We start from the raw sequence: 41872 nt of genomic DNA, 5'->3' as shown, positions 1-41872 counted from the left end.
AGCCGCGACACCGAACTCAGCCACTGCTTCAATTCCTTCGCGTCCATCGCCAGCTCCAGCGGCCCTCCACATGGGGCTCGTGCGACCAGTCTGGTGGCCGGCTGGCTCAGGGCGTGAGCCTGTCACTAACTAACGATCAAAGAGCCTCCGATCGGGACGTAATGGTGCGGGCAACGGTAGCAAGCAAGCGGAAGCTGAGCGCCGAGTTGCAATCAATCTTGCGTGCTGATGCGGACGCCTCAGTGCGTGAGCGCCTGGCCTGCAATGCGAGGTGCGACCTTGAAAGTCTTCGCCTGCTCTCCTTGGATTCCGAGGAGTTCGTCCGACGCGCCGCAATCAAACGCCTCAGGGAGCTAGGCAATGCGCTTTAACCATTTGCTGCAGCGGACGTTGGGCCTCACACAAATGCGTTTGCCATGGCTACGAAATCTAGGGTGCTAGACAGTCCACCATCAGCGGCACTCGTTCAACTGCTGGTCGCCAGCTTTTTGAGCAAGGCCCCTCCACGTTTCCGGTGCATCTTCCTGAACTGCGAGTTCCAAACTTCATCGCGGGGTACCTCAATCTGCGGCGATCTATTTGCCGTTACCAAGTCGGTGCTGCGAGAGGCGAAGCGAAGAACTCGAGTCCTAGAACCCGACGAGCTTCAAGTCCTGCTTGACCTTGCCCCGCAGTTGATTGAATCAACTAAGAGTTCGCATGTAATCATGGACATGATCGTTCATGAAGATCGGACGTTCTCCTCGTTCATCTCGCTTGACCCGCTACAGAACATTGGCGTTGAGCGTGAGGCTATGTTCAGGTCCCGGCATCGTTTGTATACGGACATCGAACCTTGGCTGTCCCGCATCTGGCCCAGGACGTGAGGCCCAACCCATCATTGCAGCGGACGCCTTCGGCGCCCGATTAACTCCAACGTTAGGCATCAAATGCAAGACTCAATGCGTGCCGTTGTTCTGGTGGTTGGGACTCTCCTTCTCGCGATTGCCGCGGTGATGTTGGGGCAGTTCGTTTCCGGAAGCAGTGACTTGAACCCGCTCGCATCCTTGACGGTTGGCATGATTGGTCTTTGTGCATTTCTCATCGGCCTTTGCATTCCTCGGGGCGTGCTTCAGAAGCCTGGAGGCGGTCTGGACGTTGATGCTGAGAACTTGGGCGTGCATGTGCCTGGCGGCGAGCATGACTAGGTCGCTAGGCTGTGTGCATCGGGTTCAATTTGCAGGCGGCTGGGCGAGCGCAAAGAATTTGCTGCCTAACTTCAACGTTGAACGGCAGCTTTACGGCGTTGAGTCCTTCAAGTCGCAGGACCGCAACCGCTGCAAAGCCGCTGCTGGCAAGCGGCCTCCACCATCGCTGTCGCCATTTCCAGACGGAAGCCCGTCAATCGTGACCGGCACCAACACTCGCGGTGATCACAAGCGCGTAGGTCAGTCGCACAAACTAGCGCCCGCCAATCGCTGAACTGTGGCGCGAGTCGCAACCATTTCGGCGTCCTACGCTCATGGCCAGCGGCGCATTGATGCTCTACGGCCGCGCCGACGAGGCGCGCGTGCCGATGCGCGCCGAGGACTTGCGCAGCAGCGTCATCGCGGCGTAGCGCGAATCCCGGCCGCCGGCCCGGCTGCGCGAGCAAGGTCTGAGCGCCTACGAGGTAAACGACACCGCCACCGGCCTGCGCATGCTGCGGGCCGGCCGCGTGGACTTCTGGCTCGTCAACGACCTGGCCGGCCGCAGCGCCATCCAGCACAGCGACGGCCCGCCGCCAAGCCCCCTGCACGGCTTCGGCCGCATCGACCTCCATCTCGCCTGCCACCGCGACGTGCCGGCGGCCACGGCCGATCGCCTGCGCCGCGGGCTGGAGCAGATGCGCCGCGACGGCGAGCTGGCCGTGTTCGGCCCGCGCTGAGCGCTGCTCAGCCCAGTGCAGCCAGCAGGCAGACCGCCCGCGCCTCGATGGCCCGCCCCTCGCCCACCGGCCCCATCTTCTCGGCCGTCTTGGCCTTCACGTTGACCTGGGCCGCGTCCACGCCCAGCACCTCGGCCAGGCGGGCTCGCATCGCCAGGATGTGCGGCGCCATCTTCGGCGCTTGGGCGACGATGGTGCTGTCCAGGTTGACGAGCTGCCAGCCCGCCTCACGCACGCGCCGGTAGGCCTCGGCCAGCAGCAGCATGGAGTCGGCGCCCTTGAACTCGACGGCCGTGTCGGGGAACAGTTTGCCGATGTCGCCCAGCGCCGCGGCGCCCAGCAGCGCATCGGTGATCGCATGCGCGAGCGCGTCGGCGTCCGAATGGCCCAGCAGGCCGTGCGTGTGGGGGATGGTGATACCGCCGAGGACCAGCGGCCGGCCGCTGACGAGCTGGTGGGTGTCCCAGCCCTCGCCGATTCGAAGTGCGGGAAGAGTCATGCCCGCATTGTGGCCGCATGAAATGGCGCCCCTCGTCCAGGGACCACCTTGGCCGGCCCCCGGCGGGGACCGCGATGCTTGCCGGCTCGGCCGGCCCGCAAGCCACTGCGGGCCAGGCAGTCGCCATGGACTGCTGCTATGGTGCGGCCCGCCATGAAACGCCTGCTCCTGCTTCTGTGCCTGGTCACCGGCACCGCGCTGGCCGCCGAGCCGCCCCGCCCCAAGATCGGCCTCGTACTGTCCGGTGGCGGCGCTCGCGGCCTGGCCCATATCGGCGTGCTGCGCGTGCTGGAGGAGATGCAGGTGCCGGTGGACCTCATCGTCGGCACCAGCATGGGCGCCGTCGTCGGCGGGGCCTATGCCGCCGGGCGCAGCGTCGACGAGCTGGAGACACTCGTGAAGAGCGCCAACTGGAACGCCATCCTGGCCGACCGCCCGGCGCGCGAGCGCCTGTCCATACGCCGCCGCGAGGACGACGAGCGCCTGCCCTCGCGCATCGAGTTCGGCTTCAACCTGCAGCGCGGCGTCATGCTGCCCGGCGGCGCCGCCGCCAACGGCCAGCTGGAGGCGACGCTGTCCTCGCTGCTGCCCGCCACGCGCGCCGACGACCCGCTGCGCCGGCTGCCCATCCCGTTCCGCGCCGTGGCCACGGACCTGCTCTCGGGCGCCATGCTGGACCAGGCCGATACGTCGCTCTTCGAGGCCTTGCGCGCCTCCATGGCCGTGCCCGGCGTGTTCGCGCCGCTGCGCGTCAACGGCCGGCCGCGCGTGGACGGCGGCCTGGTGCGCAACCTGCCGGTCGACATCGCGCGCCAGCTCGGCGCCGACATCGTCATCGCCGTCAACGTCGGCACGCCGCTGCTGGAGGACGGCGAGATCACCAGCGCCGTCATGGTGGCCAACCAGATGCTGCAGATCCTGACCGAGCAGAACGTGCAGCGCTCGCTGCGCGAGCTGCAACCCCAGGACATCATCATCGACCCCGACCTGCCGGGCATGGGCTTCATGGACTTCCAGCGCGCCGACGAGGCCATGGCCACCGGCCGGCGCGCCGCGCTGGCGGCCGGCGAGCGCCTGGCCGCGCTGGCCGCACCCGCGGCCCAGGCCGCGCTGCAGGCCCGCCGCCTGGGCCAGCCCGAGGCCGCGCTGGGCGCTCTGCCGCTGGCGGAACTGAAGTTCAGCGGCGCCCGGCGCGTCAACACCGAGGCGCTGCGCGCCGAGCTGGCGCTGCGGCCGGGCGACGCCGTGGGCCGCGCGGACTTGAACCGCGCCGTCGAGCGCCTGGACGGCACGGGCGACTTCGAGCGCATCGAGACCGACGTCGACGACCGCGACGGCAGGCGCAGCGTCGAGTTCCGGCTCACCGAGGCCGACTGGGCGGCCAGCCGCGTGCGGCTGGGCCTTGAGCTCTACAGCAACTTCGCCGACGCCAGCAGTTACTCGCTGGTCGCCATGCATGTGGCGGACTGGCTCAATCCCTGGGGGGCCGAGCTGCGCAGCGTCGCGCGCATCGGCTCCACGCGGGGTCTCAACACCGAGTTCTACCAGCCGCTGGGTCCGGGTTCACGCTGGTTCGCCAGCAGCAAGCTCGCCTACACGGCCGGCAGCAACGACGTCTTCGACCAGGGCCAGCGCGCGCTGCGCCTGTCCAGCAGCCTCACCAGCGCGCAGCTGGAGCTGGGCTACCGCATCGCCGGCGTTGGCGACCTGCGCCTGGGGCTGGGCCGGCTGCGCGCCGACGACGAGGTGGTGCTGCCCGTGCTGCCCGAGAACGGCCGGCGCTCGCAGTCCTACGGCCAGCAGTACCTGGAGCTGCACACCGACACGCTGGACTCGCTGGCCTTCCCCAGCCGCGGCCAGTGGACGACGGCGCGCATCGAATGGCTGCACCCGCGCGGCGAGTCCCGTGTCATCAACGCCTCGCTGCTGGGCCTCGCGGCCTTCCGCCTCGGCGAATGGGCCGGCCAGCTCTACGGCGAGTTCGCCCATGCCGAGCGCGGCCAGGCACGCTCGCTGGGCGGCTATCTGCGCCTGTCCGGCACACCGGACGGCTCGCTGGTGGGCGAGAACATGGCGCTGACGCGCATCGTCATGGCACGGCGCATCGGCGAGATGCCGGTGGGCCTGGGCGGCGCGGTGCGCGTCGGCTTCTCGCTGGAGACGGGGGCGGTCGGAGGCGGCGCGGGGTTGAAGCTCTCCAACCTGCCGCGCAACGGCTGGCGCCAGGCGGCCAGCGGCTTCCTCAGCGTGGACACGCGCTTCGGGCCCTTCTTCCTCGCGCTGGGCACGACGCGCGGCGGCGACACCTCGGCCTATCTGCTGCTGGGCCCCACCTGGTAGAGCCAACGCCCGGCCAGCTCGAAGTCCTCGGGCCAGGTCACCTTGAAGTTGGCCATGGACGCACGCACCAGGCGCGGCGCCAGGCCCAGCGCCTCGACGGCGCTGGCCTCGTCGGTGGCGGCGGCGCCCATCGCAGCCAAGGCCTTCTCGACCAGGCCCAGGCGGAACATCTGCGGCGTCTGCGCCGCCCATTTGTCGCGCCGCTCCACGGTGGCGGCAACGCGGCCGCCGGCGTCGCCCGCCTTCAGTGTGTCGGCAATGGGCTGGGCCAGCAGGCCGCCCACGGCGTCATGCTCGCAGGCATCGATGAGGGCGTCGACCCACTCGGGCCGCAGCAGGCAGCGCGCCGCGTCGTGCACCAACACCCAGTCCGTATCGCCGGCCCCGCGCCGGCGCAGCTCCGCCAGGCCACCCAGCACACTCTCGGCGCGGCTGGCGCCGCCCACGCGGGCGACCCAGCCGGCATGGCCCGGCAGCGCGGTCTCGAAGCGGTCGTCGGCCGGTGACAGCACCACCAGCGTCTGCACGATGCGCGGCACGGCCGCCAGCGCGGCCAGCGTGTGGGCCAGCATGGGCCGGCCGGCGATCTCGACGTATTGCTTGGGGATGCCGGCGCCGGAGCGCTCGCCGATGCCGGCGGCCGGCACGAGGGCGAAGCAGCGTGTGGTGGAGCTCATCCCCGGATTAGAGCAACAGGTAGTCCACCGGCCGCAGCGCCGGCGGCGGCGCCGGGTCGCCCAGCGCCTCGCGCAGGTCGATCTCGATGCCGCGGCAGATCGCGTCCAGCGCCAGGTCGTTGGCCTGCAGGCCGAAGGGCTCCTCGATCTCGTCGCCCAATGCATCCAGGCCGAAGAAGGTGTAGGCGACGATGGCGACGACCAGCGGCGTCATCAGCCCGATGGCGTCGACGATGCCGAAGGGCAGCAGGAAGCAGTAGAGGTAGGCCGTGCGGTGCAGCAGCAGCGCGTAGGAGAACGGCAGCGGCGTGTTCTTGATGCGCTCGCAACCGGCGGCGGCCGCGGTCAGCGCCGACAGCGTGGTGTCGATCTGCACCTCGCGCAGGCTGTCGATCTGGCCGGCGCGGCGGCATTGCGCCAGGTCGGCGCCCATGGCCATCATCAGTGCGGCCGGCCGGTTGCGCGCCCCGTCCAGCGCCTCGCGCTCGGCCGGCAGGATCAGCCCGTCCAGCGCGGCCGCGTCGGCAGGCTGGTCGCGCAGCAGCTGCTTGAGGCTGACGCAGAACGCCAGCGCGCGCAGCACCAGGCGCACGCGCACGTCGGCCAGGTCCCGGGGGCCGGCCACGGGGGCCGGCAGGTCGATCATGTACAGGGCCTGGCGCGCCAGGTTGCGCGAGCGCAGCAGCAGCTCGCCCCAGAGCTTGCGCGCCTCCCAGAAGCGGTCATAGCAGGCGCTGTTGCGAAAGCCCAGGAAGATGGCCAGTGGCAGCCCCATCAGCGTGAACGGGATCGTCGAGACCAGCACCGCGTTGTGGCTGGCCAGCGCGCGGTGCGCCACGGTGACCAGGGCGGCCAGCAGGATGTTGGCCAGCAACACGCCGCGGATGCGATTCAGGATGGAGCCACGGAGGACAAAGAAAAGCTGCAGGGCCGAGGGCCGGTCTCTAACGATCATCCGGTATTGTCAACTGTCGTGCCCCGGGTTCTGGCGCGCCAGGCGCCGCAGCAGGCCGGGCCAGGCCAGTTCGGCGCCGCTGCCGCGCATGACCTTGTCGCTCTGCGCGCGTATGCCGGCCAGAATGGGTGCCGGGATGCGGATCAGCTCGCCGCCGCCGGCCTGGGCGGCGATCTGGATCTCGCAGGCGCGCTGCAGCATGAACATCTTCAGGAAGGTGTCGGCCGCGCTGCGCCCCAGCGTCAGCAGGCCGTGGTTGCGCAGCAGCATCAGCGACGTGCCGCCGAGGTCGGCGACCAGGCGGGCCTTTTCGTCGGGGTTGAGCGCCACGCCCTCGTAGTCGTGATAGCTCAGCGAGGCCAGCGGGAACAGGCTGTGCTGCGAGATCGGCAGCAGGCCCTCGCGCTGCGCGCTGACGGCCACGCCCGCCACCGTGTGCAGGTGCATGACGAACAGCGCATCCTCGCGCGCGCCGTGCACGGCGCTGTGGATGATGAAGCCGGCGGGGTTGACGTCGTAGTCGCCGGCCTGGACCTTGGCGCCGGCGGCATCCACCTTCACGAGGCTGCCGGCCGTGATCTCGTCGAACATCATCCCGTAGGGGTTGATCAGGAAATGGTGCTCGGGGCCGGGCACGCGCGCTGAGATGTGCGTGAAGATCAGGTCGTCCCAGCCATGCAGGGCGGCGAGGCGGTACAGCGCCGCGAGGTCGCAACGGACGGCCCATTCTTCCGGGCTGATGTGGGTGGGTCTGGACATGACGGCTCCTGGGCTTCGACTGATCGAGCGAAGCCAGAATAGTGCGCCCAACCCACCCGACATGTCGCCTTCGTTGCGCTGGAACCACCCGAGTCATGACGCGCCCGCTCACTCCCCTTGCCTTGAGCCTTGCCGCGCTCCTGGCGGCTGCAGGCGCCCGGGCTTCCGAGGGACTGTTTGCCATGGCCGCCTTCACTTGCGAGCCCGTCCGGGTGACTCGCACCCTCATCCAAGCCTGCCTCGCGGCAGACCCGGCGCTGCGCGCTGAGCACGACACGCTCCTCGAGGACTGGATGGCGAGAAACCGGCTCGACGCTGCGACGCTGGAGGGTCAATGCCGCGCGCAGGCCCAGCGCCAGGCGTCGGCCCCCGCCGAGGTCGACCGCTTCCGGGCCGACGTACGCCGCACCAACGACACGACCATCCGCAGCAACATCGCCGAGTACACCGGCAGGCAAGGCGGTTGCCGCGCAGCATTGCTGGAGGTCAGGAGCGGCAAGGCCGATCTCGCCTGGTTTCTGCTGAAGCCCTGACGGCCCTCGCCACCCGCGGTCAGGGACAATCGGGGCTCCCATGCTGATCCCCGACCTCCGCCAGCGCCTGCGCGCGCTGGGTGCCAATCCCGCCCACGAGTCCCGCGTGCTGCGCCACTGGGTGCAGGCCCTGCCGCTGGACGCCGGCCGGCAGCCGCTGCGGGGCTGGCTGCCCAAGGCCCTGTTCGAGGCGCTGCCCGGGCTGATGGCCGAGCTGGAAGGCCTGGTGACGTTGCGCAGCGCGCATGCCGGCGGCGACGGCGAATCGGCCCGGCTGCTGCTGGGCCTGACCGACGGCCAGACGGTGGAAACCGTGCTGCTGCCGCGCGAAGGCGTCTGCGTGTCCAGCCAGGTGGGCTGCGCGGTGGGCTGCCGGTTCTGCATGACGGGCACTGAAGGGCTGATCCGCCAGGTGGGCAGCGCGGAGATCGTGGCCCAGGTGGTCATAGCGAGGAAGCGGCAGCCCAGGCTGCGCAAGGTCGTCTTCATGGGCATGGGCGAACCCGCGCACAACCTCGGCAACGTGCTGGACGCGATCGCGCTGCTGGGCCGCGAGGGCGGCTTCGCGCACAAGCAGCTGGTGTTCTCGACGGTGGGCGACGAGCGCGCCTTCGCGGCACTCCAGGACGCCGAGGTCAAACCGGCGCTGGCCCTGTCGCTGCACACGACGGACGCCGCCAAGCGCGAGCACCTGCTGCCGCGCGCACCGCGGCTGACGCCAGAGCAGCTCGTCGAGGCCGCCGACGCCTATGGCCGCGCCAGCGGCTACCCCGTGCAGTACCAATGGACGCTGCTGGACGGTGTCAACGACGGGCCCGAGGAGCTGGACGGCATCGTGCGCCTGCTGAAGGGCCGCTACGGGCTGCTGAACATGATCCCCTTCAACAGCGCGCCCGGCCTGCCCTTCACGCGGCCCGGCTGGGAGCGCGCGCGGGCCATCGCCGCAGAGCTGAGCGGCCGCGGCGTGCTGACCAAGCTGCGCGATTCCGCCGGCCAGGACGTGGACGGCGGTTGCGGCCAGCTGCGCGCCCGCGAGGCGCTGGGCCGGCCCGCCCGCGTGGTGAGAATTCACGCCTGACCGGGGCCAAGCCACCGCAATCGGCGACAGGCGTGACCCGCCGCCCCCAGCAGAATGCACCCGCATCAGCGATGCGAGAAGACGTTCCACTGGAGAAGACATGACTCAGCTGCAAGCCCTGGCCACGCACGCCCGCCGGGCCACCCTGATCGCCGGCACGGCCCTGTGCCTGCAGGCCGGCGCCGCCACGACGGTGCACAAGTTCGACCCCACGGCCCAGCTGGGCGGCAGTGCGCTGCAGCTCAACGGCAAGGGCACGCGGGTGCGGCTGGTGTTCAAGGCCTACGACATGGCCCTCTACACGGCCAAGCGCGCCGCCACGCCGGCGGAGCTGCTCGCGCTGCCCGGCCCCAAGCGCCTGCAGTTCACGGCGCTGCGCGAGCTGCAGGGCACCGAGCTGGGCCGGCTGTTCCTGCGCGGCATGAGCGACAACACGCCCGGCCAGCAGATGACCCGCCACACGCTGGCCACGACCCGTCTCATCGAGATCTTCTCGGGCAAGCCCAAGCTGGCCCCCGGTGACAGCTTCGCGATGGACTTCATCCCCGGCAAGGGCACGCAGTTCTACATCCAGGGCCAGCCCCAGGGAGAACCCGTCGGCGACGACGAGTTCTTCACGCTGGTGCTGCGCATCTGGTTCGGTGAGTCGCCGGCGGATGCGCAGCTGCGCGACGCGCTGCTGGACGGCGGGAAGGACTGAGCCGCGACCGAGGACAGGCCTGCGGCCTGTCCGACGCATGCCGAAGGCCATCCAGCCTGCAAGCCGGATGACATGAGGCACCACCTGCCAGCGGGCCTGAGCCGCCGCCGCCCTTCAGCCGCGCAGCGCAGCGCGGCGCGGCGCCTGAACGCCAGCACCGCCAGGCCCAGGGCCAGCATCAGCGTCGACGCCGGCTCCGGCACCGCGCTGATGCCCGTGTAGACGCCGTCGAAGGACGCGGTGGCGTGCTCGCCGTTGATGGTCAGGCCGGCCAGCAGGCTCTGGAAGCTGGCGTCGCCCAACTGGTTGCCGCTGAAGCGCAACGCGTAGCCGCCGCTGCCGCTGACGGCCAGCGCCGCGCCGGCGGCGACGTCGCCCAGCGCGCCGAAGCTCAGCGTCGAGCTGCCGAGGGCGATGGTGGAGCTGGCACTCAGCACCAGTGTGGCCAAGCTCTGGTCACCGCCCAGCACCAGCTGGCCACCGGCCAGTTCCAGCGCGCCGACAGGGTCCAGGCGTTGGGCGCCGGCCAGCTCCAGCGCCGCACCGCTGGCGACGACGGTCTTGCCGGTGTAGTGGTTCTCGCCGCTCAGCACGACGCGGCCGCTGGCGATCTGCACGACGGCGAAGTTCGACAGCGACGACGCATAGGCGAAGCCCTGGCCCGCGCCCGGGTCGATGCGCAGGCTGTTGGCGCCGCCGGAACCGCCGTCCATGCGGCCCAGCACCTGGGCCTGGCCGCCGGCGATGGTGACGCTGTTCTGGCCGCTGCCGAGCTGGATGGCGCGTCCGCTGGCGCTGCCGTCGATGAGGCCGCGATTGACGATGGTCGTGGCGTAGTCGTTGCTGACGACGATGGCCGCGCTGCCGGCGCCGCCCAGCAGCGTCGCGCCGGCATCGTTGTGGATGCTGACCGTGCGGCCGCTGCCGTTCAGGCCGCCGGCGTAGATGGCCGCATCGCTCTGGCCACGGATGACGCCGCCGGCCTGGTTGACGACGATGGCGTTCGCGTAGAGGGCCTCGCGCCGCCCCCCCGCGATGTCGTTGCCCACCAGCGAGATGCCGCGGCCCACCGCGTTGGTGTTGCCGGCGGCCACCAGGCCTTCGATGAGGCCGGCGTTGGTGATGCTGCCGCCGCCCACCGAGATGCCCTCGCTGTAGGCCAGCCCCGACGCCACGGCGCTGAAGGAGTTGGCCGAGCGGATGACGCCGGTGGCCGTGTTGGTCAGCATGACGACGCCATCGACGTCCACGCCGTCGCCGTCGCCCGTGACGCCGCGGCCGACGATGGTGCCGGCGTTGTGGACGGTCACGACCTGCAGGCCGTTGAAGCCGTCGAGGTTCAGCCCGGAGCCGTTGTCGCCCTGGATGACGCCGCCAGCCTGGTTGGTGATCGACATCGTGTAGGGCAGCGCCGCCGTGTCCTGGCCGCCGGTGATGCCGTGGCGGCCGCCCTGCACCAGGCCGGCGTTGACGATCTGGATGCCGGAGTTGGCCTGGCCGTCGATGCCGTCGCTGCTGGAGCCCGTCGTCGTGATCGACAGGATGGTGCCCCAGTTGTTGACGACGCCGTTGACGCCCGGCCGCACCGCGTCGGCCTCGTAGGACTTCATCAGCGCGCCGGCGTAGTTGTTGACGACGTTGCTGCCGCTGGCGATGGCGTTGAAGTCCACCACCTGGTTGCCGGCCGCCGACGCGTTCAGCGAGATCATCTGCCCGTAGTTGTGCAGCACGACGCTGGCCGGGCTCTTGTTCATCTGGATGACGTCGGCGTCGGCCGCCTGCATCAGCGCGGTCGCGTTCGTCGTGCTGCCGTTGGTGACGACGAGGCTGGTCACGCCGGTGTTGTCACGGATGACGCGGCCGCTGCCGGTCTGCGTGATCGTGCCGAGGTTGCTGAGGCTGGCGTTGTTGCCGGTGACCGTCACGGCGACCGTGGAGCCAGAGACGGCCAGCGAGGCGCCGGCGGCGACGCTGCCGGTCTGCGAGGCGCCCAGGCTCTGCGCCGTGGTGGACGGGCTGGTGATCGAGAAGTTCGCGGCCTGGGCCGACAGCGGCGCAGCGGCCAGGCAGGCCAGCGCAATGGGGTGCCAGCGGCGGGCGCAGGCGAGCGGGGCGGAGCGAAGCATCATGGTGATCGCAGGGGGCAGCGCAAAGCCCGCGACGTTATCGACGCGCCTCGCCGCCGTGCACCACGCAACCGGGGCCCCGCGCCGGGCCCCGGCTTCATCGCCATGTCACATCGGCGTATCAGGGGCCGCGGTAGGCGTCCGCGTCCAGCCCCAGGCGGCGGATGCGGTCGTGCAGCGTCTTGCGCGCCAGGCCCAGGCGCTCGCCGGCTTTGGCGACATTGCCGCCGCTCTCCCGCAGGGCTTGCACGATCCACTGCCGCTCGACGGCGGCGAGCGCTTCGTCCAGCGGCGCCTGCGGCAGCACGGCCGCTCCGCTGGCGGCCGGCGTCGCTGGCGGCGGCGCCTCGTTGACCAGGCCCAGCACCCAGCGCTCCGCAAAGTTGCGCAGCTCGCGCACATTGCCCGGCCAGTCGCGTGCCTGCCAGGCGGCGAGCTGGGCGGCGCTCCAGACCGGCAACGGCCGCTGCAGGCGCTCGGCCGCCTGGGCGCAGAAATGGCCCAGCAGCAGCGGGATGTCCTCGCGGCGCTGGCGCAGCGGCGGCAGCATCAGGCTGGCCACGTCCAGGCGGTAGAACAGGTCCTCGCGGAAGCGCCCCTCCCGCGCCAGCGCCAGCAGGTCCGCCTTGGTTGCGGCGACGATGCGGCAGGCCAGCGGATGGGCCGTGTTGGCGCCCAAGCGCTCCACGCTGCGCTCCTGCAGCACGCGCAGCATCTTGACCTGCAGGGCCAGCGGCATGGATTCGATCTCGTCGAGGAAGACCGTGCCGTCTCCGGCGAACTCCAGCTTGCCGATGCGGCGTTTGTTGGCACCCGTGTAGGCCCCGGCCTCGGCGCCGAAGATTTCCGACTCGAACACGCTCTCCGGCAGCGCGCCGCAGTTGATCGCGACGAAGGCGCCACGCGCGCCGCTGGCCGCGTGCAACGCGCGGGCGACGACCTCCTTGCCCGCGCCGGTCTCACCATGGATGAGCACGTCGACCCGCGCCGGGCCCAGGGTGTTGATCAGCGTGCGCACCTGCTCCATCGCGGCGCTGGCGCCCAGCAGCCCGTCAGCCGGGCCGCCGCCTCTTTGATCCTCCAGCTGGGCCTTGAGCCGGCGGTTCTCCAGCACCAGACGGCGCTGCGCCAGCGCCCGGCGCACGACCTCGACGAAATGCTCGGCCGAGAAGGGCTTCTCGATGAAGTCCCAGGCGCCGTCGCGCATGGCCTCGACGGCCATGCCGATGTCACCGTGGCCGGTGACGAGAATGACCGGCAGCTCCGGATCCTGCTCGCGCAGCACGTGCAGCAGCTGCAGGCCGCTGTCGCCGGGCAACTGCACGTCGCAGACGACGACGCCGGCGAAGCCGGGCTTCAGCCAGGCCTGCGCGGCCTCCGCGGAATCCACGCCATGGGCTTGCAGGCCGGCCAGGCGCAGGCTCTGCATCGTCGCCAGGCGCACATGCTCGTCGTCTTCGACGAGCAGCACATCGGAAGGTTGGGTCCAGGCCATGCGGGATTCTCAGGCGAGGGGCAGGCGAAGCGTGAACTGGGCACCGCCTCCTTCCGCCTCGGGTCGGTTCAGCCCCTGCAGCGAGCCGCCCAGCGCGTTGGCGATGGACGCCGAGATGGACAGCCCCAGGCCCAGGCCCTCGCCGCGCCGCTTGGTGGTGAAGAAGGGCTCGAACAGGCGGGCCAGCACCGCGTCGCCGAGGCCGGGGCCGTCGTCGGTAACGCGCAGCAGCGCCTGGCCGGCCTCCACCTCGGCCCGCAGCGTGACCACGCCGCCGCCCTGCTCCGCGCTGGCGTCTATGCCGTTGCGCAGCAGGTTGACCAGCACCTGCTCTATGCGCACCTGCTGACCCAGCACGGCCAGCGCGTCGGGCACCGGCGGGCAGTCCAGCCTGACGTGCCGGCGGCGCGCCTCGGCGCCGACCAGGGCCAGCGCCGCCTGGAAGGCCGCGGCCACCTGCACGGGCTGCACGCGCAGCTCGTCGCGGCGCGCAAAGCCCTTCAGCTGGGCCACGATGGCGGCGATGCGCTGGGTCAGCTGCGCGATGGCCTCCAGGTTGCCCTCCGCATCGGCCTGCATGCCGCGCTCGAGGAAGACGCGGGCGTTGTCGTTCAGCGCCCGCAGCGCCGCCAGCGGCTGGTTGATCTCGTGCGTGATGCTGGCGGCCATCTGCCCCAGAACGGCCAGCTTGCCGGCCTGCACCAGCTCGTCCTGCGTCGCGCGCAGGGCCTTCTCGGTGCGGTGCAGCTCGTCCACGCGCGCCTGCAGCTCCTGCGTGCGCTCGGCGATACGCGCCTCCAGGCTGTCGTAGGCGGCGCGCAGCTCGCCCTGGGCCGCCAGGCGCTCCCGGGCGCGGCGGCGGCGCAGCTGCAGATAGGCCAGCAGCAGCAGCAGCGACACCCAGCCCAGCGCGGCGGCCCAGGCGCGGCCGGCGGCGATCTGCTCGGCGCCGCGGATCTCGGTGAAGGACAGCAGCGTCCAGCCGCGCCCCTCCACCGGCTGCTCGGCGACGAGCACGCGCGGCTTCGCGGACGCGGTGGTGATGCGCTCGACGCGCTGCCCCGTCAGCGCCTGGACGGGCTCGCGTGCCAGGGGCGGCAGCGGCAGGTCGCCATACTGCTGCGTATCGTGCAGCTCGGCGCGCGCGGCTGCGGACAGAGACTGCAGCGTGCGGTATTTCCACTCCGGCCGGCTGGCCAGGAAGACGACGCCGCGCGCATCGGCCAGCATCAGCTCGCCGGGGCTGCGCGCCCAGTTGGCCTCCATCTCTTCCAGCGACACCTTCAGCACCACGACGCCTGGCACCGGCCCGGCCAGGCGGTGGGCGATGAAGTAGCCCGGCGTGCCGGTGGTGGAGCCGCGCGCGTAGAAATGGCCGCCGCCGCTGGCCATGGCGCCACGGAAATAGGGCCGGTAGGCGTAGTTCTGGCCGACGAAGGTCTGGGCGTCGCGCCAGTTGCTGGAGGCCAGCGTCTGGCCCCTGGCGTCGATGAGGAAGATGGCCGCGGCGGCGGCGTCACGGGCCACGCCCTCGAGCAGCGCATTGACGTCGGCCACCCGCGCCTTCGAGGCCGGCTCGGCCAGCAGTCCGGCCAACGCCGGATGGCGGGCCAGCACCTGCGGCAAGGCCTCGTACTTGTCCAGCGCGCCGGTCAGCTCATGGGCAACGAAGCGCAGATGGCGCTGGGCGTCGTCGCGGGTCTGCGCCAGGGCCAGGTCCAGCGACAGGCGCCAGGCCGCATAGGCCACCGCCGCGCCGCCCAGCAGCACCAGCGCCAGCAACGCGAGGCTGCGTTGCCAGCGGGGGCGTTTGAACGCTTCACGCATCAGCGGACCAGCGTACCCGCTGGGCCGGGGGTTGGGTGTCAGGCAGCTTCGGCATCAATCCTCGAATGCCGGCGGGTGTCTCGCATCAACAGATAGACGAGCAGCGAGCAGGCGATCACCGCGGTAGCGTACCAATAGAAGCCGCTTTCCATGCCCTGCTGCTTGAACCACAGCGCGATGTACTCGGCCGTGCCGCCGAACACCGACACGGCGATCGCGTACGGCACGCCCACGCCGGTGGCGCGGATGGAGGCCGGGAACAGCTCGGCCTTCACGACCGCGTTGATGGACGTGTAGCCGCTGACGATGAGCCAGGCGCAGGCGATCAGGCCGAAAGCCTGCCAGGGGCCTTGCGCATGTTGGATGGCGGTCAGCAGCGGCACGGTGAACAGCGTCCCCAGGACGGCGAAGCCCAGCAGCAGCGGCTTGCGGCCGATGCGGTCCGACAGCGCACCGTACAGGGGCTGCAGCAGCGCGGCGAACACCAGCGTGCCGGCGGACACGGCCGTCGTCTGCGCGTCCGTGAGGCCCACCGACAGCTTCAGGAACTTCTGCATGTAGGTCGTGTAGACGTAGAAGGCCAGCGTGCCGCCCATGGTCAGGCCGATGACGATGAGGCATTCACGCGGGTGCTGCAGCAGCAGCTTGAAGCCGCCCATGCGGTCCTTGCCATGCTTGCTGCGATGAGCCTCGAAGGCCTTGGTCTCGGGCAGGTCGGAACGCATGATCAGCGCCACGACGGCCAGCAGCGCGCCGATGAAGAAGGGGATGCGCCAGCCCCAGGCCTTGAGCTGGGCGGCGTCGAGCACGAAGTTCTGCAGCACCAGCAGCACGACCAGCGCCGTCAGCTGGCCGCCGATCAGCGTCACGTACTGGAAGCTGGAGTAGAAACCGCGGTGCTTGGACGTGGCCATCTCGGACAGGTAGGTCGCACTCGACCCGTACTCGCCACCCAGGCTCAGGCCTTGCAGCAGGCGGGCGGTCAGCAGGATGGCCGGCGCCCATGCGCCCACGGCGGCATAGGTGGGCGAGCAGGCGATCAGAAGCGAACCGCCGCACATCAGCGTGACGGAGGTCATCAGCGCCAGACGCCGGCCATGGCGGTCGCCGATGTAGCCGAACAGCAGGCCGCCTATGGGGCGGATGAAGAAGCCCAGCGCGAAGATGCCCGCGGTGGACAGCGACTGCGCCACCGGGTCGCTGGACGGGAAGAAGGACGACGCGAAGTAGAGCGAGAAGGCCGCGTAGCAGTAGAAGTCGTACCACTCGACGAGGTTGCCGATGGAGCCGATGAAGATGGCCTTGACGCGCTTGAATTCGATGGGGTCGGGCGCCGACGCGGGGCGTGCGGCGCTGCCGGGATGGATCGCGGACATGCTGTCTCCTGGGTGATGTGCACCAGGATGAGCAGCTTGCGTGCCAAGTTCGTGCGCACCGCCGCCCCAGGGTGGCGCGGGCATATTTGGGCGCGGAATCGGCGGATTTTCGCCGCATTTGCGCGACCAGTCGCCGTCTGTGGCGGAATATCGCCACTCAGAAGCGCAGGTCCACCTGCGCCAGGTCGAAGCGCGCGCCGTCGCCATCGCGCTTCACGCTGACGACGCGGAAGCTCCTGGCCGTGCCGACGCGGTACTCGTAGTCGCCGGCCCTGGGTTCGCGGCCGTCGCAGCTGAGCTTGTCGGAGTCCTTGGGCGGCTTCACACGGGCGGCCGGGTCTCGGCAGTCCAGCACGTCGCCATAGCGGCCCAGGGCCTTGGCGTAAAAGCTGGCCACGCGCTCGGGCGACGCGACGGTGCGGAACTTCAGCGCCTGCACCTTCAACCCGAACCTGCCGGCCCAGGCGCCCAGCGTGACGGCAGACTTGTCGTCGTCGCCTTCCCGGAACGGCACGGCGCCGGCATAGACCGGCAGGCCCACGTCGGCGGCCTCGGTGCGGCCGTGGCCCTCAATGCCCATGCTGAAGTCCTTGTCGCCGGCGAAGCTGGCGGATGCGGCCAGCACGAGGGCCAGTGCGGCGAGGCTGTGGCGCTTGGTCATGACGATCTCCTGGGCGTTGGCGTCGGGAGATGACGTTACGCAGCGTCGCGCCCGCCCGCCAGGCGGGCGCGACGGGCTGCAGCGCGGCGGGGACAGGCTGCAAGCCCCGCCGATGGCCGCCTCAGCCGGCCTTGCGCTGGGCCACCCAGTCCTGCACCAGCTCGCGCAGCACCGGCAAGGGCACCTGGCCGGCCGTCAGCACGACGCGGTGAAAGCCCTTGACGTCGAACTTCGCGCCCAGCGCCTTCTCCGCCTCGGCGCGCAGCTGGGTGATCTCCAGCTGGCCGATCTTGTAGCCCAGCGCCTGGCCGGGCCAGACGATGTAGCGCTCGACCTCGGAAACGACGTCGCTCTCGGCCATGGAGGAGTTGTCCAGCATGTACTGGATGGCGCGCTCGCGCGTCCAGCCCTTGGCGTGCAGGCCGGTATCCACGACCAGGCGCATCGCGCGCAGCTGCTCGTCCGACAGGCGGCCGTACCACTGGTAGGGGTCCGTGAACAGGCCCAGCTCCTTGCCCAGGCTCTCGGCGTACAGCGCCCAGCCCTCCACATAGGCCGTGTAGTGGCTGCCGTAGCGGCGGAACTTGGGCAGGGCCTTGTCCTCCTGGGCAATGGAGATCTGGAAATGGTGGCCCGGCGAGGCCTCGTGCAGCGACAGCGTCTCCATGCCGAAGACGGGCTGGGCCTTCAGGTTGAAGGTGTTGACGTAGAAAACGCCCGGGCGGGCGCCATCGCTGGACGGGCTCTGATAGGAGGCCCCCGCCGCGCTCTCGGCGCGGAAGGCCTCCACCTCGCGAACCTCGTAGTCGGCCTTGGGCGCGATGTCGAAGAGCTTGGGCGTCAGGCCGTTGATCCTCTTCTGCAGGTCGCGGTAGCCGGCCAGCAGGTCCTCGGGCTTGGTGAAGTAGAACTTGGGGTCGTCCTGCAGGTGCTTGAAGAAGGCCTTCAGGTCGCCGGGGAAGCCCACCTGCCTTCTCACGCCCTCCATCTCGCCGAGGATGCGGGCGACCTCCTTCAGGCCGATCTCGTGGATCTCGTCGGGCGTCAGCGCCAGCGTGGTCGACTGCCGCACGCGCTGCGCGTACCAGTCCTTGCCGTCCGGCAGGGCCGACCAGGCCGTGCTCGTGCGCGCCTTGGGCGTGTACTCGTCGCGCACAAAGGCCAGCAGTCGGGCATAGGCGGGCAAGACCCGGTCCGCCAGCAGCTTGCGCATGGCGGCCGTGATGCGCTCGCGGTCCGCGGCCGGCACGGCCTCGGGGAAGCTCTTGATCGGGCCCCAGAACAGGCTCTTCTCGGGCTCGCTGACGGCCAGCGCCTGCAGCTGCGGCAGCACCTTCTCCATGACGGCCCTGGGCTGGGTCACGCCGGCCTTCAGGCCCTGGCGCATGTTGGCAATGTCGCCGTCGAACATCGGCACGGCCAGCGCCAGGCGCTTGAGCCAGTCGTCATAGTCCTTGGTCGTCTTGAAGGGCTGGATGGACTGCCCGGTGCCCATCTGCGCCAGGAAGCTGGGCATGCCGCCGATCTGGCTGATGGGCTGCATCCAGTCCGGGAAGCGCTCGGCCGCCAGGTTCTGCTCAAGGTCCAGCTTGAGCATGCTGTAGGAAACGCGGTCCTTGGGCGCAAGCCTGTCCTTGCTGAAGGCGGACAGGCCCTGCAGCGTCTGCTGCAGTTCGCGCCTGGCCTGGGCGCGGTAGGCGGCCGTCGTCGTGTCGACGAGGCGGTCGTTGTAGCGCGGGTCGCCCAGCGACGTGGCCAGCACCGGCTGGCGCTGCAGCGTCAGTTCCCACTGGGCGTCCAGCCACTGATGGAAGCGTTCGCTCTCGGTGGGGGCGGCCCAGGCGGGCAGGCTCGCGACAAGCAGGCTCAGGGCAAGGCGACGGCGCATGAGGTCTCCAGTTGGGAAGTGGCGCATGCTAGCCATGACCCTGACGAACAGCCAAAGGACATGGCTTCCATAGAATTCCGGGGAGCCCCCTTCCGGGGCTGTTGTCATTTGTAGGTCCGCATGACGCTCCCCTCGCTGCCGGTCATCCAGCCGGGCAAGAAGTTCACCCATCCCCGCCCCCTCGGCTCGGCCGACGCGCTGCTGCTCGCCCGCTTCGTGCAGCAGCAGCGCGACGCCGGCCGGCTCGCCGCCATCTTCACGGCCGAGCCGGGCGACACGCAGCGGCTGGAGGACGAGCTGAAGTTCTTCGCGCCCGAGCTGAAGGTGGCCGTGTTTCCCGACTGGGAGACCCTGCCCTACGACAGCTTCAGCCCGCACCAGGACCTGATCTCCGAGCGGCTGGCCACGCTGTGGGAACTGCTGCAGAGCCGCAAGACCAAGAGCATCGACGTCGTGCTGATGCCGGCGTCGACGGCGCTGGCGCGGCTGGCGCCGCCCAGCTTCCTGGCCGCGACGACGTTCAACTTCAAGCAGAAGCAGCGGCTGGACGAGGCCTCGCTGCGCGCGCAGCTGACGCTGGCCGGCTACACGAATGTGAGCCAGGTGGTGCAGCCCGGCGAGTACGCGGTGCGCGGCGGCCTCATCGACCTCTTCCCGATGGGCTCGGCCGTGCCCTACCGCGTGGACCTGTTCGGCGACGAGGTGGACTCCATCCGCACCTTCGACCCCGACAGCCAGCGCAGCCTCTATCCCGTGCCCGAGGTGCGCCTGCTGCCGGGCCGCGAGTTCCCGATGGACGAGGCGGCGCGCAAGGCCTTCCGCAACCGCTGGCGCGAGAAGATGGACGGCGACCCGAGCAAGTCGCGCCTGTACCGCGACATCGGCGAGGGCATCGCGTCGGGCGGCATCGAGTACTACCTGCCCATCTTCTTCGAGCAGACGGCATCGGTGTTCGACTACCTCGGCGCCGAGGTCGGCCTGGCGCTGCACGGCGAGGTGGACGAGGCCATCCAGCGCTTCTGGACCGACACCAGGGAGCGCCACCGCTTCCTGCAGCACGACCCCGAGCGGCCGCTGCTGCCACCGCAGGAGATCTTCCTGACGGCCGAGGACTTCTTCGGCCTGACCAAGCCGCACGCCGTGCTGTCGGTCCGCGGTGCGGAACCGGTGGACTTCGCCCGGCCGCTGCCCGACGTCAGCGTGGAGCGCGGCGTGCAGGAGCCGCTGGCCCGGCTGGAGGCCCACCTGAAGAACACGCCGCACCGGGTGCTGCTGCTGGCCGAGAGCGAAGGCCGGCGCGAGAGCCTGCTGGAGCAGCTGCGCGACCACAAGATCGACCCGCCCTCGGTCGCCAGCCTGGCCGAGTTCTGGGCCGGCGACGAGAAGTACGCCATCACGGCCGCGCCGCTGGCCGCGGGCTTCTTCTGGATGGACCCGGCGCAGCCGCTGCAGCTCATCACCGAGACCGAGTTGTTCGCGACGACGCCGACGACGAGGCGCCGTCGCAAGCAGGAGCAGGTCAGCGACGTCAATGCGCTGATCAAGGACCTGTCCGAGCTGAAGGTGGGCGACCCGGTCGTTCACATCAACCATGGCATCGGGCGCTACCAGGGCCTGGTCAACATCGACCTCGGCGACGGCCAGAAGAGCGAGTTCCTGCACCTGGAGTACGCCGACAAGGCGACGCTGTACGTGCCCGTCGCGCAGTTGCACCTGATCGGCCGCTACACCGGCGTGTCGCCCGAGGAGGCGCCGCTGCACAAGCTGGGCTCGGGCCAATGGGAAAAGGCCAAGCGCAAGGCCGCCGAGCAGGTGCGCGACACGGCCGCCGAGCTGCTCAACCTCTACGCCCGCCGCGCCGCCCGCGAAGGCCATGCCTTCCGCTACTCCGGCCACGACTACGAGGCCTTTGCCGCGTCGTTCGGCTTCGAGGAAACGCCCGACCAGCGCGCCGCCATCCATGCGGTCATCCAGGACATGATCAGCCCCAAGCCCATGGACCGCCTCGTCTGCGGCGACGTGGGCTTCGGCAAGACCGAGGTGGCGCTGCGCGCGGCCTTCGTCGCGGTGATGGGCGGCAAGCAGGTCGCCATACTCGCGCCCACCACGCTGCTGGCCGAGCAGCACTACCAGAACATCGCCGACCGCTTCGGCGCCTGGCCGGTCAAGGTGGCGGAGATGAGCCGCTTCCGCTCCGCCAAGGAGATCAAGGCGGCGATGGAGGGCATCGCCGACGGCAGCATCGACATCGTCGTCGGCACGCACAAGCTGCTGTCGGCCGAAGTGAAGTTCAACCGTCTGGGCCTCCTGGTCATCGACGAGGAACACCGCTTCGGCGTGCGCCACAAGGAGGCCATGAAGGCCATGCGCGCCGAGGTCGACGTGCTGACGCTGACGGCCACGCCCATCCCGCGCACGCTGGGCATGGCGCTGGAGGGCCTGCGCGACCTGTCGGTCATCGCCACCGCGCCGCAGCGGCGCCTGGCCATCAAGACCTTCGTCCGCGCCGAGAGCAGCGGCACCATCCGCGAGGCCGTGCTGCGCGAACTCAAGCGTGGCGGCCAGGTCTACTTCCTGCACAACGAGGTCGAGACCATTGAGAACCGGCGCCAGAAGCTGGAGGAGCTGCTGCCCGAGGCGCGCATCGTCGTCGCGCACGGCCAGATGCCAGAGCGCGAGCTGGAGCGCGTCATGCGCGAGTTCGTGGCCGGCAAGCACAACCTGCTGCTGTGCTCCACCATCATCGAGACCGGCATCGACGTGCCCAGCGCCAACACCATCGTCATCAGCCGCGCCGACAAGTTCGGCCTGGCCCAGCTGCACCAGCTGCGCGGCCGCGTGGGCCGCAGCCACCACCAGGCCTATGCCTACCTGATGGTGCCGGACATCCAGGGCCTCACCAAGCAGGCCACGCAGCGGCTGGACGCCATCCAGGCGATGGAGGAACTGGGCTCGGGCTTCTACCTGGCGATGCACGACCTGGAGATACGCGGCGCCGGCGAGGTACTGGGCGACAACCAGAGCGGCAACATGATGGAGATCGGCTTCCAGCTCTACAACGACATGCTCAACGAAGCCGTGCGCGCGCTGAAGAGCGGCCGCGAGCCCGACCTGCTGTCGCCCACCGGCGCGTTCTCCACCAACACCGAGATCAACCTGCACGCCCCCGCGCTGCTGCCCGACGCCTACTGCGGCGACGTGCAGGTGCGGCTGTCGCTCTACAAGCGCCTGGCCACGGCCGAGAAGCCCGAGCAGATCGACGCGATGCTGGAGGAGATCACCGACCGCTTCGGCAAGCTGCCCAACCAGGGCCAGAACCTCTTCGATCTGCACCGCCTGCGAGTGCTGGCCAAGCCGTATGGCGTCATCAAGGTCGACGCGGCGCCCAGCATCATCAACGTCAATTTCCGCCCCAACCCACCCATCGATCCGCTGCGCGTCATCGAGCTGATGCAGAAGAATCGCAACATCAAGCTCGTCGGCAACGAGAAGCTGCGCATCGAAAAGGCCCTCAGCAGCCCTCAGGACCGGGCCCAGGCGGTGCGCGAAGTGCTGCGCCTGCTCGGACAACCGAAAATCCACTCATGACCTCGCTGACCCTCCAAGGCAATCTCCCCTCGCTGCGCCTCGCCGACTTCAAGCTCGCGGCCTTCGACATGGATTCGACGCTCATCGGCATCGAGTGCATCGACGAGATCGCCGCGCTGGCCGGCAAGGGTGCCGAGGTGGCCGCCATCACCGAGGCCGCGATGCGCGGCGAGATCACCGACTTCAAGGACAGCCTGCGCCGCCGCCTGGCCCTCCTGGCCGGCGTGCCGGCCAGCGTGCTGGACCGCGTGCTGGCCGAGCGGCTGACCTTCAACCCCGGCGCGCGCGAGCTGTGTATGGCGCTGAAGGCGGCCGGACTCAAGCTGGTGCTGGTCTCCGGCGGCTTCACCTTCTTCACGCGCTTCGTCGCGGCCGAGCTGGGCATGGACTTCGTGCGCAGCAACGAGCTGGAGATCGCGGACGGCGCCCTCACCGGTCGTGTCGTCATGCAGGACTGGGGCGACATCTGCGACGGCGAGCAGAAGCGGCTGATGCTGCTGGACTGCTGCGCCCGCATCGGCTGCTCGCCGCAGCAGGCGATGGCGGTCGGCGACGGTGCCAACGACCTGCCGATGATGGGCGCGGCGGGCCTGTCGGTGGCCTACCACGCCAAGCCCCGGGTGCGCGAGCAGGCCATGGTGGCGATCAACGACGGCGGGCTGGACCGCTTGCTGGAGGTCGTCAGGCCATGAGGCCCGCGGCGCTGCTGCTGGCCTGCGCCCTGCCCTGGCAGGCGCACGCCGCAGAGCCGCCGCTGCGCCTCATCGCGCCGCTCAACCATGCGATGCCCTTCGGCGGCTTCGAACAGGGCCGCCTGACGACGGGCATCGTCAAGGACATCAGCGACAACCTGGCGGCGCGCCTGGGCCGCGCGGTCGAGTACCTGCCCGTGCCGCCGCGCCGCGCCGCGTCGCGCAGGTGCTGGCGGCCGGCGGGGCCGACGGCGTCTGCTACGTCGCGCGGGACTGGATAGACGGCGACTTCCACTGGAGCCCGCCGGTGCTGGAGCATGCCGGCGTCGTGGCGGCCCATCCGAAGGCGCCGCCGGTGAACGACCTGCGGGACCTGGCCGGCCGCCCGCTCGGCACCGTGTACGCCTACCGCTACACGCAGTTCGAGCGTGAGCTGGGGCCGCAGTTCCTGCGCGACGACGCGCCCAGCATGCTGATCAACCTGCGCAAGCTGGCGGCCCACCGCACGGACTACGCGCTGACCGAGCTCATCACGCTGGAGTACCACAACAAGCTGCACCCCAAAGACGGCCTGAAGGCCGCGCTGCACACCATCCGCTACCGCACGCATTGCGCGTTCACGCTGGCGCATGCGCTGCCGCTGGAGCGGCTGGACCAGGCCATCAAGGACATGGTGCGCGACGGCAGCGTCGAGCGCATCCTCGCGCGCTACCGCTGAGCATCGCGCCGTCGCGGCGGGCGGGGCGCGGCGCCGTCAGCGGCCGGCCGCGGGAACGACGCGCCCGGCCTGCATGACGAAATCGACCTTTTCCATCAGCCGGATGTCGGCCAGCGGGTCACCCTTGACTGCCACGATGTCGGCCCAACGGCCGGGCGTGATGGCGCCGAGCCGGGCGTCCTGGCGCAGCAGCTTCGCCGCCTGGATGGTCGCGCTCTGGATGGCCGCCATGGCCGGCATGCCGGCCTCGACGAGGTAGCCGAACTCCTTGGCATTCGCGCCATGCGGACCCACGCCCGAGTCCGTACCGAACGCGATCTTCACGCCGCCCTTCCAGGCGCGCGCCAGCGCCTGCTGCACGAGGACGCCGACGCTGACGGCCTTGAGCCGCACGACCTCGGGGAAGTAGCCCGGCTGCTGCGCCTTCTCGCTGGCGAAGCGGCCGGCCGACAGCGTCGGCACCAGCCAGGTGCCATGCTGCCTCATCGCCGCGACGACCTCGTCGTCGAGGTAGGAGCCATGCTCGATGCTGTCAACGCCGGCTCGGATGGCGCGCAGCATGCCCTCCTTGCCATGGGCATGAACCGCGACGGCGAAGCCATAGTCCCTGGCCGTCTCGACGACGGCCTGCAGCTCGGCGTCGGTGAACTGCGGATTGACGCCGTTGGTGGCCAGGCTCAGCACGCCGCCGGTGCCGGTCAGCTTGATGAGGTCGGCGCCCTCCTTGTAGCGCTGGCGCACGGCCTTGCGGGCCTCGTCGGGTCCGTTGATGACGCCCTCGAGCGGGCCCGGGTCACCGCGCAGCTGGTGGTTCAGGCCGTTGGTGGGATCGGCATGGCCGCCGGTCGTGCCTATGGCCTTGCCGGCCGCGAAGATGCGCGGGCCGGTGATCCAGCCCTTGGCCGTCGCGTCGCGCAGGCTGATGGCCAGGCCGTCGGATGCGCCGAGGTCGCGCACGGTCGTGAAGCCGGCGTCCAGGATGCGGCGCAGGTAGACCGTCGAGTGCAGGGCCGCGTCGGCCGGGTTGCGGAAGAAGCGCTCGGCATAGGCGCCGGGACTGCTTTCGCCGCTGACATGCACGTGCATGTCGATGAGGCCGGGCATGACCGTGCGGTCCGTCAGGTCGATGAGCCGGTCGTAGCCGGCGGGCTCGACGTAACCGGGCCTCACCGCGCTGATCTTGTCGCCGAAGACGATGATGGATTGGCGCTCCAGCACCCGGCCGGCCTCGGTGTCGATGAGGCGGCCGGCGTGGATCAGCGTCTCGCCGGGGGCGGCGACGGCATGGCAGGCGGCGAACAGCAGGGCAAGAGCAAGGCGGCGCATGGCGGTCCAGGTGAGCGGCAGTAGGGCCGCCCGCCAGTGTCGTCCCGCTCAGCCGCCGCCTGGCCCCAGGATGACCCTGACCGAATCCGCCCCGAACGTCACCGTCTGGCCGGCGCGGATCTTGGCGGTCTTGCGCAACTCCACCTGGCCGTCCACCCTCACCTCGCCCGCCACGATCAGCGCGCGCGCCCGCCCTCCGCTCTCCACCAGGCCCATGGCCTTGAGCAGCTTGTCGAGCTCGATGTATTCGCCGCGCAGCACCAGCTCAAGCATGGCGGGCCTTTCTGGCTGCCTCGCGGATGGCCGTCAGCGTCGTGCGCGAGGTCGACACGTCCGACGACAGCCGCAGGTGGAGTAGCGCCGGCCGGCCCGCCGCGATGGCGGCATCCAGCGCCGGGCCTACCTGCGCCGTGCTCTCGGCCTTGAAGGCCGCGAAGCCGAAAGCCTCGGCGAGCCTGGCGAAATCGGGGTTGAACAGGTCGCTGCCCGACACGCGGCCCGGGTACTCGCGCTCCTGGTGCATGCGGATGGTGCCGTAGGTGCCGTTGTCGACGACGACGACCAGCAGCTTCCTGGCGCCATAGCCGGTGGCGGTGGCCAGCTCCTGGCCCGTCATCAGGAAGTCGCCGTCACCGGCGATGTTGACGACCCAGCGCTCGTCCTGCAGCAGCGCTGCGGCGACGGCGGCCGGCACGCCATAGCCCATCGCGCCCGAGGTCGGCGCCAGCTGGCTGCGGCCTTCGCGGTGCAATGCCGTGTAGCGGTGGAAACGGTGCAGCCAGCCGCTGTAGTTGCCGGCGCCATTGGTGAAGATGGTGCCCGCGGGCAGCCTGGCATCGATGAGGCGGATGACCTCGGCCATGTCCAGCGGGCTGACCGGCGTGGGCTGGAGGTTGGCCTCGTAGTCGGCATGGGCGGCGTCGGTCCAGGCACGCCAGGCAACGTCGGCCGGCGGTGCGAGCGTGGCCAGCGCGGGCGCGGCCGCCCCCATGCTGGCGTTGATGAGCAGTTCCGCCGTGTAGACGCGACCCAGTTCCTCCGCGCCGGCATGGATGTGGACGAGTTGCTGCGCGGGGCGCGGCGCCTGCAGCAGCGTATAGCCGCCGGTCGTCATCTCGCCCAGGCGCGGGCCGATGGCGACGATGAGGTCAGCCTCCTTCACGCGTGCGGCCAGCCTGGGATTGATGCCGATGCCGACGTCGCCGGCATAGAGCGGGTGACGGTTGTCGAACAGGTCCTGGAAGCGGAAGGCGCAGCCCACCGGCAGATGCCAGGCCTCGGCGAAGGCCTGCAGCGCGGCCGTGGATTCCGGCGTCCAGCCGCCACCGCCGGCGATGACGAAGGGCCGCTGCGCCGCGGCGAGCCGCTCGCGCAGTTCGGCCAGTGCGGCCGGCGTCGGTGCCGCCTCGGCATGGCGCACGGGCGGCAGCACGGGCGCCGTGATGGGCCGGGTCAGCATGTCCTCCGGCAGCACCAGCACGACCGGGCCGGGCCGGCCCTGCATGGCTGTGTGGAAGGCACGTGCCACATACTCGGGCAGGCGCTCGGCGTCGTGCACCTCGCCCACCCACTTGGCCATGCCCAGCGTGCCGGGGCCGAACATCTGGCGGTAGTCCACCTCCTGGAAGGCCTCGCGGTCGCGCTGGTCGCTGGCGACCTGGCCGATGAAGAGGATCATCGGCGTCGAGTCCTGGAAGGCCGTGTGCAGGCCGATGCTGGCGTTTGTGGCGCCGGGACCGCGGGTCACGAAGCAGATGCCCGGCCGGCCCGTCAGCTTGCCCTGCGCCTCGGCCATGAATGCCGCGCCGCCTTCCTGGCGGCAGGCGACGAAGCGGATGCGGTCCGCATGCTCGTGAAAGCCGTCCAGCACGGCGAGGTAGCTCTCGCCGGGCACGCCGAAGGCGGTCTCCACGCCTTGCGCGATCAGCGCCTCGACGAGTGCGTGGCCGGCGAGGCGGGCGGCTTCAGGTTGTCTGCTCATGCAGGGACTTTAGCCGGCAGCGCGGGCGGCCTCGCGGCGCTGCCGATGCCATTCGACGCTGCGCCCATGAGAAAAGTTGTGGCTCCCAGGCGCTGCGCCGGCACCCGTCAAGCCACGCGTTGCTGGCCCAGCAGCTTGACGGCCAGCGCACCCAGCACCAGGCCCATCACATGGCGCTGCACGCCGAGCCAGAGGCGGTTGCGCGAGAACCAGACCGCGACCCGCGCCGCAGACAAGGCCACCAGAAGATTGACAGCGGAACCTATGCAGACCTGGGTGGTGCCGAGCACGAGGCTCTGCACCAGCACCGACCCGGCCTCGGGCGAGACGAACTGCGGCAGCACCGAAAGATAGAAGATGGCCACCTTCGGGTTGAGTATGCTGGTCAGCAGGCCCATGGTGAACAGCTTGCGCGGCGGCTCCGCCGGCAGGGCGCGCGCCTCGAAGGGCGAACGCGCGCCGGGGCGCACCGCCTGCCAGGCCATCCACAGCAGGTAGAAGGCGCCCGCGAACTTCAGCAGTTCGTAGCCCAGCGGCACTGCGAGGAAGAGCGCCGTCACGCCGACGGCCGCGCAGACCATGTGCACCGCGAAACCCAGCACGACACCGAACCAGGACATCACGCCGGCCATGCGCCCCTGGCAGATAGAGCGCGAGATCAGGTAGATCATGTTCGGCCCCGGCGTGACGGCCATCAACAGGGCCGCGGCCGCAAACACGAGCAGGCTGGGTAGCGTCGGCATGGGAGCCGTGGATCAGGTGGCCGCGGGCACGAGGGGGCGCCGCCGGGCCATGCCCAGGCCCACCAGGCCGGCCGACGCGATGCCCAGCATGAGCGCCAGCGCCGCGCCGCCGAAGATGCCCAGCGTGACGCCATGGTCCATCAGCGCGCCGAACACCGGCGCCGCCACGGCGAAGCCCACATCCAGGCCCGAGTACACGGTGCCGTAGACCCGGCCCGTCGCGCCCGGGGGCGAGGCTCGCTTGATGAGCATGTCGCGCGACGGCCCGGCCACGCCGGTGCCGAAGCCCGCCAGCGCCGCGACGCCCGCTGCAGCGATGCCCGGCAGCAGGCCGCTGGCCGTCAGCAGCAGCAGCGCAGCGGCGAAGGCCATGGCGATGGCGATGGTGCGCTCCAGCTTCTCGGTGCGGGCGACGAGGAAGCCGCCGCAGATCATGCCCGCGGCGCCCGCCAGCATGTAGCCAGTGACGACATAGGCCGTCAGCGTCGCGGGCAGGCCGTAGGCCTTCTGCAGCGCCGGGCTGGCAAAGCTCTGGATGGCCGACAGCGCCGCCGTGCTCCAGAAGAAGAACGAGAAGCACAGCCACACCGACGGCAGCCTCAGGAAGGCCATCGGGTGCTCGGCGGCGGCGCCGGCCGCCGGCTTGGCATGGCCCCAGGAGCCCTGGCGGTCGTCGATCGCCGAGCGCTGCCAGAACAGCAGGCCCATGACCGCCAGCGCCACCAGCGCGGTGCCGGCGTAGGCGAACCGCCAGTTACCCGTGGCCTCGGCAATGCCGATAGAGAACACCGGCGCGAACGCCCAGCCCAGGTTGCCGCTGATGCCGTGTACCGAGAAGGCATGCCCCAGGCGGGGCGGGGAGACGCGTTTGTTCAGGATGGTGAAGTCCGCCGGGTGGAAGGGCGCGTTGCCGAGGCCCGCCAGCGCGGCGGCCAGCATCAGCCCGCCAAAGCCCTGGGCCAGGCCGGCGGCCACCGAGGCGAGAAAGAAGCTTGCCATCGCCGCGAACAGCACCGGCCGCGCGCCGACGCGGTCGACGATGAAGCCCGACAGCGCCTGGCCCGCCCCCGAGATGACGAAGAAGGTCGTCACCAGCAGGCCCAGCTCCGAATAGCTCAGGCCGAAGGCCTGGATGAAGGCCGGGAACAGCGGCGGCAACAGCATGTGGAAGAAATGCGAAGTGCCGTGGGCGACGCCTATGGTCGAGATCGTCGTGATGTCGCGCCGGCGCTGGTGGCCGGCGTCGAGGGCGGAGGCAAGTGCAGTATTCATTCACCCCATTCTGGTGAGATGCGGGCCGGCGCAGTTACGATGGTTCGTCAAGTTCTATCGAATTCCCGCCATGACTGGCCGCCGCAGCTTCCCTGCCTTCGCGCCCGAGCGTTTTGCGCCCACGCCAGAGCGCCCGCTGCGCGCCAAGTCGCGGGTGCTGGAGCACCTGGCCGACATCCAGCCCCACCGCCACGACTGGGCCCAGCTCGTCTTCTCGATGACGGGTGCGGTGCGGGTGAGCACCGAGGCGTCGACCTACATCGTGCCGCCGGCGCGGGCGGTCTGGATTCCGCCCGACATCGTCCATGCGGTGACGGCTATCGAGCAATGCGACCTGCGCACCCTCTATCTCGGGCCCGAGCTGCTGGCGGGGCCGGCCTGGCAGGTGGGCCGTGTACTGGAGGTGTCGCCGCTGCTGCGCGAGCTGGTGCTGGCCCTGCCGGTCATCCCCGACCCGGCGCCGCCGGAGAGCCGCGAGGATGCCGAGCGCCGCCGTGGCATCGAGGAACTCGTCCTCATGGAACTGCGGCGCGCCCGGCCCATGGCGCTGGGCGTCGCGCTGCCGCAGGACGCGCGCCTGCGCAAGCTCTGCGAGGCCATGCTGCGCGAGCCGGGCCGCCATGCCGGCCTGGAGGACTGGGCGGCCGAGGCCGGTGCCAGCCCGCGCACGCTGAGCCGGCTGTTCCGCGAGCAGCTGGGCACCAGCTTCGCGCAATGGCGTTCGCAGCTGCTGCTGGCCCACGCGCTGACGCTGGCCGCGCGCGGCCGGCCGATGAGCCATATCGCGGCCGAGCTGGGCTACTCCAGCGCCAGCGCCTTCACGGCCATGGTCACGCGCACGGTCGGCATGCCGCCCAGCCGCTTCTTCGAGAGGGCCTGAGCATCGCATCGGACGCGCCGGTCATGCCCTAGCATGCACCCATGAGCGAGATGCACATCATCAGACGGCGCCACTGGACCCTGGGCGCGGCCGCCGCCCTGCTGGCCCTGGGCTTGCCCGCCCGCGCCGAGGACGAAGGCGACTTCGTGATCCTGTCCGCGCGATACGGCACCGAGCAGCGCAACGTCGACGTGACCGAGCGGCTGCGCGAACTGGCGCGCCAGGACCGCCGCATGCGGCTGAGCAACGAATTGTTCGGCGTCGACCCCGACCCCGGCCGCACCAAGACGCTGCGCATCTTCGCTCGCGACCGCCAGGGCCAGGAGCGCATCTTCGAGTTCCGCGAGCGCGACTGGATAGACGGCGCGCAGTTCATGGGCTGGGCCGGCGGCCGCTGGGGCGACCGTGATGCCCGCGGCTGGCGCGGCGCCGAGCGCCGTGACGATGGCGAGTACACCATCCTCGGCGCAACCTACGGCACTGCGCGCCGCGAAGTCGATGTGACCGCACGGCTGCGCGAGCTGGCGCGGGGCGACCTGCGCCTGCGGTTGACCAACGACCTCTTCGGCGTGGATCCCGACCCCGGCCGCACCAAGACTCTGCGCATCCTGGCGCGCGACCGCCGCGGCCAGGAGCGCCGCTTCGACTACCCCGAGTACGCCTGGGTGGACGGTGCGCAGTTCAACGGCTGGAGCCGGGGCGACTGGGGTCCCATGCGGCCCGCGCCCAGCCGCCTCGTCATCGACAGCGCCAGCTACGGCGTCGATGGTCGCTGGGCCGACGTGACGGCGGCCGTGCGCGCGATGGTGCGCGGCGACCGCCTGGATGTGGAGGTACGCAACGAGCTGTTCGGCATCGACCCCGCGCCGGGCCGGACCAAGACGCTGAGCGTGACCTACCGCTTCAACGGCGAGCCGCCCAACACGGTGCGGGCGAACGAGCAGCGCCGCATACGCCTGCCCTGAGCACGGTCGACGCCGCTGCGCGACACTTGCGTCAACCAGGGCGGCCGTTTCATTGCCCTCGGCCCCAAGCCACGATGTCCCAGACCCTTTTCGACTACACCAAGCAGGACGCCGCCGGCGCCTGCTCCACCGCCCATGCCTGGGCCAAGCTCCCCGCGCCGCTGACGCCGCCCGAGCGCCACGCGCTGGCGGAGCGCGCCGCCGCGCTGCTGCGCCAGCACAACGCCGTGCTGGTGGCCCACTACTACGTGGACGGCGCGCTGCAAGACCTAGCCCTCGCGACCGGCGGCATCGTGTCCGACTCGCTGGAGATGGCCCGCTTCGGGCGCGACCATGCCGCGCAGACGCTGGTCGTCGCAGGCGTGCGCTTCATGGGCGAGACGGCCAAGATCCTCAGCCCCGAGAAGCGCGTGCTGATGCCCGACCTGGACGCCACCTGCTCGCTGGACCTGGGCTGCCCGGCCGACGACTTCGCAGCCTTCTGCGACGCCCACCCGGACCGCCAGGTCGTCGTCTACGCCAACACCAGTGCCGCCGTGAAGGCACGCGCTGACTGGATGGTGACCAGCTCCTGCGCGCTGGAGATCGTCGCCGACCTGCATGCCAGGGGCCAGAAGATCCTGTGGGCGCCCGACCGCCACCTGGGCCGCTACATCCAGGAGCAGACCGGCGCCGACATGCTGATGTGGAACGGCGCCTGCATCGTGCACGACGAGTTCAAGGGGCTGGAACTGGAGCTGCTGCGCGAGCAGCACCCCGGCGCGCTGGTGCTGGTGCACCCGGAGTCGCCCAAGAGCGTCGTCGAGCAGGCCGACGTCGTCGGTTCGACCTCGGCGCTGATCAAGGCCGTCGTCGAGGGTACGGCGCCCGCGTACATCGTCGCCACCGACAACGGCATCCTGCACCGCATGCGCCAGCTGGCGCCGGGCAAGACGCTCATCGAGGCACCTACGGCGGGCAACAGCGCGACATGCAAGAGCTGCGCGCACTGCCCCTGGATGGCGATGAACGGCCTGGCCAACCTCGTCGACTGCCTGCAGGGCGGCCAGCCGGAGATCCATGTCGACGAAGCCATCCGTGTGAAGGCCCAGGGCTGCATCACGCGCATGCTGGATTTCGTCGCCGCGAGAAAGAAGCCCGCAACCGGGCCCGCCGCGGGGCTGGTTCCCGGCATCGGGGCCGCCTGATGCAGCTATAAATCCGGCATCCCGTCAGGAAGGCCCCGCCATGAATGCCGACTTCAGCTCCCTCTACAACCACCACGAGCGCGAGGTCTTCACGGCCGTGCTGGACGCGTCCAAGGACTTCCCCGAGATCGCGGCCAGCAACGACCTGCTGTGCGACGTCTGCTGCGTGGCGCTGAACCGCCTGCCGCCGCGCTACATCCGCCACGAGGTGGACTTCAGCTTCTACCTGACCCAGCACGAGCGCGTGGAGATCGACCGCGCCATTGCCGAGGCGGTCAGCTATGCGTTCAACTTCGTGCAGGCGCGCACGGCGCTGCGGGTGCGCACGGACGCCGCCTGACGGGCGGCACGCGCCTCAGCGCCGCCGCCGCTCGCTGATCAGCACCGTCGGGAAGCTCACCGGCAGCGTTTGCGGGTAGTCGCGGCTGTAGTGCAGGCCGCGGCTCTCATGCCGCATCAGCGCCGAACGCACGATGAGCTCGGCGCACTCCACCAGATTGCGCAGTTCCAGCAGGTCGCGCGAGACGCGGAAGTTGGCGTAGTAGTCGTCGATCTCGCTGCGCAGCAGCGCGATGCGGTGCAGCGCCCGCTCCAGGCGCTTGGTGGTGCGCACGATGCCGACGTAGTTCCACATCAGCAGGCGCAGCTCGTCCCAGTTGTGGGCGATGACGACCTGCTCGTCGGCGTTCTCGACCTGGCTCTCGTCCCAGGCCGGCAACGGCGCCGGCGCCTGGGAGGCCTGGCCCAATATGTCGGCCGCGCAGGTCTGGCCCAGCACCACGCATTCCAGCAGCGAGTTGCTGGCCAGGCGGTTGGCGCCGTGCAGGCCGGTGTAGCCGGTCTCGCCGACCGCGTACAGGCCCGGCAGGTCGCAGCGTCCGGCCAGGTCGGTCACCGCGCCGCCGCAGGTGAAGTGCACGGCCGGCACGACGGGGATGGGCTGCCTCGCGATGTCGATGCCCAGCTTGAGACAGCGGGCGTGGATGGTCGGGAAATGCTCGATGAGGAAGGCCTCGCCCAGGTGGGTGGCGTCAAGCCACACATGGTCCAGGCCGTGCTTCTTCATCTCGAAGTCGATGGCACGGGCGACGATGTCCCGCGGCGCCAGCTCCATGCGCTCGTCGTGGGCGGCCATGAAGCGGGTGCCGTCCGGCAGCTTCAGGTGGCCGCCTTCCCCGCGCAGCGCCTCGGTGATGAGGAAGCCGCGGTCCTGCGGGTGCGCATTGGGCACGTAGAGGCAGGTCGGGTGGAACTGGATGAACTCCATGTTCGCGACCCGGCAGCCGGCCCGCCAGGCCATCGCGATGCCATCACCGGTGGAGGTGTCGGGGTTGGTCGTGTAGCGGTAGACCTTGCCGGCGCCGCCGGTGGCCAGCACGACGGCGCGCGCCGCCAGCGTCTCGACGCGCTGGGCGTCGATGTCCAGCGCATAGACGCCGTAGACGCGCGGCACGCCCTTGTCGACATCCTCGCGCTGCACATGGCGCGACGTGATCAGGTCCAGCGCCATCCAGCGCTCGCGCAACGTGATGTTGGGATGCCTGCGGGCCACGGCCAGCAGCTGGTCGTGGATGGCCTTGCCGGTCGCGTCGGCCGCATGGGCGATGCGGCGCACCGCATGGCCACCCTCGCGCGTCAGGTGCAGCCCCATGGGGCCGCTGTCGTCGGGCGTGAAGGGCACGCCCTGCTCGACCAGCCAGCCCACCGCGGCGGCGCTGCGCTCGGCGATGAATCGGGCCGCGGCCTCGTCGACCAGGCCAGCGCCGGCGTCCTGGGTGTCGCGCACATGGCTTTCTATGCTGTCGTCGCTGCCCAGCACGCCAACGATGCCGCCCTGGGCCCAGGCCGTGGCGGCCTCGGTCAGCTCACGCTTGGCGAGGATGACGACGGGCACGCTGTCCGCCAGGTGCAGGGCCACGGTGAGGCCGGCCAGGCCGGCGCCGATGATGACGACGGGGGTGTCTTGTGGGGCAGCTGTCATGGTCCGGCATTGTCCCGCAGGGGCACCACCCACTCGGCGGCGTGAGGATTGCCAAAACATGCAGCCTGGCTACGCGGCCCCTGCCCTATGCTGCCCGGCCGTCAAGAACGAGAAGGCAGGGAGGCATCTTGCGAGCATGGAAACGCCGTGCCGGCGTCGTCGCCGGTCTTGTGCTGAGCGCCGGCGTCGCGCACGCCGCGCCGCCGCCGGCCGAGGTCTTCTTCAAGGACCCGGCCATCGTCGAGGCGGTGCTGTCGCCCTCGGGCCGCAAGCTCGCCGTGCGTAGCGCCTTCGATGGCAACCGCATCGGCCTGGGGGTGCTGGACCTGAGTCCCGGCGGCAAGCCCATTCGCACCGCCCAGTTCAAGGACGGCGACATCTCGCGGGTCCACTGGGTCAACGACGAGCGCCTGGTCTTCAGCGTCGTCGACCTGTCCGACGGCGGTGGTCGCCCCAATGGCGCGCCGGGACTGTTTGCAATCAACCCCGATGGCAGCGAGGTACGCCAGCTGGTGCGGCGCATGGGGCGGCCCCTCGTCACCGACGGCCGCACCCGCAATGACCGCCTGCTGGACTGGAACCACCGCCTGCTGGCCGTGCCGCGGCCGCAACCGGGTGAGGTCAACGAAGAGGTGCTGATGGTCGAGTTCAGCACCGACGAGCACCGCCTCGAAACACCGCTGTGGCTGAACACCCGCACCGGTCGCACTCGGTCGACGGGCGTGAACGCCCCGCCCAACACGGTGGGATGGGTCACCGACAGCCGCGGCGAACTGCGCGTCGCGCTGACGCGGCACGAGGGCCGCCGCTCCGCGCTATGGCGTGAACCGGGCAGCCAAAGCTGGCAGCCACTGTACGAGAGCGGTCTGCTGAACGCGCCCTTCGGCATCAACGCCGTGGACGACGCCGGCCAGCTCTATGTGACGCGCACCCAGGGACCGGCCGGCGAACTCGCGCTGGGACTGTATGACTTCGAAGCCCGTGCGCCGTCAAAGAAGCCGCTGGTCACCGTGCCTGGCTTCGACTTCAATGGCCGAGTGCTCAATGACACCGCCGGCGCCGCGCTGGGAGTGCGCGTCATCGCCGATGGCGAGACCACCGTCTGGCAGAACGCCGCCATGCGGGCGCTTCAGGCGCAGGCCGACGAACGCATGCCGGGGCACATCAACAGCATCAGCTGCAGACGTTGTGCCCAGCCCGACATGGTGGCGCTGGTGCGGTCCTACAGCGACCAGGAGCCGGGCCAGTTCTGGCTCTACCAGGCCCAGCCGCCCGACGGCGAGGCGAACTGGCGCCCGGTGGGTCGCGTGCGCAACGAGGTCAAGCCGGCAGAGATGGCGCAGATGGAACTGCAACGCATCAAGGCCCGCGATGGCCGCGATCTGCCGGTCTGGATCACGAAGGGCGCCGCTGCCGGCCCGCTGCCGGCCGTGGTCCTCGTCCACGGCGGCCCCTGGGTGCGTGGCAATGTCTGGGGCTGGCATGGCATGGCCCAGTTCCTGGCTTCGCGCGGCTATGTCGTCATCGAACCCGAGTTCCGCGGCAGCACGGGCTATGGCCATGCGCATTTCAGGGCCGGCTTCAAGCAATGGGGCCTGGCCATGCAGGACGACGTGGCCGACGCACTGCGCTGGACGCAACAGCAGGGCATCGCCAGTGACAAGGCCTGCATTGCCGGCGCCAGTTACGGCGGCTACAGCACGCTGATGGGCCTGGTCAAGGACCCCGCGCTCTACCGCTGCGGCGTGGCCTGGCTCGCCGTGACCGATCTGGAGCTGCTGGTTCGCGGCTCCTGGTGGGTGAACGACGACACGAGTTCGGCCGCAAGGCAGTTCACGCTCCCCGAGACGATCGGCGACTCGGAAAAGGACGCCGCCCTGCTCGCGGCCAATTCACCCGTCCGTCAGGCCGCCGCCATCAAGGCGCCGCTGCTGCTGGCCTTCGGCGAGGCCGACGTGCGTGTGCCGCTCGCCCACGGCGAGCGCCTGCGCAAGGCCATGCGCGAGGCGGGCAACGAGCCGGCCTGGGTGACCTACCCCGGCGAAGGCCATGGCTTTGCCGTGCTGAAGAACCGCGTCGACTTCGCCGAGCGCATGGAGACCTTCCTGGCCCGCCACCTTCAGCCCTGAAATCCGTTGCCATGGCGCCGCCATCCCGGCGGCTTCCACAGATGGGCCAGGCGCATGCCCCAGGTGGTCTCCCGGGCCATGTCGCGGAACATCGCGCGCCATTCATGCGCATTCAGCCAGAACAGGTTATGCGTGGGGAAGGGATGCTCCAGGCCGTAGTCCACGGGCGCCTCCTCGGGCACGAAGCTGCCGAAGAGGCGGTCGAAGACGATGAGCATGCCGCCGAAGTTCTTGTCGACGTACTGCGGGTTGCGGCCATGGTGGACGCGGTGATGCGAAGGCGTGTTGAAGACGTACTCGAACCAGCCCGGCAGCTTGTCGACCCAGGTGGTGTGCACGAAGAACTGGTAGCCGAGGTTGAGCGACAGCGCGAACAGCACCCAACGCGGCTCGAAGCCCAGCCACACGGCCGGCAGGTAGAACAGCCAGTTGCCGGCGACGGGGTAGAACCAGCTCTGCCGCAGCGCCGTGCCGAAGTTCATCTTCTCCGAGCCGTGGTGCACGACATGGGCGCACCAGAACCAGCGGATGCGATGGCTGCCGCGGTGGAAACCGTAGTACAGGAACTCGACGAGCAGAAACAAGCCCAGGAAGCGCCAGGGCGTCACGGCGATGGTGAAGAGGCGGTGGTCATAGACCCAGCCCATGGCCGGCAGCACCAGCACGACGAGCAGTATCAGGTCGGCCACCAGGTAGCTGCCACCGCTGTTCAGGCTGTCGAAGGTGTCGCGGAAATCGAAGACGCCGGTCCTGCGGAAGCGCCAGGCCTCCATCGCGATGAAGACGGCGAAGACGGGCGACAGCATGACCAGGGTCAGGTCGCGCCAGTCGCCGTGGCGGTGGTAGAGATCGAGCAGCCAGTCCATACCCGCATGATGCGGCTTCGGCAGACTGCGGCGGCGCTGGGGTGATCCCGCACGGCGGCGCGGGCGGGGCTGCCGCATGATGCGCGCCATCGTGATCACCCCCGCCCCCGAGTCCGTCGTCGTCGACGGCGCCCCCGCCCATGGCCGCCATGTCGGCCGCCTGGCCCGCATTGACTGGACGGGTCTGCGCGAGCGCCGCTCCTGGCTCTGGCGCCGGCTGCACCACAAGCGCTGGCACTACGTCGGACTGGGCAACGACGAGCTCTTCGTCGGCGTGGCCATCGTCGACGTCGGCTGGGCCTGCTCGGCCTTTGCCTACCTCTTCGACCGCCGCCAGCGCAGTCTGCTGGCCGACTGGAGCCAGGACGGCCTGCCGGGCCTGCAGGGCGGCGTGTCGGACGCGCCGCTGGCCGGCGCCCATGCCTGGTTCCGCGGCCCGCGCGCGCGGCTGTCGCTGCGCCATGCGGCCGGCGATCAGCTGCACCTGCGGGTCGACACCCAGGCGCTGCACCTGGAAGCCGAGCTGACGCTGGCCGCCATGGCCCCACCGCTGCTGGCCATCGGCCCCATCGCGGGCGGGCTGGCGCATGCGACGCAGAAGACCACCGCCCTGCCCGTGCGCGGCTGGGCCGAGGCCGGGGGCCGGCACTTCGGACTGGACGGCGCCTGGGCCGCGGTGGACGCCTCCAACGGGCTGCTCGCCCGCGACACGGCCTGGCGCTGGGCCAGCGCCCACCGGCCCGACATCGGCTTCAATCTGCAACAGGGCTATTTCGGCCACCAGGAAAACCTGCTGTGGCTGGACGGCCGGCCCATCGCGCTGGGCGCCGCGCGCTTCGAGTTCGACGTCGCGCGGCCGCTGGCTCCCTGGCGGGTGAGCACCGACGACGGCCTGCTGGATCTCGTCTTCACGCCCGAGGGCGCGCGGGCGGCCGACAAGAACTTCGGCTTCGCGGCCAGCCGCTACGTGCAGCCTGTCGGCTGCTTCGCCGGCACGCTGCGCGCCGGCCCGCATGCCGAGCCCCGAAGCGTGAGGGATCTGCTCGGCGTGACGGAAGACCACCGCTCGCTGTGGTGAGGCACGCGCCCGGAACCGACGGCGCGCCCATGAAAATCGGCCGCCTGCCGAAGAGGCGAGGCGGCCGTGCCGGCAGGCCCCGCGCGACGCGCGGGGCAAGGCGATGGATCAGCGCCGGGCCGCGGTGCGGCGGCGAGCCGTGGCGAGGCCAAGCAGCGCCACACCCGCCAACGCCATGGAGGCGGGCTCGGGCAGCGCGTTAGGGTCGATCACGACCGCGTCGTCGACGTTGAGCAGGTGGAAGCGCCAGGCTCCGGTGCGGGGATCGGGGGTCGCCCAGACGCCGTTGAAGAAGGCCTGGGTCGCGCCGCCGTAGCCTTGGGTGAACGTGAAGTTGTCCACGCCGTCCCATTGGAAGCCATCGGCCAGTTGGTCGGTATTGGCGAAGTTGTTGTACTGCGTGATGACGGCGTAGTAGCTGCCCGCAGCCAGGTTGACGTTGTAGAAGCTGTCCCAGACACCGTAGGTATAGCTGGTGCCGTTGACGTTGATCGTGCCGCTCTCGCCGCCATCGTCCTGGGAAGTGATCTTGTTGCCGGCGCCATCGAAGATGGTGAGGATGGGATCGAAGCCCCCGGACACCCAGCTGGACGAGACGACGCCAACGGAACGGTCGCTGTCGATCGTGAAGCTGAACTTCAGGACGTCGTTGTCCTTGACGAAGGTGCCGGCAAAGGTCAGGTCCACCGGCGCGGCGCTTGCGCCACCAGCGGCAATGGCCAAGGCAAGGCCAAAACTCATCCATTTCATACGGAACACTCCCTTACATGTCAGGTTTGCAAATGCGCGGCCGGTGGCCGCCCGGCCCACGGAAGCAAAAGGCGGGCCAACGCCTATCTCATTGACATGCAAGGGAAAACGAGAATGGCCGGGGCAAGCTGTCAAGTTTCCCGACAGCCTCTCCCGACCATTGCCGCGCAACCCGGAGTCGGGTTGCGTCAGTGCACGACGCGCCCGAAGGCGAATTCGCCGCCGTCCACCTCCACCGGGATCACGTCCTTGGGGCCGAACTTGCCCTCCAGGATGAGCTTGGACAGCGGGTTCTCCACGCGTTGCTGGATGGCCCGCTTCAGCGGCCGGGCGCCGAAGACCGGGTCGAAGCCCACCTTGGCCAGTTCGTCCAGCGCCGCCTCCGACACGTCCAGCTTCATCTCCAGCTTGTCCAGGCGCGCCTCGAGCTGGCGCAGCTGGATGCGGGCGATGGACTTGATGTGCTCGGCGCCCAGCGCATGGAAGATGACGGTCTCGTCGATGCGATTCAGGAATTCGGGCCGGAAGTGGCTCTTGACCTCGCCCCACACCGCCTCGCGGATGACCTCGTCGCTCTCGCCAGACAGCGCCATGATGTGCTGCGAGCCGAGGTTGGACGTCATCGCGATGACCGTGTTCTTGAAGTCCACGGTGCGCCCCTGGCCGTCGGTCAGGCGGCCGTCGTCCAGCACCTGCAGCAGCACGTTGAACACGTCGGGGTGCGCCTTCTCGACCTCGTCCAGCAGCAGCACCGAATAAGGCTTGCGCCGCACGGCCTCGGTCAGCGTGCCGCCCTCCTCGTAGCCCACATAGCCCGGCGGCGCGCCGATCAGGCGCGAGACCGAGTGCTTCTCCATGAACTCGCTCATGTCGATGCGCACCATGTGGTCTTCACTGTCGAACAGGAAGCCGGCCAGCGCCTTGCACAGTTCGGTCTTGCCGACGCCCGTGGGGCCGAGGAACAGGAAGCTGCCCAACGGCCGGTTCGGGTCCGACAGGCCGGCGCGCGAGCGGCGGATGGCATCGGACACGACCTGGATGGCCTCGTCCTGCCCCACCACGCGCTCATGCAGCTTGGCTTCCATCTGCAGCAGCTTCTCGCGCTCGCCCTGCATCAGCTTGGACACCGGGATGCCGGTGGCGCGCGCGACGACCTCGGCGATCTCCTCGGCGCCCACCAGTGTGCGAAGCAGCTGCGGCTTGTTGGAGCCGGCCTTGCCGGCTTCCTTGGCCTGGGCTTCCTTGAGCTGCTTCTCCAGCTCGGGCAGGCGGCCGTACTGAAGCTCGGCGACCTTGTTGAAGTCGCCCTTGCGCTTGAGCTCCTCGATCTGCTGGCGGATGCGGTCGATCTCTTCCTTCACGTGGGCCGAGCCCTGGGCCTGAGCCTTCTCGGCGGTCCAGATCTCCTCCAGGTCGTTGTACTCGCGCTGCAGCTTCAGCAGCTCGTCCTCGATGAGGGCGAAGCGCTTGAGCGAGCCCTCGTCCTTCTCCTTGCGCACGGCCTCGCGCTCGATCTTGAGCTGGATCATGCGGCGGTCCAGCCGGTCCATGACCTCGGGCTTGGAGTCGATCTCGATCTTGATCTTGGCAGCGGCCTCATCGATGAGGTCGATGGCTTTGTCGGGCAGAAAGCGGTCGGTGATGTAGCGGTGGCTCAACTCGGCCGCGGCGACGATGGCCGGGTCGGTGATCTCCACGCCGTGGTGCACCTCGTACTTTTCCTGCAGGCCGCGCAGGATGGCGATCGTGGCCTCGACGCTGGGCTCGTCGACCAGCACCTTCTGGAAGCGGCGCTCCAGCGCGGCGTCCTTCTCGACGTACTTGCGGTATTCGTCCAGCGTCGTCGCGCCTATGCAGTGCAGCTCGCCGCGCGCCAGCGCGGGCTTGAGCATGTTGCCCGCGTCGATGGCGCCCTCGGCCTTGCCGGCGCCCACCATGGTGTGGATCTCGTCGATGAACAGGATGGTCTGGCCCTCGTCCTGGGCCACTTCCTTCAGCACCCCCTTCAGGCGCTCCTCGAAGTCGCCGCGGTACTTGGCGCCGGCCAGCAGCAGCGCCATGTCCAGCACCAGGACGCGCTTGTTGCGCAGGGAGTCCGGCACCTCGCCATTGACGATGCGCTGGGCCAGGCCCTCGACGATGGCCGTCTTGCCCACGCCCGGCTCGCCGATCAGCACGGGGTTGTTCTTGCTGCGGCGCTGCAGCACCTGGATGGCGCGACGGATTTCCTCGTCGCGACCTATCACCGGGTCCAGCTTGCCCAGGCGGGCGCGCTCGGTCAGATCCAGCGTGTACTTCTTCAGCGCCTCGCGCTGGCCTTCGGCCTCGGCCGAGTCCACGCTCTGGCCACCCCGCACCGCCTCGATGGCGGTCTCCAGCGCCTTGCGTGTCAGGCCGTGGCCACGCACGACGCCGGCCAGATCGGTCTTGGCGTCGGCCAGCGCCAGCAGGAACATCTCGCTGGCGATGAACTGGTCGCCACGCTTGGTGGCCTCCTTCTCGGCGGCCTGCAGCAGCGCGACAAGATCGCGCCCGGCCTGCACCGTCTGGCCCGAACCGCTGACCTGTGGCAGGCCGGCCATCAGGCCGTCCAGCGCGGTCAGCAGGGATTTGGCCCGGACACCGGCGCGCTCCAGCAACGCCCGCGGGCCGTCGTCCTGGGCCAGCATGGCGGCCAGCACATGGACGGGTTCGATGTAGGGGTTGTCGCGGGCCAGGGCCAGGCTCTGGGCCTCGCCCAGGGCCTCCTGGAAACGGGTGGTGAACTTGTCGGCACGCATGGGATGAATCCTCCGGTTGCGAAGCCAAGTGGGCGCCTATCGACGCTTTTCAAGTTGTCTCAGATCAAGGCCTGGACGAGTTTCATGCCCGCCCAGGCAGCAAACAGCGCGCCCAG

Annotated in this window: 34 protein-coding genes and 1 pseudogene (1 of these 35 cut by a window edge); 15 read left to right on the top strand and 20 right to left on the bottom strand. The window is 70.0% G+C overall.

Going from position 1 to position 41872, the window contains the following annotated elements; translation table 11 throughout:
* The first annotated feature begins 1678 nt into the window (after positions 1–1678).
* Complete coding sequence (locus JOY88_RS18375) at positions 1679–1906, top strand: transporter substrate-binding domain-containing protein (RefSeq protein WP_293504085.1); 228 nt, start codon at positions 1679–1681, stop codon at positions 1904–1906.
* A 7-nt stretch (positions 1907–1913) separates the two neighbouring features.
* Here JOY88_RS18375 and ispF read toward each other — a convergent pair whose 3' ends face one another.
* The gene (ispF, locus tag JOY88_RS18370; protein WP_293504084.1) at positions 1914–2405 is read right to left on the bottom strand and encodes a 2-C-methyl-D-erythritol 2,4-cyclodiphosphate synthase; all 492 of its coding nucleotides are present in this window, start codon (positions 2403–2405) and stop codon (positions 1914–1916) included.
* Between the two features lie 153 nt (positions 2406–2558).
* Here ispF and JOY88_RS18365 point away from each other — a divergent pair, with 153 nt between their 5' ends.
* Positions 2559–4745, top strand: coding sequence for a patatin-like phospholipase family protein (locus JOY88_RS18365; RefSeq protein WP_293504083.1), 2187 nt, complete (start codon positions 2559–2561; stop codon positions 4743–4745).
* On the opposite strand, the gene ispD is transcribed toward JOY88_RS18365, so the two are convergent.
* From ispD to JOY88_RS18350, 3 genes are read right to left on the bottom strand one after another with little or no spacing between them, the layout of a single operon-like run.
* On the bottom strand, positions 4718–5422 hold the full coding sequence (gene ispD, locus JOY88_RS18360; RefSeq protein ID WP_293504082.1) for a 2-C-methyl-D-erythritol 4-phosphate cytidylyltransferase: 705 nt from the start codon (positions 5420–5422) through the stop codon (positions 4718–4720). The genes JOY88_RS18365 and ispD overlap by 28 nt on opposite strands.
* A 7-nt stretch (positions 5423–5429) precedes the next feature.
* A complete protein-coding gene (locus JOY88_RS18355) occupies positions 5430–6377 on the bottom strand; it encodes a bestrophin family protein (RefSeq protein ID WP_293504081.1) in 948 nt (315 codons plus the stop codon).
* Positions 6378–6386: 9 nt separating this feature from the next.
* Positions 6387–7136 (bottom strand): class II aldolase/adducin family protein, encoded by a 750-nt coding sequence (locus JOY88_RS18350; protein ID WP_293504080.1) that lies wholly within the window; start codon positions 7134–7136, stop codon positions 6387–6389.
* Between the two features lie 95 nt (positions 7137–7231).
* Here JOY88_RS18350 and JOY88_RS18345 point away from each other — a divergent pair, with 95 nt between their 5' ends.
* From JOY88_RS18345 to JOY88_RS18335, 3 genes and pseudogenes are all read left to right on the top strand, one after another.
* Positions 7232–7669: a hypothetical protein gene (locus JOY88_RS18345; RefSeq protein ID WP_293504079.1), complete on the top strand. Its 438-nt coding sequence runs from the start codon at positions 7232–7234 to the stop codon at positions 7667–7669.
* A gap of 40 nt (positions 7670–7709) precedes the next feature.
* Complete coding sequence (locus tag JOY88_RS18340) at positions 7710–8747, top strand: RNA methyltransferase (RefSeq protein WP_293504078.1); 1038 nt, start codon at positions 7710–7712, stop codon at positions 8745–8747.
* A gap of 100 nt (positions 8748–8847) precedes the next feature.
* Positions 8848–9369 (top strand): annotated as a pseudogene (locus JOY88_RS18335) (chalcone isomerase family protein); the annotation flags it as partial.
* On the opposite strand, the gene JOY88_RS18330 reads toward JOY88_RS18335, so the two are convergent.
* The 6 genes from JOY88_RS18330 to JOY88_RS18305 form a co-directional block, all read right to left on the bottom strand.
* Entirely contained in the window at positions 9312–11576 is a 2265-nt protein-coding gene (locus JOY88_RS18330) for a beta strand repeat-containing protein (RefSeq protein WP_293504077.1), read from the bottom strand. The pseudogene JOY88_RS18335 and the gene JOY88_RS18330 sit on opposite strands and share 58 nt — an antisense overlap.
* A gap of 118 nt (positions 11577–11694) precedes the next feature.
* Complete coding sequence (locus JOY88_RS18325; protein ID WP_293504076.1) at positions 11695–13068, bottom strand: sigma-54-dependent transcriptional regulator; 1374 nt, start codon at positions 13066–13068, stop codon at positions 11695–11697.
* 9 nt (positions 13069–13077) lie between these two features.
* Positions 13078–14895: a sensor histidine kinase gene (locus tag JOY88_RS18320; protein WP_293504075.1), complete on the bottom strand. Its 1818-nt coding sequence runs from the start codon at positions 14893–14895 to the stop codon at positions 13078–13080.
* 38 nt (positions 14896–14933) lie between these two features.
* Complete coding sequence (locus JOY88_RS18315; RefSeq protein ID WP_293504074.1) at positions 14934–16271, bottom strand: MFS transporter; 1338 nt, start codon at positions 16269–16271, stop codon at positions 14934–14936.
* 157 nt (positions 16272–16428) lie between these two features.
* Positions 16429–16932 (bottom strand): hypothetical protein, encoded by a 504-nt coding sequence (locus JOY88_RS18310; protein ID WP_293504073.1) that lies wholly within the window; start codon positions 16930–16932, stop codon positions 16429–16431.
* Between the two features lie 121 nt (positions 16933–17053).
* Positions 17054–18820 (bottom strand): DUF885 domain-containing protein, encoded by a 1767-nt coding sequence (locus JOY88_RS18305; RefSeq protein WP_293504072.1) that lies wholly within the window; start codon positions 18818–18820, stop codon positions 17054–17056.
* A 120-nt stretch (positions 18821–18940) separates the two neighbouring features.
* Between JOY88_RS18305 and mfd the strand changes: the two genes are divergently transcribed.
* From mfd to JOY88_RS18285, 4 genes are read left to right on the top strand one after another with little or no spacing between them, the layout of a single operon-like run.
* Positions 18941–22408 carry a transcription-repair coupling factor gene (mfd, locus tag JOY88_RS18300; RefSeq protein WP_293504071.1) on the top strand — a complete coding sequence of 1156 codons (3468 nt, stop codon included), beginning with the start codon at positions 18941–18943 and terminating at the stop codon, positions 22406–22408.
* Entirely contained in the window at positions 22405–23100 is a 696-nt protein-coding gene (serB, locus tag JOY88_RS18295) for a phosphoserine phosphatase SerB (protein WP_293504070.1), read from the top strand. The genes mfd and serB overlap by 4 nt, the downstream gene beginning before the upstream one ends.
* Positions 23097–23381: a hypothetical protein gene (locus JOY88_RS18290; protein ID WP_293504069.1), complete on the top strand. Its 285-nt coding sequence runs from the start codon at positions 23097–23099 to the stop codon at positions 23379–23381. The genes serB and JOY88_RS18290 overlap by 4 nt, the downstream gene beginning before the upstream one ends.
* Positions 23327–23818: a substrate-binding periplasmic protein gene (locus JOY88_RS18285; protein ID WP_293504068.1), complete on the top strand. Its 492-nt coding sequence runs from the start codon at positions 23327–23329 to the stop codon at positions 23816–23818. The genes JOY88_RS18290 and JOY88_RS18285 overlap by 55 nt, the downstream gene beginning before the upstream one ends.
* 36 nt (positions 23819–23854) lie before the next feature.
* Here the strand turns inward: JOY88_RS18285 and JOY88_RS18280 are convergent, their stop codons facing one another.
* From JOY88_RS18280 to JOY88_RS18260, 5 genes are all read right to left on the bottom strand, one after another.
* The gene (locus JOY88_RS18280; protein WP_293504067.1) at positions 23855–25144 is read right to left on the bottom strand and encodes a metal-dependent hydrolase family protein; all 1290 of its coding nucleotides are present in this window, start codon (positions 25142–25144) and stop codon (positions 23855–23857) included.
* 48 nt (positions 25145–25192) lie between these two features.
* Complete coding sequence (locus tag JOY88_RS18275) at positions 25193–25417, bottom strand: RNA-binding S4 domain-containing protein (protein ID WP_293504066.1); 225 nt, start codon at positions 25415–25417, stop codon at positions 25193–25195.
* Positions 25410–27125 carry a thiamine pyrophosphate-binding protein gene (locus tag JOY88_RS18270; RefSeq protein WP_293504065.1) on the bottom strand — a complete coding sequence of 572 codons (1716 nt, stop codon included), beginning with the start codon at positions 27123–27125 and terminating at the stop codon, positions 25410–25412. Before JOY88_RS18270 ends, JOY88_RS18275 begins: the two co-directional genes overlap by 8 nt.
* 107 nt (positions 27126–27232) lie before the next feature.
* Positions 27233–27868 (bottom strand): LysE family translocator, encoded by a 636-nt coding sequence (locus tag JOY88_RS18265; protein WP_293504064.1) that lies wholly within the window; start codon positions 27866–27868, stop codon positions 27233–27235.
* Between the two features lie 12 nt (positions 27869–27880).
* Positions 27881–29140, bottom strand: a complete 1260-nt coding sequence (locus JOY88_RS18260) for an MFS transporter (protein WP_293504063.1) — start codon at positions 29138–29140, stop codon at positions 27881–27883.
* 70 nt (positions 29141–29210) lie between these two features.
* Here JOY88_RS18260 and JOY88_RS18255 point away from each other — a divergent pair, with 70 nt between their 5' ends.
* The 4 genes from JOY88_RS18255 (at position 29211) to JOY88_RS18240 (ending at position 32512) form a co-directional block, all read left to right on the top strand.
* Positions 29211–30020, top strand: coding sequence for an AraC family transcriptional regulator (locus JOY88_RS18255; protein WP_293504062.1), 810 nt, complete (start codon positions 29211–29213; stop codon positions 30018–30020).
* A gap of 41 nt (positions 30021–30061) precedes the next feature.
* On the top strand, positions 30062–30985 hold the full coding sequence (locus tag JOY88_RS18250) for a DNAJC11 domain-containing protein (RefSeq protein ID WP_293504061.1): 924 nt from the start codon (positions 30062–30064) through the stop codon (positions 30983–30985).
* 74 nt (positions 30986–31059) lie between these two features.
* Complete coding sequence (gene nadA / locus JOY88_RS18245; protein ID WP_293504060.1) at positions 31060–32172, top strand: quinolinate synthase NadA; 1113 nt, start codon at positions 31060–31062, stop codon at positions 32170–32172.
* A 40-nt stretch (positions 32173–32212) separates the two neighbouring features.
* Positions 32213–32512 carry a late competence development ComFB family protein gene (locus JOY88_RS18240; RefSeq protein WP_293504059.1) on the top strand — a complete coding sequence of 100 codons (300 nt, stop codon included), beginning with the start codon at positions 32213–32215 and terminating at the stop codon, positions 32510–32512.
* Between the two features lie 15 nt (positions 32513–32527).
* Here JOY88_RS18240 and nadB read toward each other — a convergent pair whose 3' ends face one another.
* A complete protein-coding gene (gene nadB, locus JOY88_RS18235) occupies positions 32528–34153 on the bottom strand; it encodes an L-aspartate oxidase (protein WP_293504058.1) in 1626 nt (541 codons plus the stop codon).
* Between the two features lie 128 nt (positions 34154–34281).
* Between nadB and JOY88_RS18230 the strand changes: the two genes are divergently transcribed.
* Complete coding sequence (locus JOY88_RS18230) at positions 34282–36282, top strand: S9 family peptidase (RefSeq protein WP_293504057.1); 2001 nt, start codon at positions 34282–34284, stop codon at positions 36280–36282.
* On the opposite strand, the gene JOY88_RS18225 is transcribed toward JOY88_RS18230, so the two are convergent.
* On the bottom strand, positions 36273–37148 hold the full coding sequence (locus tag JOY88_RS18225; protein ID WP_293504056.1) for a sterol desaturase family protein: 876 nt from the start codon (positions 37146–37148) through the stop codon (positions 36273–36275). The genes JOY88_RS18230 and JOY88_RS18225 overlap by 10 nt on opposite strands.
* 91 nt (positions 37149–37239) lie before the next feature.
* Here JOY88_RS18225 and JOY88_RS18220 point away from each other — a divergent pair, with 91 nt between their 5' ends.
* Positions 37240–38226: a DUF2804 domain-containing protein gene (locus JOY88_RS18220; protein ID WP_293504055.1), complete on the top strand. Its 987-nt coding sequence runs from the start codon at positions 37240–37242 to the stop codon at positions 38224–38226.
* Positions 38227–38334: 108 nt separating this feature from the next.
* Here the strand turns inward: JOY88_RS18220 and JOY88_RS18215 are convergent, their stop codons facing one another.
* The 3 genes from JOY88_RS18215 to crcB form a co-directional block, all read right to left on the bottom strand.
* Positions 38335–38967 (bottom strand): DVUA0089 family protein, encoded by a 633-nt coding sequence (locus JOY88_RS18215; RefSeq protein WP_293504054.1) that lies wholly within the window; start codon positions 38965–38967, stop codon positions 38335–38337.
* Positions 38968–39164: 197 nt separating this feature from the next.
* Positions 39165–41756 carry an ATP-dependent chaperone ClpB gene (clpB, locus tag JOY88_RS18210; protein ID WP_293504053.1) on the bottom strand — a complete coding sequence of 864 codons (2592 nt, stop codon included), beginning with the start codon at positions 41754–41756 and terminating at the stop codon, positions 39165–39167.
* A gap of 59 nt (positions 41757–41815) precedes the next feature.
* Positions 41816–41872, bottom strand: the final stretch of a protein-coding gene (gene crcB / locus JOY88_RS18205; RefSeq protein ID WP_293504052.1) for a fluoride efflux transporter CrcB. 309 nt of this gene lie beyond the right edge of the window; 57 of the gene's 366 nt are visible here — the last part of the coding sequence; the start codon falls outside the window, past its right edge; the stop codon is at positions 41816–41818.

Origin of the sequence: Roseateles sp. (genome assembly GCF_019237615.1) — a bacterium.
In the GTDB taxonomy this organism is placed as follows: Bacteria; Pseudomonadota; Gammaproteobacteria; order Burkholderiales; family Burkholderiaceae_C; genus Pelomonas.
This window is presented reverse-complemented; position numbering and strand designations above follow the sequence as displayed.

Bases quoted from the DNA above. Each gene is read 5' to 3' on its own strand.
- JOY88_RS18240 (WP_293504059.1), top strand. From the start codon at position 32,213: ATGAATGCCGACTTCAGCTCCCTCTACAACCACCACGAGCGCGAGGTC.
- mfd (WP_293504071.1), top strand. From the start codon at position 18,941: ATGACGCTCCCCTCGCTGCCGGTCATCCAGCCGGGCAAGAAGTTCACC.
- JOY88_RS18365 (WP_293504083.1), top strand. From the start codon at position 2,559: ATGAAACGCCTGCTCCTGCTTCTGTGCCTGGTCACCGGCACCGCGCTG.
- JOY88_RS18320 (WP_293504075.1), bottom strand. From the start codon at position 14,895: ATGCGTGAAGCGTTCAAACGCCCCCGCTGGCAACGCAGCCTCGCGTTG.
- clpB (WP_293504053.1), bottom strand. From the start codon at position 41,756: ATGCGTGCCGACAAGTTCACCACCCGTTTCCAGGAGGCCCTGGGCGAG.
- JOY88_RS18275 (WP_293504066.1), bottom strand. From the start codon at position 25,417: ATGCTTGAGCTGGTGCTGCGCGGCGAATACATCGAGCTCGACAAGCTG.
- JOY88_RS18315 (WP_293504074.1), bottom strand. From the start codon at position 16,271: ATGTCCGCGATCCATCCCGGCAGCGCCGCACGCCCCGCGTCGGCGCCC.
- nadA (WP_293504060.1), top strand. From the start codon at position 31,060: ATGTCCCAGACCCTTTTCGACTACACCAAGCAGGACGCCGCCGGCGCC.
- nadB (WP_293504058.1), bottom strand. From the start codon at position 34,153: ATGACAGCTGCCCCACAAGACACCCCCGTCGTCATCATCGGCGCCGGC.
- JOY88_RS18355 (WP_293504081.1), bottom strand. From the start codon at position 6,377: ATGATCGTTAGAGACCGGCCCTCGGCCCTGCAGCTTTTCTTTGTCCTC.
- JOY88_RS18255 (WP_293504062.1), top strand. From the start codon at position 29,211: ATGACTGGCCGCCGCAGCTTCCCTGCCTTCGCGCCCGAGCGTTTTGCG.
- JOY88_RS18325 (WP_293504076.1), bottom strand. From the start codon at position 13,068: ATGGCCTGGACCCAACCTTCCGATGTGCTGCTCGTCGAAGACGACGAG.
- JOY88_RS18310 (WP_293504073.1), bottom strand. From the start codon at position 16,932: ATGACCAAGCGCCACAGCCTCGCCGCACTGGCCCTCGTGCTGGCCGCA.
- JOY88_RS18330 (WP_293504077.1), bottom strand. From the start codon at position 11,576: ATGATGCTTCGCTCCGCCCCGCTCGCCTGCGCCCGCCGCTGGCACCCC.
- JOY88_RS18260 (WP_293504063.1), bottom strand. From the start codon at position 29,140: ATGAATACTGCACTTGCCTCCGCCCTCGACGCCGGCCACCAGCGCCGG.
- JOY88_RS18215 (WP_293504054.1), bottom strand. From the start codon at position 38,967: ATGAGTTTTGGCCTTGCCTTGGCCATTGCCGCTGGTGGCGCAAGCGCC.
- JOY88_RS18265 (WP_293504064.1), bottom strand. From the start codon at position 27,868: ATGCCGACGCTACCCAGCCTGCTCGTGTTTGCGGCCGCGGCCCTGTTG.
- JOY88_RS18225 (WP_293504056.1), bottom strand. From the start codon at position 37,148: ATGGACTGGCTGCTCGATCTCTACCACCGCCACGGCGACTGGCGCGAC.
- JOY88_RS18305 (WP_293504072.1), bottom strand. From the start codon at position 18,820: ATGCGCCGTCGCCTTGCCCTGAGCCTGCTTGTCGCGAGCCTGCCCGCC.
- JOY88_RS18270 (WP_293504065.1), bottom strand. From the start codon at position 27,125: ATGAGCAGACAACCTGAAGCCGCCCGCCTCGCCGGCCACGCACTCGTC.
- JOY88_RS18340 (WP_293504078.1), top strand. From the start codon at position 7,710: ATGCTGATCCCCGACCTCCGCCAGCGCCTGCGCGCGCTGGGTGCCAAT.
- JOY88_RS18290 (WP_293504069.1), top strand. From the start codon at position 23,097: ATGAGGCCCGCGGCGCTGCTGCTGGCCTGCGCCCTGCCCTGGCAGGCG.
- JOY88_RS18345 (WP_293504079.1), top strand. From the start codon at position 7,232: ATGACGCGCCCGCTCACTCCCCTTGCCTTGAGCCTTGCCGCGCTCCTG.
- ispD (WP_293504082.1), bottom strand. From the start codon at position 5,422: ATGAGCTCCACCACACGCTGCTTCGCCCTCGTGCCGGCCGCCGGCATC.
- ispF (WP_293504084.1), bottom strand. From the start codon at position 2,405: ATGACTCTTCCCGCACTTCGAATCGGCGAGGGCTGGGACACCCACCAG.
- serB (WP_293504070.1), top strand. From the start codon at position 22,405: ATGACCTCGCTGACCCTCCAAGGCAATCTCCCCTCGCTGCGCCTCGCC.
- JOY88_RS18280 (WP_293504067.1), bottom strand. From the start codon at position 25,144: ATGCGCCGCCTTGCTCTTGCCCTGCTGTTCGCCGCCTGCCATGCCGTC.
- JOY88_RS18250 (WP_293504061.1), top strand. From the start codon at position 30,062: ATGAGCGAGATGCACATCATCAGACGGCGCCACTGGACCCTGGGCGCG.
- JOY88_RS18350 (WP_293504080.1), bottom strand. From the start codon at position 7,136: ATGTCCAGACCCACCCACATCAGCCCGGAAGAATGGGCCGTCCGTTGC.
- JOY88_RS18375 (WP_293504085.1), top strand. From the start codon at position 1,679: ATGCTGCGGGCCGGCCGCGTGGACTTCTGGCTCGTCAACGACCTGGCC.